The 48921-nt window shown below is 66.4% G+C and carries 41 protein-coding genes and 2 pseudogenes; 19 read left to right on the forward strand and 24 right to left on the reverse strand.

Annotated elements, in window-relative coordinates; translation table 11 throughout:
* Nucleotides 1–191: 191 nt before the first annotated feature.
* The 4 genes from ETD83_RS08300 to ETD83_RS08310 all read right to left on the reverse strand — a co-directional run bounded on the left by ETD83_RS08300 (nt 192) and on the right by ETD83_RS08310 (nt 2831).
* The gene (locus ETD83_RS08300) at nt 192–569 is read right to left on the reverse strand and encodes a hypothetical protein (protein WP_138644479.1); all 378 of its coding nucleotides are present in this window, start codon (nt 567–569) and stop codon (nt 192–194) included.
* Between the two features lie 107 nt (nt 570–676).
* Nucleotides 677–1666 carry a hypothetical protein gene (locus tag ETD83_RS08305; protein WP_138644480.1) on the reverse strand — a complete coding sequence of 330 codons (990 nt, stop codon included), beginning with the start codon at nt 1664–1666 and terminating at the stop codon, nt 677–679.
* Nucleotides 1635–1901, reverse strand: coding sequence for a hypothetical protein (locus tag ETD83_RS42305; RefSeq protein WP_171064082.1), 267 nt, complete (start codon nt 1899–1901; stop codon nt 1635–1637). The genes ETD83_RS08305 and ETD83_RS42305 overlap by 32 nt, the downstream gene beginning before the upstream one ends.
* A 441-nt stretch (nt 1902–2342) precedes the next feature.
* On the reverse strand, nt 2343–2831 hold the full coding sequence (locus tag ETD83_RS08310; RefSeq protein ID WP_138644481.1) for an ATP-binding protein: 489 nt from the start codon (nt 2829–2831) through the stop codon (nt 2343–2345).
* Between the two features lie 667 nt (nt 2832–3498).
* Between ETD83_RS08310 and ETD83_RS08315 the strand changes: the two genes are divergently transcribed.
* Together ETD83_RS08315 and ETD83_RS08320 are read left to right on the forward strand one after the other, a co-directional pair.
* Nucleotides 3499–4713, forward strand: coding sequence for a hypothetical protein (locus ETD83_RS08315; RefSeq protein WP_138644482.1), 1215 nt, complete (start codon nt 3499–3501; stop codon nt 4711–4713).
* 187 nt (nt 4714–4900) lie between these two features.
* Nucleotides 4901–5650: an FkbM family methyltransferase gene (locus ETD83_RS08320; RefSeq protein WP_138644483.1), complete on the forward strand. Its 750-nt coding sequence runs from the start codon at nt 4901–4903 to the stop codon at nt 5648–5650.
* Here the strand turns inward: ETD83_RS08320 and ETD83_RS08325 are convergent.
* From ETD83_RS08325 to ETD83_RS08380, 12 genes are all read right to left on the reverse strand, one after another.
* A complete protein-coding gene (locus ETD83_RS08325; RefSeq protein WP_138644484.1) occupies nt 5634–8963 on the reverse strand; it encodes a phosphotransferase in 3330 nt (1109 codons plus the stop codon). The two genes, ETD83_RS08320 and ETD83_RS08325, sit on opposite strands and share 17 nt — an antisense overlap.
* 247 nt (nt 8964–9210) lie before the next feature.
* Nucleotides 9211–11955: a BTAD domain-containing putative transcriptional regulator gene (locus ETD83_RS08330; protein WP_138644485.1), complete on the reverse strand. Its 2745-nt coding sequence runs from the start codon at nt 11953–11955 to the stop codon at nt 9211–9213.
* The gene (locus tag ETD83_RS08335) at nt 11952–12413 is read right to left on the reverse strand and encodes a pilus assembly protein TadG-related protein (protein ID WP_138644486.1); all 462 of its coding nucleotides are present in this window, start codon (nt 12411–12413) and stop codon (nt 11952–11954) included. Before ETD83_RS08335 ends, ETD83_RS08330 begins: the two co-directional genes overlap by 4 nt.
* A complete protein-coding gene (locus ETD83_RS08340; protein WP_138644487.1) occupies nt 12410–12862 on the reverse strand; it encodes a TadE/TadG family type IV pilus assembly protein in 453 nt (150 codons plus the stop codon). The genes ETD83_RS08335 and ETD83_RS08340 overlap by 4 nt, the downstream gene beginning before the upstream one ends.
* The gene (locus tag ETD83_RS08345) at nt 12859–13275 is read right to left on the reverse strand and encodes a TadE/TadG family type IV pilus assembly protein (RefSeq protein WP_268920424.1); all 417 of its coding nucleotides are present in this window, start codon (nt 13273–13275) and stop codon (nt 12859–12861) included. The genes ETD83_RS08340 and ETD83_RS08345 overlap by 4 nt, the downstream gene beginning before the upstream one ends.
* On the reverse strand, nt 13272–13496 hold the full coding sequence (locus ETD83_RS08350) for a hypothetical protein (RefSeq protein ID WP_138644489.1): 225 nt from the start codon (nt 13494–13496) through the stop codon (nt 13272–13274). The genes ETD83_RS08345 and ETD83_RS08350 overlap by 4 nt, the downstream gene beginning before the upstream one ends.
* Before the next feature lie 33 nt (nt 13497–13529).
* Nucleotides 13530–14420: a type II secretion system F family protein gene (locus ETD83_RS08355; protein WP_138644490.1), complete on the reverse strand. Its 891-nt coding sequence runs from the start codon at nt 14418–14420 to the stop codon at nt 13530–13532.
* Nucleotides 14417–15109, reverse strand: coding sequence for a type II secretion system F family protein (locus ETD83_RS08360; protein ID WP_171064085.1), 693 nt, complete (start codon nt 15107–15109; stop codon nt 14417–14419). Before ETD83_RS08360 ends, ETD83_RS08355 begins: the two co-directional genes overlap by 4 nt.
* A gap of 185 nt (nt 15110–15294) precedes the next feature.
* Entirely contained in the window at nt 15295–16341 is a 1047-nt protein-coding gene (locus ETD83_RS08365) for an ATPase, T2SS/T4P/T4SS family (protein ID WP_171064086.1), read from the reverse strand.
* A gap of 329 nt (nt 16342–16670) precedes the next feature.
* Complete coding sequence (locus ETD83_RS08370; protein WP_138644493.1) at nt 16671–17417, reverse strand: hypothetical protein; 747 nt, start codon at nt 17415–17417, stop codon at nt 16671–16673.
* Between the two features lie 65 nt (nt 17418–17482).
* Nucleotides 17483–18064 (reverse strand): SAF domain-containing protein, encoded by a 582-nt coding sequence (locus ETD83_RS08375; protein WP_171064087.1) that lies wholly within the window; start codon nt 18062–18064, stop codon nt 17483–17485.
* A gap of 899 nt (nt 18065–18963) precedes the next feature.
* On the reverse strand, nt 18964–19491 hold the full coding sequence (locus tag ETD83_RS08380) for a hypothetical protein (RefSeq protein WP_138644495.1): 528 nt from the start codon (nt 19489–19491) through the stop codon (nt 18964–18966).
* Between the two features lie 593 nt (nt 19492–20084).
* Here ETD83_RS08380 and ETD83_RS08385 point away from each other — a divergent pair.
* Entirely contained in the window at nt 20085–20342 is a 258-nt protein-coding gene (locus ETD83_RS08385; protein ID WP_138644496.1) for a hypothetical protein, read from the forward strand.
* 235 nt (nt 20343–20577) lie between these two features.
* Here ETD83_RS08385 and ETD83_RS08390 read toward each other — a convergent pair whose 3' ends face one another.
* Genes ETD83_RS08390 through ETD83_RS08400 form a run of 3 tightly spaced genes read right to left on the reverse strand, consistent with a single transcriptional unit; the run spans nt 20578 to nt 24808 of the window.
* A complete protein-coding gene (locus ETD83_RS08390) occupies nt 20578–21489 on the reverse strand; it encodes a phospholipase D family protein (protein WP_138644497.1) in 912 nt (303 codons plus the stop codon).
* Nucleotides 21489–23357: an ATP-binding protein gene (locus ETD83_RS08395; RefSeq protein ID WP_138644498.1), complete on the reverse strand. Its 1869-nt coding sequence runs from the start codon at nt 23355–23357 to the stop codon at nt 21489–21491. The genes ETD83_RS08390 and ETD83_RS08395 overlap by 1 nt, the downstream gene beginning before the upstream one ends.
* Entirely contained in the window at nt 23354–24808 is a 1455-nt protein-coding gene (locus ETD83_RS08400) for a DEAD/DEAH box helicase (protein ID WP_230420765.1), read from the reverse strand. The genes ETD83_RS08395 and ETD83_RS08400 overlap by 4 nt, the downstream gene beginning before the upstream one ends.
* 738 nt (nt 24809–25546) lie before the next feature.
* On the opposite strand from ETD83_RS08400, the gene ETD83_RS08405 reads away from it, so the two are divergent.
* The 6 genes from ETD83_RS08405 (at nt 25547) to ETD83_RS08430 (ending at nt 34354) form a co-directional block, all read left to right on the forward strand.
* Complete coding sequence (locus tag ETD83_RS08405; protein WP_138644499.1) at nt 25547–26716, forward strand: cysteine desulfurase family protein; 1170 nt, start codon at nt 25547–25549, stop codon at nt 26714–26716.
* A 47-nt stretch (nt 26717–26763) separates the two neighbouring features.
* Complete coding sequence (locus ETD83_RS08410; RefSeq protein WP_138644500.1) at nt 26764–27861, forward strand: DUF4007 family protein; 1098 nt, start codon at nt 26764–26766, stop codon at nt 27859–27861.
* Nucleotides 27858–31424, forward strand: coding sequence for an ATP-binding protein (locus ETD83_RS08415; RefSeq protein ID WP_138644501.1), 3567 nt, complete (start codon nt 27858–27860; stop codon nt 31422–31424). The genes ETD83_RS08410 and ETD83_RS08415 overlap by 4 nt, the downstream gene beginning before the upstream one ends.
* A gap of 2 nt (nt 31425–31426) precedes the next feature.
* Complete coding sequence (locus ETD83_RS08420) at nt 31427–32263, forward strand: phosphoadenosine phosphosulfate reductase family protein (protein ID WP_138644502.1); 837 nt, start codon at nt 31427–31429, stop codon at nt 32261–32263.
* A gap of 140 nt (nt 32264–32403) precedes the next feature.
* Nucleotides 32404–33012, forward strand: a complete 609-nt coding sequence (locus ETD83_RS08425; protein WP_138644503.1) for a GIY-YIG nuclease family protein — start codon at nt 32404–32406, stop codon at nt 33010–33012.
* A 31-nt stretch (nt 33013–33043) separates the two neighbouring features.
* Entirely contained in the window at nt 33044–34354 is a 1311-nt protein-coding gene (locus ETD83_RS08430; RefSeq protein WP_138644504.1) for a DNA sulfur modification protein DndB, read from the forward strand.
* A gap of 884 nt (nt 34355–35238) precedes the next feature.
* On the opposite strand, the gene ETD83_RS08435 is transcribed toward ETD83_RS08430, so the two are convergent.
* The gene (locus ETD83_RS08435; RefSeq protein WP_138644505.1) at nt 35239–35625 is read right to left on the reverse strand and encodes a hypothetical protein; all 387 of its coding nucleotides are present in this window, start codon (nt 35623–35625) and stop codon (nt 35239–35241) included.
* Here ETD83_RS08435 and ETD83_RS44290 point away from each other — a divergent pair.
* The 3 genes and pseudogenes from ETD83_RS44290 to ETD83_RS43575 form a co-directional block, all read left to right on the forward strand.
* Nucleotides 35571–36477 (forward strand): annotated as a pseudogene (locus ETD83_RS44290) (IS30 family transposase); the annotation flags it as partial. The gene ETD83_RS08435 and the pseudogene ETD83_RS44290 sit on opposite strands and share 55 nt — an antisense overlap.
* A gap of 423 nt (nt 36478–36900) precedes the next feature.
* Nucleotides 36901–37701 carry a NucA/NucB deoxyribonuclease domain-containing protein gene (locus tag ETD83_RS46285; protein ID WP_138644516.1) on the forward strand — a complete coding sequence of 267 codons (801 nt, stop codon included), beginning with the start codon at nt 36901–36903 and terminating at the stop codon, nt 37699–37701.
* 113 nt (nt 37702–37814) lie between these two features.
* On the forward strand, nt 37815–38450 hold the full coding sequence (locus ETD83_RS43575; protein ID WP_205717555.1) for an Lsr2 family DNA-binding protein: 636 nt from the start codon (nt 37815–37817) through the stop codon (nt 38448–38450).
* A 261-nt stretch (nt 38451–38711) separates the two neighbouring features.
* On the opposite strand, the gene ETD83_RS08455 is transcribed toward ETD83_RS43575, so the two are convergent.
* From ETD83_RS08455 to ETD83_RS08470, 4 genes are all read right to left on the reverse strand, one after another.
* A complete protein-coding gene (locus tag ETD83_RS08455; RefSeq protein WP_138644506.1) occupies nt 38712–38981 on the reverse strand; it encodes a hypothetical protein in 270 nt (89 codons plus the stop codon).
* Between the two features lie 93 nt (nt 38982–39074).
* Nucleotides 39075–39506, reverse strand: coding sequence for an ATP-binding protein (locus ETD83_RS08460; RefSeq protein ID WP_329602705.1), 432 nt, complete (start codon nt 39504–39506; stop codon nt 39075–39077).
* A 53-nt stretch (nt 39507–39559) separates the two neighbouring features.
* Nucleotides 39560–40882, reverse strand: a complete 1323-nt coding sequence (locus ETD83_RS08465) for an MFS transporter (protein WP_138644507.1) — start codon at nt 40880–40882, stop codon at nt 39560–39562.
* Nucleotides 40883–40979: 97 nt separating this feature from the next.
* Nucleotides 40980–41747 (reverse strand): nucleoside phosphorylase, encoded by a 768-nt coding sequence (locus tag ETD83_RS08470; protein ID WP_138644508.1) that lies wholly within the window; start codon nt 41745–41747, stop codon nt 40980–40982.
* A 123-nt stretch (nt 41748–41870) separates the two neighbouring features.
* On the opposite strand from ETD83_RS08470, the gene ETD83_RS08475 reads away from it, so the two are divergent.
* The 7 genes and pseudogenes from ETD83_RS08475 to ETD83_RS08505 all read left to right on the forward strand — a co-directional run.
* Entirely contained in the window at nt 41871–42617 is a 747-nt protein-coding gene (locus tag ETD83_RS08475) for an FCD domain-containing protein (protein ID WP_138644509.1), read from the forward strand.
* A gap of 56 nt (nt 42618–42673) precedes the next feature.
* Nucleotides 42674–43720, forward strand: a complete 1047-nt coding sequence (locus ETD83_RS08480) for an ABC transporter substrate-binding protein (RefSeq protein ID WP_138644510.1) — start codon at nt 42674–42676, stop codon at nt 43718–43720.
* 8 nt (nt 43721–43728) lie between these two features.
* The gene (locus ETD83_RS08485; RefSeq protein WP_138644511.1) at nt 43729–44574 is read left to right on the forward strand and encodes an ABC transporter ATP-binding protein; all 846 of its coding nucleotides are present in this window, start codon (nt 43729–43731) and stop codon (nt 44572–44574) included.
* Nucleotides 44571–46184: an ABC transporter permease gene (locus ETD83_RS08490; RefSeq protein WP_138644512.1), complete on the forward strand. Its 1614-nt coding sequence runs from the start codon at nt 44571–44573 to the stop codon at nt 46182–46184. Before ETD83_RS08485 ends, ETD83_RS08490 begins: the two co-directional genes overlap by 4 nt.
* Nucleotides 46185–46286: 102 nt before the next feature.
* The gene (locus tag ETD83_RS08495) at nt 46287–47489 is read left to right on the forward strand and encodes an amidohydrolase (RefSeq protein ID WP_138644513.1); all 1203 of its coding nucleotides are present in this window, start codon (nt 46287–46289) and stop codon (nt 47487–47489) included.
* Entirely contained in the window at nt 47486–48280 is a 795-nt protein-coding gene (locus tag ETD83_RS08500; protein WP_138644514.1) for a purine-nucleoside phosphorylase, read from the forward strand. The genes ETD83_RS08495 and ETD83_RS08500 overlap by 4 nt, the downstream gene beginning before the upstream one ends.
* A pseudogene (locus ETD83_RS08505) lies at nt 48277–48921 on the forward strand (phospho-sugar mutase); the annotation flags it as partial. The gene ETD83_RS08500 and the pseudogene ETD83_RS08505, both read left to right, overlap by 4 nt.

The raw sequence follows: 48921 nt of genomic DNA on the forward strand, positions 1-48921 counted from the left end.
GCACGGGGCCGCGCGGACGGCGGCGCGCACGGGGCCGCGCGGACGGCGGCGCGCACGGGGCCGCGCGGACGGCGGCGCGCACGGGGCCGCGCGGACGGCGGCGCGCACGGGGCCTGGGTGGCGTTCCGCCTACCCAGGCCCCTTATCGCGCGTGCGCTGTCTGCTGTCCCTGCGGGACTACCAGCGGCGTTTCATTCCGCCGCCCATGAGTCGGCATGCGCGCTCGTCGTCGGCGTCCAGGTAGACGACCGGCAGTCGGTCACGCCGGTCTTCCGGGCCTTGTGGATCCGGTGCCACCCGTCGATCACGATCGGCGTCCCCACATCGGGGAGCGGAACGGCCAGCAGCGGGCGGGACAGATCCACCGTCTCCGCGTGATCGTGGTCGATGCGGATGAGGGCCCCGAGCGCGCCGATCTCTGACACGTTCGCATGCGTGACCGGGTGGCGGGTGGCCGCCCGCGCGGCGAGCGCCACGTCCCATGCCCAGCCGAGTAGGACGAACACCTGGTCGTATGGGCCGTGTTCCGTGTCGTCGTGCGAGGTCGTGCCGGTCCCATCACCGGACATGTAGCGTCTCCTTCGTCATGGCTACCTCTTCGCATTGGGGTTGGGGGTCGTGAGACCCGAGTCATGACGGGGCGGACGGGCGGCTACCCGTCCGCCCCGCCCTCGGGTCACGCGGCGTTCGTGCTGTCTCCGTCACCGCTACCGGTGGCCGTGCCGGTCGTGGCCCCGGTCGTGCGGAACCGGCGGGGCCGCTCGCAGGTCAGGACGGCCTCGCCCCGTCCGACCAGGGTGTCGAGGGCGTTGGCGACGGCCCCGGATGACCGGTCGAGGACCTTGGCGATCTCGCCGGGCGTGAACTCCTTGTCCGGGTGCGCGTTCAGGTGTCCCGCGATGAGGGGCCGCAGCGGCGACGGCGCGCCACGGTCACCGGTCGCGCGCGGCGTCCGCGTGCCCGTCCGGCTGCCGGTGGTGGCACGAGTGGTGCGGCGGACGCTACCGGCGTAGCGCGCGATGTCTTCCATGCCGCGCGTGATCTGCTCGTCGTCCTCGGCCGCGATGGCGGTGAGGGTGGTGGTGACCGTGCTCAGGAGGTCGGTCAGGATCACACGAGCGGTTTCGCGCTGCTCGGCCTTGCGCAACTCGGCGTCGACCCGTGCGCGCCGTGCGGCCTCCTCTTCCTGCGCCCTCCGAAGGGACTCGGCCGCCGCCGTCCGCCGGTCGGCCTCGTCGGCCAGGACCTGCATCGCCGTCGCGAGGGTGTCCGGCGAGATGACGCCGGTCCCGGTGGTGGCGTCCGGCGTGGTCGTGGCCTCAGTGGCGCCGACGTCCCCTGGGGACGTCGAGGCCACGTCACCGGTCCCGCTGGTGGTCGTTGGGGCGACCGGAGACCACACGTCCGGTGTGCGGCCCCTACCGGTACTCTCGCCAGCCGTCCGGACCGCGCGTCCGGCGTCCGCGAACGCCGTCAGGGCCTTGGTCGCCGTCGCGCGGCTGGTCCCGGACGCCTCGGCCAGCGCCGACACCGTCGCGCCGTTCGGCGCGGCGATCAGCGCGTCCCACACCGCCCCGGCGGCCCCGGTCGGGCGGTCGTCCGCCGTGTCGGGCGTCGGGGCGTTGGTGGCCGTGTCAGCGGTCGCGGTGGTGTTGGTGTTCGCCATTGTTTCTGCCTCCCTGAATGGCGGCTGATTCGGCGGGACTTTCCCGCCCGGCGTCGTCCGCCATGACGACCATTTCTCGATGGCACGGCGAATGCAACATGGAGCGCCAACGAATTTTGTCGCCGGGACGGCTGGAGAGGCTTACCTCAGTAAACAAGAATTTAATGATCGAGCCGACCTTGGCGACCTCGCCCGAACTCGGCGCTGCCTTTGAATGCCACTGCGTCGGACTCACACGTTCGGACCTCGAATGCCGCCTGCTGCGGCTCAGGCCATAAGACGAGCTTCCGCGCCAAGCCTGCAAATGGCGGACAACGCCACCGGCGTCCATACGGCTTTAGTGACGCTGCAGAATGGGAACGGCGGTTGTCATGGGAAATCAGCGAAGGCTCTTCCGTCGCGTGCGCCCCTGTGCATGTCCCCTGGAGGGGATATCCGGGTGCACCGCCACCTCACCCGCAAGGCTGGCTGACCTGCGGTAGCTCCGGAGGGAGGAGGGGGTGCCCATAGACGACCCCCCGGTTACTCCCCCGAGCGCGCCCCCGGTTCTCACACCTATCTCGGCCGTGCGGAAGAGCGAAGCCCCGTCTGCACCTGTTCAAGGTGCAGACGGGGCGCGAGCTTGGCCCTAGCCTGGACGGCGGGACCAGCCTGCTATGGACAGGCTGGTCCCGCCTTATGCGGCCGGAGTGACCGGTGTAGCCTGCGGCGGGCCTTCCTTCGGCTTGTCGATGCAGATCAGGTCCGCCCAGACGGTGTGGCCCTCGGTCGGGCTTCCGTGGACGCCCAACATCGCCGCGAGCAGCGAGACGGCCCGCAGACCCCTCCCGCCCTCGCTCTCGACCGGTCCGTTGAGCGGGTCGTGCCTCACCGTTGGATAGCCTCCGCCGCCGAGGTCACTGACGCCCACGTAGGCCAGGCCGCCGAGCACCAGCTCGACGGTGAACCGGCCCCCGTGCTCGCCCGATCGGGTGTGGCGCACCGCGTTCGAGGCCAGCTCGGTCACCACGAAGCCCACGTCCGAGGCGATCGTGGTCTCCGCGAACAGGAACATCGCGAACTGCCGCGCCAGCGGAATCTGATCCGCCCGTCCCGGAAAGACTCGCCGCCACGACATCGACGCTCCCATCACCGAGGCCGTGGGTTCGAGGTTGAATCTCGACATTCCTTGATCCTCCTGACCGGCCGCCACCCCGCCGCGTTCCTATTAGCGGCGAATTTGCGCGGCGCACCGGCCCACCATCGAGGAACAACTCGTGTCGATTGTCAAGTCTGCGAATAATCGCACACCGGGCCAGCGCACTCAATGTACCGCGTATGTGTTTCGACAAGTTCTGTAGTTCCCCATTAGTTCGACGGACCTGAAGATGCATGGCGCACCTGCAATATGGTTTCAAGACAGACCACGGTGCTTGAGTCACCACGAGCCTTGGCAGCGTTGGAGATGGTGATCAGCGTCCGCCCAAGATCGCCACCGAACGCAAACGTGGTTGCACGCCTCGGTCTTGAACTCCGCGAGGACACGGGGGAGGCGTTGTGGGCAGACGTCGTCCCTGGCCAGCCCAAGGACGTAGTAACCCCGGTCGGACAACCTTCGTGCCGGTGCGTGGCGAGCGGGCACCCCTGTTCGGTTGAACTTGCGGTTGCGGAGGGGACGCATCGGTCCGCGATACGAAACTGGTTCCGGCTTCGCGCGCTCACCACGTATTGTGTTGGGCTTGAGGTACAGAAGTTCAGCAGGGGGTCCTATGGCTGTTCAAGGTGATGGGTCGACGACTCCAAAAGTGTCCCGTGTAACCCCTGTGTACGCCCCACCTCCCCCCGGGGGGGTTGTGGTCTACCGGGGTGCACTCTCGATCGTTGGCAAGGCGGGAGAGATCTATGCAACCCACGGTGGTATTACGCTTAGTGTTGTAGATCGTGAACCGCAGTTGCAATGGTTCGACGAAGGCCAGGGGCTGTCAGCCAGTCTTCATATCGAAAGGATCGATATCCCGTCAGGTGGATCTTTGGCACCGCAAGAGCTCCTGTTCCTTCGGCGCAAACCACCGTCTTCACCGTCTTTCCGGAGTCTCTCAGGGGAGACTTTCGCTGGTGACCTGGGTGCGGCTGAGCGGTTCATCATTCACATCACTGGCACGCGACTAAAGGCACAACTACCTACGGTTGAAACCCAGGATGGCATCCAAGGACAAGTTACGTTCGCCTTGCCAGGTTGGACACTACGTCTGGTGGCCGACGCGGAAGCATACGCCTTCGTAATTGAGGCAACGCCTGATTCCCTGCCCATAACCATTAAAGAAGTCGAACGCCTCGAGTGGCAACTGTTCCTACTTCTCAGCCTGTTGCGGGGCAGGGAGGCTGGCCTAGCCGCAACTGCTGGCATTCACGACCTCGGACATGTGGTCTGGGCGAGATGGGCGAAGCCGCGGCGAGGAACTGGGCAGTGGCAATGGTGTCCGGATCATCTCTTCGCCGATGCGTTTACGGAATTGGCTCAAGCGTTCTCCAAGCTCGCTGACAACCCGACTATGGAGAAGGTCGTCGACCGGGCCATCAATCTGTACTTGACCGCGAACGGAACCCAACCGATCGATGCACGCATACCTGTAGCTTGCTCCGGACTCGAGCTGCTGGCTTGGGCAGTCCTTCAAACAGAGCAGTGGCTTACTACAGGCGCCTTCAGCAAGCTGTGGGCAGCCGCAAACCTCCGGCTTCTACTGCAGTGGAGTGGGATACCAATCGACGCGCCAAGTGCGTTTACCGAATTGGAAGCCCGGCGTTTGAGTCTCGAACAGCCAGATTTGGCTGGCCCGGATGCGGTGCTCAAGATTCGAAACGACCTTGTACATCCCCCCAAAAGATTGAGCAAGCTCGAATGGCCCAGCGTGGCCGAGATGCAGCAGGCGTGGCGGCTCAGCATGCATTACTTGGAGCTCGTTATTCTTAGAATCCTGGGCTATCAGGGTCAGTACCTACCGCGCCTCCAACTCACCGCCAGGTGGGCCACAGACACAGAATCCGTTCCATGGGCTAGGCAGCGATAGGCCTCGGCCAAGTAATGGTCGTGATCGCGACCCATCTGTAAGCGAAGTGCGCGCCACTCGGCTCTTTCAGTTTCTCGGCCGCGAGCGTGTACCCTCGTCTACCAGATCTAGAAGGTAGGAGGCGAATTCGTCGTCGCACCTGAGATGCCTCTGCCGGATTGGCGAACCGGATCGTAGGTTGGCGGGTATGAGTGGTTATGACTTGATCGCGTATGCCGGCAATGCGGAGGACGTGGTACTGATACGTGCCTTCGCTGGTCAGAGGGATGGGTTCTTTGTGGATGTCGGTGCAGGGGAGCCCGTCAGTGGCTCGCTGACCAAGAATCTGGTGGACGGCCTGGGCTGGCGCGGGGTGAACATCGAGCCGTTGCCCGAGCGCCACGCACGCCTTCAGCAGGCTCGGCCGGGGGACGTTAGCCTGCGCGTGGCTGTGGGAGATGAGCCGGGTACCGCGATGTTCTTCCGCATCGTCCCGGGGCGGGGAAAGACTGGTGGCGGTGGGCTCAGCACCCTCCGCAAGGATGTCCTCGGACGGCATCTCGCGGACGGTTGGCGCCATGAGGAACTGCGCGTCGAGGTCGTCACTTTGGAGACGGTTCTTGGCGCGCATGCGACGCCGGGGTTTGATCTGCTGAAGGTCGATGTGGAGGGGGCCGAGGCCGCCGTGCTGAGGTCGGCCGACCTGCAGGCGTGGCGACCACGGGCGATAGTAGTTGAGGCGACCGTTCCGCTGACGAACCGGCCGAGCCACCAGGAGTGGGAGCCTCATGTCCTGGAGGCCGGGTACAGGCTGGCGCTGTTCGATGGCCTTAACCGCTTCTACGCGCGCAACGACGAACCGGAGCTGTATGAGCGGCTCACGGTGCCCGCGAATGTACTGGACAACTACATCCCATATGCGTGCGCCCGCCGGGCTGGGCTTATTGAGCCAGAGTGAGCAGGCCGGGGCGGTGGTCACGTAGCCAACGCGTGATCCACGCGCCGTCGCTCTCGGCGAGACCGAGGACGGGGGTGTCGATGAGGCGGCGCAGCATCATCAGGGGCAGAAGCGCGGCCAGGGCCTCCTGGTCAACGGCATCTAAGCCGTAGCCCTCGATGAGCGGGGTGAGCTCCGCGCCTCGTGGCATGTCGATGGCCAGTGACCAGGCGAGGTCGAGCATCGGCGGTCCAGACTCGGTCGCGCCTGGGTCGAGTAGGCCGGTGAGCCTATCGCCATCGAAAAGCGCGTTGTGACAGACCGCGACGTCCCCATGAATCGCAGTCACGGGAAGCCCTTCGCAGGCGGCGCCAATGTGCTCGGCGATGGTTGGGTAGGCATCCGAGGCGGCGGATCGTGCCCAGCCCAAGAACACGCCCAGCGCGCCGGGGGCGTCCAGTCGCAGACCGTCGCCGGGTGGTCGGGAGTGCCACAGCCGGAGCTGCTGGCCCAGTTCCCGCTGACGTGCTGGTGTCGGGCGGTCCGCGTGGGTGCCGGGGAGGCGTTCCAGGACGGCCCACCACGTCTGTCCGGCCGTTCCCGCATCCAGTAGCCGTGGCGCCCGGACGCCTGCCGTGGCGCGCACTTCTTCGAAGTTTCGGACGGTCTCCAGCCGTTCGTGCAGCCGCCGACGCACCTTCACCACCGTTCGCACCCCTGGCACGACGCCGTCGGCGCCGAGCGTCGTCAGCGCGGCGGGCAGGTTGCGCGGACCGTCGAATGCGGAACTGGTCAGCGCGGCCTGAACCGCGGCCTCAACGAGGGTGTCGGGAAGTCGGCCGGTCGGGATCAGGGCTTGCTGGTCACCGGCGTCCAGGGGCCCGCAGACCGGCGCTCGGAGGCGGGTCAGAGCCTCCGACCAGCGGCGCCGTGCGGAGTCGGGATCGTCCAGCCACTCGATGGAGCTGAAATCTGCGTCCAGTTCGGCCCACGCCTGGGTCACCGGCGCCCACACGGGCAGGCAGTTCTCACTCAGGCTCCGCGCGGTTCGTCCGGCCTGCGCCATGCGGCCGCCGGATGCGTCCAGTAGGATTTGCAACGCCTCGACGGGCAGCAGTTCGCGGGAGGCCCCGAGTTCGTTGAAGCGGCGCGCCGCCGCTTCCAGCAGTGTGGCGGCCGGTCGGCGTTCACCGCGAAGTGCCCGCGCCATCGCCTCGGCCATGTCGCACTGGGCCAGCCCGATCGCTTCGCCGGCGGAGTTGTTCAGGTCGCGTGCTCGGCTGAGTAGTGACAGCGTGCGGTCTGGGTCGTACCACATCAGGGCCAGCAGCAGGTGCCGCAGTGCGCGTGCTTCCCATAGTGGCGCGTTGGCTTCGCGTGCTGCCTCCAGGGTCGACTCGAAGAGCCTGGCCGCCTGCGCGAACTGCGCGTTCTGCAAGTGGGTGTGGCCGAGCAGGTCGGCGGCCCGCACCTGGTCCGGTCCTGCCTGCGAGGCGCCTTCCATCAGCCGCGCGACGGACCGGTAGTCGCTGCGGCGCAGCGCGTTGTCAGCTAGGCCGAACCGCCCGCTCGCGCCGATCAGGGATGTGGGCTCGATGCCGGACAGGTGGTCGGCTGCCTCATCGACCCGCCCGATGATGTGCGCGCGGCTCGCCAGCTCGTGCCGGTAGTAGTCGGCATACGGGCCGTCGGGTTCGCCGATCAGCTCGCGCAGCGCCCGGTAGCGGTCTTCGGCATTGACGTCTCCGCGTGCCGTCAGCCGCGCGACCTCGGTCAGCCGAGATAGTTCCGGCGAGCCGGGCAGCTCGGGCAGGGAGACCAGCACCTGCCAGTGTCCAAGCACAGTGAGGCTGTAAGCGAGGTCGCCGAGCGACTCCGGCGCCAGCCGATGCTCCTCCGCCGCGCGCAGGACGAGCAGGAACGCCGCCACGCATCGCCTGCTGCGCGCGCCCAAGGAAAGCGGATGGTCGGCGTCGTCGTCCCAGACCGTTAACGCGGCGCGGGCCAGGTGGTCTATCGCGCGCTCGGCGTTGCGGGTCCGTTCGGTCTGTGTCCAGCCGTCGTCGGTGTCGACGTCGCATTCGATGACGCTGCGGCGCAGGTTCTCATGCAACCGGTACGGCGGCCACACCGTCCCGTCCCGCCGGACAAACGGGCGTTGCAGGAACCGCTCGATCTGCCGGAGCCGCAAATTTGGCAACACCGCATGCAGGACCTCTTCGTCGAACGCCTCTAGCAGTGCCGCGGCCCGCAGTAGGTCACGGTCGGGCGCCGATAGGTCCCGCATCGTCCGCAGGACGAGCTCGGGGAAACCGAGCCCGAACGCATCTGCGGGCGGTGCTTCGCCGCGCGCCAGGTATTGCCCGAACAGCCCGGCGGACAGGTCGAGGTAGAGCGGTGACCCGCCCGATCCCGCGATGATCCGTTCTCTGATCGCGGGGCCGATCGCCGGGGTTCCGTCCACGGTGAGTCGCGCTGTCAGGTACGCCTCGGCTGATGCTCGGTCGAACCCGTCCAGGCCGAGCTGGTCGCGGTCGGCCAGGCCCGGCCAGCGGCGCTCGCCGCCGTACGTCAGCGCGACGGCCCTGGCCGGGTCGTGCCAGCGCAGTGCGAGCCGTCCGGCCGCGACGAACACCACGTTCGGCATCAGATACACCAGCCGCGACACCAGGTCCTCCAGGCCGCCGCGCTCGGCGGGCAGCCGCTGGACGTTCTCCAGAGTGTCCAGCACGCACAGCGCCAGCGCTGGATGTTTGCTGCGCGCACGTTCCAGGTCGGCGGCCAGCAGCACCGGCATGTACCCGAGCATCCGATCCGGGTCCTGCTCACCGAGGATGGGATCGAGCGCGGGCAATTCGGCCCGCAGCCGTTTCAACCGAGCCTTCTGCGTCGCGGTACGACCGAGCAAGTTCAGCGCCCGGTACGCCACCGACAGCGCGCCGAAGCCGCCGAGAAGCTGATCGACGGCGTCACCGACCTGATCGGCGACACCGAGCGACTCCGCCGCGTTCCCCTTCCGCAGGAACGCCGTCAGCGACTCACCCGGATGCTTGCGCTGCCAGTAGACGGCCAGGGCCACATCGAACGCGGGCCACGATCTCGCTAGAGGCGCGAGTGCGGCACGCACGCGCAGCAAGACGGCCTCAAAGCTGGAACTGGCGGGGTCGGCGAAGTCCAGTACCGCACGTGCGCCTCGTCGCGGCAGGCCGTCCAGTTCACCGGTCACCGCCAGATCCGCGACGTGCCGGGCCAGTGTCGATTTGCCTATCCCGCCCTCACCGGACACGGCGATCAGGTTGGACGCCGGCCGCTGGAAGTCGAGTAGTTCGTCCACAGTCCATGACCGTTCGACCAGTTGGGCGAACCGGTCTCGAAAGGCCCTGATCTGGGCTTCCCGGTCTGTGAAGACATGTTGTACTTCGAATGGAGCGCGCGGCCCGTAGCTGAAGAACTGGTCGACGTCCACGCCGATAGCCGATCACATTCCCTTCGGTCCTGACAACGCGCCTTCTGCGCCCCGCGCTACTGAATACTCGCGCCGTGACTAGCGTTGCACGCTTGACGAATGCTGACCCTTGTCGTCAGTTTCGATTCGATGTCGACGTTGAGGAATTCACGAGCTTACGAGTCTCCTCCTCGGGTTCGGCGTCGAGTTCGTTGAGGCGGGCTGTGAGGAGCCGGTAGGTACGGCGGACCGCGTCCGGACGGTCGAGGCGAGCCTGCAGCCGCATGATGCGCCGATAAAGGGGCTCGGAGTAGGGGTCGTGCGTGATGGCCTGTTCCAGCACCAGCAGCGCTCGTTCCGGATCGTCTTCCTGAATGAGCCGGGCAAGGTTCGCAAGGGCGTCGCTGGTGACACGGCGGAGGTGTTCGCGATGGATCTCGGCCCACTCCTGTGTGAGGCCACTGGCGAACTCACCAGCGCAATGGCCCGCTACAAGCGTGAGCGCCTTGATCCGAGTGGCGTCATCGGTGGCTTGCTGGGCCTCAGCGAGGGCCCCTGTCACTCGCCAGAGGTCGACCTCAACGACCTCATGATCAATGCGGTACTTGCCGGCGCTGTGGATGACGTACATGGGTTCGCTGAGGCCGGTAGCGGCCCGAAGGACGCTACGGATGTTGCTAACGGCAGTGTTGAACGTCGGGGCGACACTTTCGGGGCTGTCATCTGGCCATAGATCGGCGCTGGCGCGGTCGCGGGTGACGCCGTCCGGATGCAGAGCGAGATAGGCCAGCAGGTCACGGGCGCGCTGGCGCAGGCCAGTGTCGATGGGGCCATCGGAGGTGTGCAGGTGGACGTGCCCGAGCACGTCAAGGCGGACCGGTGGGCGCGGCGCTTCTTCAGACGGCCGCGGTGCCGGGACGACGATCGAGGCAGTACGCGGTTCAGCTTCAGATGGAGCGTCCTCGCTCGGCGGCGAGGACCCGGCTTCTGCTTCCGTGCCGGTGGCAGTCCGAATGGTCTGCAGCATGCCTGCGGCATCGATGGTGGTCAGGTGGAAAAGGTGAGCTCCGGCGAGCCGCTCGGCGTTGGGGCCGTGAGCGTCCGTAACGGTCACATCGCTGGAGAGTTTCACGCTGGTGCCGGACGGCCAAGCACCGAGGGCGAGGACGCCAATGCCGTACCGGTGGCCCAGCGTTGCGAGACCGTGAACGTTGCCGTTGTACGCGGGCACTGATGCGATCAACAGCACGGTCGGCAGGGGCTCGGCCGGATCGTCGGTGCGCAGCGCGGACACGTCGGGCTGTTCGGTCATCTCCAGGATTCGGCCGCGGCGAAGGAGCTCGGCCTCCATGCAATCGATGGCCTCGTCCAGGGAAGGCGTGATGGTCAGGCCGTCGAGCACCGTAGAGAGATCGGTGATGTCGTCGCCTGGGAAGAGCGCTTGTGCGTCGGTCTGCGGCATGAGGACCTCGGCACGGTAGCGGTGGGCCTTGGCCAGGAGTTCGGTGGCGATGGCTCGGGCGGCGGCGTGCGCACCATCTCCGGACAGGCCGAGGCTGAGTCCAGCCAGGGGAATCGTGAGGGCCTGGCCGTCGCGCACGCCCACGACCAGATGGTCGGGCTCTGCGGCCGACAAGTCCTTGCGGACGAGTTCCGGGTCAGACGGGATGGGAGCGGCGCGTTCGGCGTAGGTGTCCAGGTGCGCCTTACGGGCCTTGAGAACCGGGGCCGCGATCGGTGGTTCGGAATTGTGCTCAGAGAACTCTGAGTCGATTTCCAGCGGGCGTCGGCGACGTCGGTGCAGACGGGTCGCAGCCACAGCCACGCAGAGCGCAGCGGCGAGACCGAGCCCGATCCGCGAACCGGACGGCAGGGAGATCGCCAGCGGCGAGCCTGATTCCTGCCCATTGGATACCGGTGGGGTTGGGCTGGCGGAGTGGTCGGCGGGTGGTGCCACGACCGGACTCGGCACCTGAGAGGTCGTCGACTTCTCGGACGTTGAGCCAGGCGGAGCTGGACTTGGGGTGCCGCTTGACTTGCCTCGTCCGGATGGCGCCGCCTGCGTGGTCGCACGCGGCGATCTCGCACGCGGCGGTGAGGATGCGCCATCTGGTGCGCCGGACAGCGGCAGCCGTACGTGCTGGCCCGGGTGGAGGAGGCCGGGATCGGTGAGTGCGGGGACACCATCGGGTTGGTCGATGCTCCGACTGGCCTTGAAGATCTTGGGGTAACGAGCACCAGAGCCGTAGGTACGACGGGCGAGGGCCCAGAGGGTCTCGCCTCGCATGACGATGTGGGTTCGCCAAGATCGCCGGTCAGTCTCCGGGTGGACTGGGGTCTCATCGGCCAGCAGTGGGGTCCAGGCCGATTCTGTCGGTTCTCGTTGTGGTGCTTCTTGCCCCGGCGACAGGTGCTCCTGTCCGCCTGACTCGGGGCCAGCGACAGCGTGGACACCGGTCACGGTGTGCGTGTGCGTCACCGCAGAGGCCGAGGTCGTGAGGGAGGCAGCGGCGCTGAAGGTGAGCGTGGCCGTAGCGACCAAGTCCCGAACCAGATGTTGCAGCGGTCGAACTGGGCGCGGCAGCGCGGGCCTGGATCGTCCGGCCAGGTAGTTCATCATCTCGGCGCAGACGGTGATGATGAACAGGCACCATGCGCCCCAGCCGATGAGCAAGATCGTGGCTAGGAACACGCTCTGGTCTGTGTCCTGCCGTATCAGGGTCGCGCTGATCTCCTCCCATGACGGGAGCCGGTCCGGGATGGGTGAACCACCCATGGCGTACATCGCGACCGGGCATCCGATCAAGAGGAGCGCCAGGACCATGAGAGCGCCGAGTCCCCGTGCGAAGTCGGTGAGACGGCTGCGTCCGGTGTAGCTCACGGCTGCTGGGGTCCTTCCACTTCGGTAGTCAGGTTCGCGGTTGCGGCGCCTTCGGCGTTGAGGGTGGAGATCCCTATCACCGACAGGAATCGCGCGGGTCGGGTGATGGAGACGTGGACGCGGATGGTGCGCCTTCCGGCCGTGGTCACGGTGCCTTCGTAGCCGCTGGCTCGCAGGTAGGAGTGCGCCGCTCGGATCGCGGACTCACGATCCAGGACGAACTGCCCGCGGGTGTAGGCACGGTTCCGGTCGACTTGTCCAGCACCGGCTCGGGCGGCTTCCTGGGCGGCGGTGTTGGCGTCCTGCCGGGCTTCGAGGACCTGCTCGAAGTCGACGACGGCACCGAAGAACACCACGACGACCAACGTGATGACGACGGTGAAGACGCTTACGCTTCCGCGCTCGGATCGGTGCTGGAGTACGCGCTGGCGTGGCCGTGCTCGGGTAGTGATGATCATCGGGCCGCTCGGTATGGGTCGATTGGTGATCGGTGGGCTTTGGTGACCGTTCGGGTCCCGGGCAGCCCAGGTAGCCCAACGTCGCTGAGCTGGATGACGCAGGTCACCTCAGCGGATACCGTGGCCGACTGCCCGACCGGACGTCTGAACCCGGTCAGGTCGAGTCGGACGGACGGTGTGCAGTGCTGGCCCCGGTCGCGCAAGGTGTGCATTGCGCTGGTGCTCGCCTCGGCCTTCGCCTGGCGTGCGGTGCGGGCTATGGACGCTTGACGCGCGGCATCGGCTGCGGCTTGCGCGACCACAGCACTGCCGTGCGACACCCGCATCACGACAAGCAGCCCGGCGAGGAACGCGATGAACACCGGCGCGAGGATCGTGGTCTCCACCACTGCGTTGCCTGCATCCCGCGTCCGGTCAGCACGAACCAGCGTCTTCTTCCCCAAGGTCACGCTGGCCCCGGATTGGTGAACCCGCGGGTTTGCGTGGTGAAGCGTTCACGAGGGCCGCGCACGGTCCTGGAGACCGTGATGTTGACGCCGGGCAGTAGCGACGGCGCGTGTCCGGTGACCCGCACGTTGATGGTGTTGGTGCCGGAGATGGTGACGGCGGGCGTCTGCAGGACGGGTTCGGCGCGGGCGAAGGATGCTGCGGCGGTGCGTCCTTCCGCGAAGGTGCCGTGGCGGGCGCGGGCGACGCGGAGTCCTTCTTCAGCGGCCGACTGCGCCACGTCACGGGCCACTGACACCATCACCGCCTGCACCAGCGCCAGGAAGAGCAGTCCCACGACGGGGAAGGTGATGGCCGTCGCGACGGTCGCCGATCCCTGGTCCCTTCGCTCCCGCGCTCGTTCGAGCGTGTTCACCGGCTGGTGGCGCCTGGGATCTCGTTGATCCAGCCGTGCACCTTGCTGGACACGGCCAGGTAGACGGCGAACGCCAGCCCGGCGAAGCCCGCCACGAGGATGATGGTCTCGACCACCCCGGAGCCGCGGTCACCACGGTCCCGCAAGTCGGCGGCGAGCCGCTGGCCGCGGTTCTGGACGGCGAGTGCGACGCGAAGCGCCACAGCGTTGAGCAGGTTCATGGTCCCCCGATGCGTTGGTGTGTGTCCGGGCGCTTAGCCGGATGCCAGGAGTTTGGAGAAGAACGGGAAGCCGACCAGGATCACGAAGCCGAGCATGAGCAGGCTGGTGGGCACCCACATGGCGGTGGTCCGTGAGTTGGCCTCGGCGCGCGCGGCGGCGGATGCCTCGTGCCGCATGGAGGTGATCTTGGCGACCAGGACGTCATGCATCTTGGCGCCCTCGCTCCCGGCGATCTCGGCGGTGTGCGCCAGGTCGATCAGGTCACGGACGTCGATCTCCTCGCCGAGCTGGGCGAGGGCGCGCCAGGGTTGCTGCTGGGCATGCCGGGCGCGTGTCAGCGCCTGGTGAACGCGCCGGAACGGCCACCCTTCGGTGATCTTCGCGGGGTTCTCCAGCGCAGCGTTCAACGCGGCCCCGGCTTCGCGCTCCAGGACAACGAGCTGGAGGTAGGCGGTGAAGGCGTACCGGAAGTCGCGGCGGCGCTGACGAGCCTGTGACCGCACGTTCCAATCCGGGAGCAGCCAAAGGGCCGCGGCCAGGGCGAGCCCGGCAATGACCGGGAACGACCACGCCGGTGAGCCACCGGTCAACATCATCAGGCCAGTGAAGAGGGGCGGCACGACGAGCCCGGTGATGAACAGGACCAGCTTGTCGAGCATGAATCGCTCGACCGGACGTCCGAGCAAAGCCAGGTCTGCCCGGGGCAGGGCGAGTAGCCCGGCCGGACGCGCGACGCGGTCTGCCAGCCAGCGTCCGATGCCTTCGCGGGTGCTCAGCCCGTTGACAGGCAGCGGGTTGTTCGGGACGGGCTGGATGCGAGCCAGCGCGGCGTCCAGGCGAGGAGGCGCAGGCCACAGCTCACCGATGAGCAGGATGAGGCCGACGGCGCCCAGACACCCAGCGACAGCGGCGACCACCGTCACAGCTCGGCCCCTCTCACGGCGGACGTGCGGCGGTTGGCCTGCAAGAACCGTGCGCCGGTCGACAGGACAGCCAGCCGCCGCATCCACCAAAGGCCGCACCCGTAGATCGCCGCGACTACGGCCAGCACCGTCTGCCCTAGCGCGGTGCCGTAGGGAGCGGCGAACGTCTGAGACGAGGCGAACAGCACGCTCAACACGACGACGGACGCCACGATGACGACCAGCGTCGTACGCAACCCAGCACGTTCAGCCTCGACATCCCGGCGGACGAGGACCTCTTGTTCCACCGCGTCCGCCAGCAGCCTCAGCGCTTCTCGCGTCCCAGGGCCACGCCGCCGGGAGGCCAGCACCAACGCGCAGGCGATCAGATCGGCGATCGGGTCGTCCAACTCGTCGGCGAATCGCCGGAGTGCCTGCTCGGTGTTGGCGTGATTGTTCAGCCGCTCCGCCAGCACAGACACCTCGGCGCGGATGGCCTCGGGTGCGATGCGGGCACTGTCGGCCAGGGCCTGCTCCAGGCCGCGGCTCGCGCCCATCATCTCCGCCAGCCGCCGGGACCATTGCGCCAGCGCCTCCAGCCGTGCGATCTGGCGTTGCGGTGCCCGTCCCGACAACATCGGCGGAACCGCGTACGCCCCGGCCGCCATCGCAAGGGCAGCGACCGGCCATCCCGACAGCAGGAACACCACAAGAGCCACCGCGGCTCCGGCGAGCAACCGGTTACGGCGTCCAGGCCAGGCCGTCGAACGTAGGAGTGCCTGCAACCGCGATGGCGGACGCGCCTGCCGTTCAGCGGGTTCGGTACCCCGCAAGCCGGCCACGATCGCGAAGACGGCCCCGGCGGTGCACAGGCCGGCCAGGGCGGCAAGCACGCTCATCGCAGCCAGCCCCCCGCGTCCGAGCTGGGCTTCAGCAGCTCGGGATCGAGGCCCTGTGCCGCGAGTTCATCGAGGAGGGCGGCACTGATGTGCCCGCCCGCAGGGGTGGCTCGCCGGTCAGGTCCGGGGCTGAAGACCAGGTTGCGGGTCGGTTCTACCGAGTCGGCCGGTGGCCCGATCTCCATCACCTGCGACACGAACCGTTCATTGCTCGCCTGGTCCCGTTCCAGGTAGACGATCAGGGGCTCGGCCAGCCCGAACATCAAATGCACATCATCGGCTCCGAGGCCGAGATCGGCACGGCGGCCGAGCTGGACTACGCGGCTGAACACGTGCTCGGGCCGGTGGACGTGCAGGGTGCACATCGAGCCACGCGCCCCGGAGTACATCACCTCCAACATCGGCGCCAGCTCCCCGTGCCGCGCCTCGCCGACGATCACCCGGTCGGGATTCAGGCGCAGGCACGCCGGCACCAGGTCCTGCAACCGGACCTCGCCCGCGCCCTCGGCATTGGCTTGCCGGGCTTCCAAGGCGACTACGTCATGGTGCCGATGCGCCAACCGTGGGTCGTCCAGGAACAGCTCGAAGTCGCTCTCCAACGTGATGACCCGCTCCTCGGGCGGGATCTCGTTGGCCAACGCACGCACCAGCGTTGTCTTACCGGTGTTGACCTCCCCGCACACGATGATGTTGCGGCGAGCCCGGGTCGCCGCTTTCAGGAACGCACCCAGCGGCTTGGTCAGGGTTCCGAGCTCGGTGAGCTGCCCCAGGGTGACATCGACCAGCCGATGTACCCGGATCGCCAGATGCGGGCGCCTGGACACCCAGCCCACCACGGCCAGCCGCACTCCGTCGGCGAGCGCGACATCCAGCAGCGGCGAGGCATGGGAGAACTCCCGGCCGGTGTTCCCCCGGCGCGCCAGCAGCTGAACCCACTCGACGAGGTCGTCATCGGTCTCGGCGACCGGCGGCCCCGGTTGCTTGGTGCCGTCGGTGTAGCTGATCCAGGTCTGCCGACAGCCGTTGACGACGATGTTCTCCACGTCGGAGCGATCCAAGTACGGCTGCAGCGGCCCAAGTCCAAACCGCCGATCAAAGACTAGCCGAGCGACCCTACGCAACGCCTCAGCCGACATCACCCGACCGGACGCCATCAGCCCATGTGACCACGCCTGAACCTGCGCATCGATCAACTGCCGTGCCCGTATCCGATCAACGCCATCCCCCAGGACGTCAACGAGCTGCGCAGAAACCTCTCGAACCGCCGCCCATACGCTCGCGTCGTCCGCTTCATCCGGCGGCGTCGCCCCAGTGGACACAAGGGCCGCATGGTGGGCTCCCTCCGGCCTGGTGAAGGTCCATCCCGGCGCGCTCACCGGTCATCCCCAGCGGTGGCAGCAATACCGGCTAGAACCGCCCCGCTCTCGCCTCCGGTGTCGGTGGGCCGAGAGTCGGCCGTAGCGCGAATACGCCGGCCCAGGCGTTTGAACGACCGCAGCAGCAGCGAAGTCTTGAAGGTCCTTCGAGGCCGAGCACCATCTGAGAGGACTCGGGCGTCGGCGGGCGAGCAAGGCAGCTCAGCCATCACCGGCTTCCCGAGGACGCGTTCGACCTCCGCCGCGCTGTACGGCCCATCCGCGACCAGGCACAGTCCGACGGTCGTGCGATCGCCCAACAGGTCCGTCAGAGCGTCGAGCCGTGGTCCGGCGACATCAACCTGTGTCAACGTCGGCCTCAAGATCATGACTACGGTCTCCGCCACCCGCAGCAAGGCATCAGGTGTGTCCCGGCCGCCGATTCGCCCGAGGTCGGCGAGCACATCACCCTGCCGCGAGGCCAGTACTTCGCCCAACCGACCCCACAACGCCTCGAGCCGCACCCCGTGTCGAGGATCGCGAACACCGTGCAGAAGCGTCGCGGAGTCCGCTCCCGGAATAGGAATCACATAGTCGTCCAACGGAAGGCGAGAATTCGGCCCGGTCTCGGCAGCCATCGCCAAGCCAAGCAACCCCGGGCCGACAGACTCCCGCAGTCGGTCGGCCAGGAAACCCGGCAGTACACGGCGCCCCATCGGGTCGCACTCGGCAAGCAGCACCTCGCTCGGCCACGTCATGGCCATGCCCAACGCGGTAGTGGTGACGCCCGGCGATCCTCCCGGCGAGACAACGCAGTACAGCGCCATGTTTAGCCGCGCCTTTCCGTCACAACGAGGACGACCATCCCGGCGGCCGCCTGCCGCGCAACAACGCTGCTGTCGGCATCGGGCACTATCAAGGACGCCGTCATCGCGCCCTCGGCATCCGGCCCGTCCACCTCATCGACCACTGCGGCGACATCCCGGAGAGCAGTGGTCTGCACGCGGCTTAGCGGAGCGCCGGTCACGGGCTCCTGGCCTTGATCGCCATAGGTGAACACCAACCGGACTCTCCAGCCCGGAGCCAGCCCCGGCGGCATCGAACCGGCCTTCAACGGCACGGTCACCAGCGCCTGTCCCGCCGCAGGACTCTGTTGCGTCGTCAGTTGCGACGTCGCCAGGAGCGTTCCCTTTCGCAGTCCCACGGCAGCTCGCCGCCCCACGACCTGTTCGAGCTGACGGCCGGGAATCACCGTCACACTCGGCGCTATCGCGATGCTGGCCCTGTCAAGATCAGCCTGGGTGATCTGGTGCCCGGCCGCGACATCACGCGCCACCCTGACAACTGAGACGCGGTCACCTGATGAGCGGAACAAGTACACGTTGGTCGCCACAGCCAGCACCAGCAACATCGCCGCTGCCGCGACCACTCCTGGGCGACGTTGCCGCGCCAAACGCCTGGACGATGCGGAACCCGTGCCGCTCCCGGCTTCGGAGGCGGTGGGCCTCGGCAACACACGGCCACTCGATTTCATACCGACCCTCATCCGTAAAGCGCCTGTGCCTCGGCCACTCGCAACCGGAAAGTCGTCGACCGACTCAACGGCGGAAGCGCACCACCAGACCCATCAGAACCGCGCCACGTGCCGCCCCACACCACGGTCACTCGCACCCGATACGCCCCACCAGGCTCATGCAACGAAGACCGGGCAAAGGTGTAGGAGCAATCGGTCCGCTGCGACGACGCCGGCTGTGACTTGTCATACGCAGTGCCAGATCCCGAGCATCGAACGACCTGCTCCCCAGGACCCGGCGCGATAGTCATGCTCTGCGGACGAGCAGTCACCTCGACCCGAACGTTCCGAGCTGCGACTCGATCGCTCAACGGATGCCCGTTGGTCACCCAGAACCATTCCGGCAGACCCACGAGCCCGCTCCTCCGGCGGGGCGGCGCCGTCCGCACCACCGGAATCGGAATCGGCATACGCGCCCACTTGGTCAACGCCAATTCGGCCGGAGAGACCTTTGTCGCCTTGCCTCCCCCATCCGCTGACGGGCAAATCACCTGCACGTACTCACTCAGTTCGCGGCAATTACGAGGTCTCGAAACCTGTGACTCATCCGAGTGGTCCTCTCTCGGCGGAGCAACAGGCGCATGCCCACTGCTCGTCGGCTCCCCGGCGTCCTGGGCGCCGTAGTTGTAGCTGTACGAGTTCGCGTCGGGCGGAAGTGGATCCAGCGGAGGTGGCGCAGCAACGGACGTAGAAACAATAAGACTAACCCCGAGCACAGGTGCAACGACTTCCACCCATCAGCACCCTTCACCAAGGGTAATGGACTTACTGACCCGCCACCGCCCGTCAGAACCCTTCACAAGCAGCGCCTTTGTGTTCCCCTGCTGGACCCCACGATTGATTTTCTTACGTGTGATTGAATTTAGAAGTCCCGAGCCACGGGAGTCCTGACAGTCATACACAGTGGCACCACTCGCAGTTAGCTGAACGCTCTTCACATGAACGATGATGTGACCATAAGTCGCGATGTGTTGCCTCTTCATCTCGTCGATACGTTGCAGCACACGCGAAAGCTGAGGATCGGCCATGACGGTCGCAAGTTCCCGCTCACGGGACCTGGCAGGTAGAGAATCTGCACGTTCGAGCATCGCGACGAACTTTGTGTAAGCGGACGCCACGACATCCTTTTCCGTCGCAGTCGACGAAGGCAGTGGAGCCTCAGAATAGGTCACCGAGGGCAAGGCGACAGCTTTCGGACCACCGCCGCAGCTCGAACAAATCAACGCCACAACCGCAACACCGATCCAGCAGAACCGATGCGCCACCCTCCCACTAGTACCAGACAAGTCCCACCTTCAAGCATGTGATCGTTTTGCGTGCCTTATCGCGACGGCAACGCCGAGCGATAGTAGTTGCAGGATGGACACTTTGCCTACATGTCACAGCGCCAGCAAGGTAAATCTCTCTGCAATACCGTCCGGACATTTACGATCAAGCGAACAAGATGCACATTCCTCTGGCTCTCGTGCCCGCCAATCTCGACGGCACAGAAGGAGCCGCCAGGGTCGACGCCGCACTCTCGATTTCTCGGCCGGACGGCGGGTCGGCGAAATCATCAGGAGCACGATGCACGACCACCGGCCCTGAACCCACTTGGCCTGCAGAGGGGGGATACGGCGAAGGCCCACAGTTGGGCTCCAGTTAGTCAAGGCCAGCGACAGTCCCGGGCATTGCGTAGACGGGCGTTCGCGCCCCGAGCCCCGCAACGAGGATCGGCTGGTGAAAGTCCGGTGTCGCGTCGACCAGCCTGCACTGCCAGCTGCGGGACGCGGTTCCGGGTCTGCGCCAGAGTTCCCGCCACCGTCTTGCCGGGGCCGACCACCGCCCTGGTCGACCACGCCGGATCGATGAGGGCGCCGTGGACGACATCGGGGACACGGGTGCGACTCCCCGGCCGCGCGGCCGCAAGGAAACCGAGGTGCTGATGCGGTGGCTGCGCATCGCAGCAGTGTCGAACGCGGTCATTTTCGATTTCTTCGGTAGGTCAGTGTTCACCACCGAGGCGGTAATACGGCTCAACCCTGAGGATGGCGGCACCCGGCAGTCGATCCTGGTCATCAGTAACGAGGTCGGCGTTAGACGGGCGAAGGCACTCCGAAAAGCGGGGCACCATTGAGCTGCCCTTCACCGGCCGAATACGCGCGTACCGGAAGACCCCTCACTGGCCGGATCCGCGCCGAGAGCCCTAGATCACCATGGCGATCGCTAACGACGGTGCCCTCGGATAGGGACTGGGCCCCCCGGTCACCGGCGCGGAACTGAGAACGAGATTGCCGCCCGGACTGGGAGATGCTTACCGGGGCGAGAGGGCGAACGGGATAGGCTGGCGTGCTGTTGATCTGCGCAACGGCTCAAGTGATTTCTCGTCCCTCGCGGATCTCCCATGGGCCGACTGGCACTAGGTGGACGTCGTAGAAGTGATTCAGCCACTGGGCCAGAGTTTCCACGGCGCGTTGGGCCTGCTCTTCGGTCATGCCGTCGTTGTTGCTTACCTGCCTTTTCACGTCTTCCAAGTTCAGCCTACCCACATCGAACAGTTGCTTGATCTCGGGGATAGATCGCAGACCGGCAAGGACGGCCTGAGCAAAGGCCGGCTCGGGCAGACCAGGCGGGATATCAAGATGCGTGAGGTCACGGAGTACTCCCGCGAGAACATCACTGCCGATGTTGTGGTGCCTGCCGCGGTACACCCCGTAGAGCCGTTGGGGATTGCGCGTTTCCGGCAGCCACCCCCTTTTAACACCACCTTGCCCAGCTACCAGAACCTGGGGAGCATCCTCATCGCTGCGCATCAGCTCGGCTTGCGCGCGGATTTGGCGCGCGAGGTCCACGGACGCTTCCACGCACAAGGATTCGATGGCATCGAGTGTTCGCCGCACCTCAGAGTGGGTCGTATCGACGCTCAAGAGCAGTTCGATGTTGGCAATCGATATGCGACCAGTGGCCATGTCAGTGAGATTGGCCGATCCGACGAGACAGCGGTCGTCGACAATGTACAGCTTGGCGTGCAGGTTGTGACATAGGTCGATACGTGGTCGCCCATCGGCTGCGGCGATCTCGGCGATCTCGGGGTCTGAGACGCCAGCCGCGACCTCCGCCACGGACCACCGGGTGACGCACCTAATGTCTCTGACGTCAGGAGGGACAATATCGAGCGCGGCCTTGAACACTTCTTTCTTGATGAACGGGGCGACCAGGACGACGCGCTCGGATGCACCCGCAAGCAGATGCTTGATCTGCTCCCACACATGGTCATGCGCCACTATTCGTCGTCCTCGTCATCCTCACTGTCTGCACCGAGAAATTCGGATGCGATCCGACCCCAGTCCTGCCGCATCTGTTTAGCGCGCGTACGCGGCTTTTCGGGCTGTTCGTCCTCGAATCGTGCCCAGGACAGGAGCAGGAGCTTGAAGGCGTTAGCGGCGGCAACGAGCCGGTCGATGAGCTCGTCCCGACTTGCGCCCTCGAAGTCCTTATCAAGCACGGCGATTAGGTCGCTGTAGACCGGGTGGTCCATGTTGAGCGCGACCTGAAGCAGACCGGGGATGAACTCGATGTTGAAGAAGGCCGGCGAGTCCGCGTTGCGGCTGGTGAGCAGGCGAGTGTGCTTCCCGCGAGAGAAGGTCTCCTCGATGATCCGCTCGGCGTCGGCTTTGCTGTACTTGTGGGTCTCGACCAGGCTGTGTAGCTGCGTCTGCTTGCTTTCTTCGGGCGTGGTTGTCTTGGCGAGGCTGTCGGTGAGGCTTGGTTTGGTCTCCGCCCGGCGCCGTTTGACCGCCTCCTCTGCCTGATTCTCTACTTGCTCGTGGCGCTTGCGGCTGGTGCCCGTGCCGCGGGTCTGGTCCTCGAGGTGGGAACGCAGCCGACCGAGCAACTTCTCGCGGATGTAGTAGACAATCTCGATGAGCGGAAGCCGGGGATCCCCCTCCTCACGGAGTTCCTCACGGAACTCCTCCCACGAGAGCCCGGCGGCCTCCTCCCGCCACCTGAAGTGGGCGAGCGCGGAGAATATGGTCGCCGACTGCTTGTTGTTGGTGACGCCGAAGACCTCGTCGAGAGCAGGGGGGAAGTCGATCTCTACACCCCACCATCGCTCGACCGGGTCGTAGGAGTTCGTCCATCCAGTGTCGAGGTCGAGTTCGCGATCAGCGCGGATCAAGGAGATGCCGAGGTTCCTGTTCGCGTGCTTGCCCCAGGGGGTGTCGCCGGGCTTGAGGCTGGAGGAGATATCGGCGGGCCACTCCTCGCCCTCAATATCAGGGCGCCGGGCGGCGTCCACGGCGACCGAGGCGCGCACATGCACGGCGTGCTTCTTTCCGTCCGCTCCCTTGACCATGAAACGCTCCTCGCCGACCTCGCCGACGTTGCCGGCGCCAAACGGGCGAAACATCGGCTTGGTATCGAATGGTGGAGGCGTTGAGCTCGGTGCAGTCAGATGCAGAGGGTCGTTGGGCTTGGTGTCGCGCGCACCCGGCAGTTCTGCCCAGCCGCGTGCGGGCACCAGCCTTACCCGCGTGCCCTGCGTGATCTTGCGACGGTAGATGCGGCCTATGAGCCGTTCGGTGTTGGCCAGAGTGGCGTCGGCCCCGCGCCACTGGACACGCTCCAGTTGTGTCCACTGGACGAGGGTTCCGGAGGTCCCAAGCCCCTCGGCGAGGGTCTGCCAGTCGACGGGAAGAGCATCTGGCTTGGGTTCGGGGACCTCTTCCAGACCATTGCGGAGCTCGGCTAGATCAAGGTAAGTATGCAACGCGTTGTCCGGTCCGGCTTGCCAGGACCAAACGTCGACGCGGTCGCATTGGGAGATGCTGGAGTTGGGCAGACCTACGCCGAATCGCCCTATGCCCTTGCGTTCCTGACGGGTGCCGGCTCCGAAGCGGAGTGATTGCCGTAGTGTCTCGGGGTCCATGCCGGTGCCGTTGTCGAGTACGGCGATCTTCTCCACTCGATGGCGGGCGCGCTGAGAGGAACGGTCGAGGGACTCGACAACGAACAACTCGACGAGGTCGGCGTCGGCCTCGATGCCGTTGTCGATCAGTTCTGCTATGGCATGCGCCGTTGACTTGTATCCACTGTCCTGCAGAGCCTTGACCGTCAGGTCAGAGGTGACGATCGAGTATTTGGACTTCATCGTTCCCCCCATACATCCTCCCAGTTAGTGAATGCCTCCGCCACGTCCCCAAAGCCCGGCAGCGCGGGGTCGACGACGGTGACAACCTCGCACGTGGGTGTGCCGCCGGCCTTGGGGCCACGGATGACGCGCCCGACCATCTGGCTGTAGAGGACCAGAGAGCGGGTGGGACGGGCGATAACGGCCGCACTGGCTGCGGGAGCGTCAAAACCGGTTGTCAGGACCCCGTAGTTCGAGAGAATCATCGGCCGAGGTCCCGGTGACTTGAATCTCTTGATGACGTGGGCGCGGTGCCGTGTAGATGACTCGGCGGTGATCTGGTCTGCGTTTAGGCCGAATATCGACAAGATCGCGACGATCAGCCTGCTGTGCGCCACGGAAGCGGCGAAGACCAGGATCCGGCGGTGCTGCTCACTGAGATCGAGGATCGTGCGTACGACCTGCAGGTTCCATTGCGTGTTCTCGGCGAGCTGCGTGATAAGGGCATCAGGGATATCGAAGGACGTCGCAAGCGCCTGCTGGTCCCGGGAACTGAGCTTCATCCCGGAGTCGGCAGCGACAGTTCGGAACTCAGGCCGGGCCAGATACCCTTGTTCGATGAGAGCGGTGACAGGATTGTCGTAGCCGTCGATCTCCAGCATCACTTTCCGGCGGGCGAAGTAATCGGCGAGACGTCCGTCTTCGGAAAGGTCCTGCCATGTCCGGCCCGGTGTCGCGGTCAACCCCAGCAAGCTCGAGTCGCTACGGAGAGTGAGAGCATCGACCGTCCTGCGGTAGGTGGGGGCGATCGTCTGATGAGCCTCATCGAACACCGTGAGCGTTGTGCGCAAGGCGAGACGTTCCAGGAATACCGGGTCGTCTTTGGCCGCAGCCGTCGCCTTGTCGAGACCGAGGACCACCAAGCCATCGGTAAACCCGTCGATGTCAGCGGGTGCTTCACCCCACATACGCCGGACGATGACTTGGCGATTACCGAGAGCGCTCCAAGCCTGCTCGAACTCCAGCGCCGCCTGCTCCAGGAGCTCCCGCCCCCGCGCCAGCCAGACAACGACGCAGGGCTCCGACTGCCGCAAGTGATCGCAGATCACGTTCATGGCGGTGCGGGTTTTGCCGACACCTGTTGGAAGGTGCAGCACCGTTTTCCGCTCGCCGTTGTATAGCAGCTGCCGGACTTTGCTGGCAGCGAACCGCTGATGCGGGAACAGTGGATATGTCGCAGTACTGGAACTCCGGAAGGACGCGGGAGGCTCAGGAGCCCGGTCGACGATCAGGCCGAGGAAGCCCAGGAGCGTTCGGCGCTGATCAGCCGTCCAAGCGAGGGACGCAAGGAAGGTGCCGGGCTCGGCAGAGCCATCACTACCAAGCCGTTCGGCGAGCTCAGCTCGTTTAGGTTTGGGCAGGAGATCCAGGAGTTGCGCGCGCTCATCGGTGTCGCCGACCAAGCGATCCACGGAGACAGCTGAGGCCGCGACCCCACGAAGGACATCCTCCCCATGTTCCTCGTGTATCAGGTCCAGCAATGCGCAGACATGATCGCCAAGAAGACGCCGAACGTAGGCTAGGGGGGCGATATCAAGGACTGCTCGGAAGGAGAGACCCGGCGAGTCGATCAACATATTGTCGGCACCACCTGCGGGGCACGTGCATCGTTCACCGAAGCGACTTGCAATCTTGCTCCTTGCCCGTACTTCCCCGACCCGCGCCTACGCCATGCGCTAAGGCGTGAACTGACCCTAGCCTCTGTGCTGACAGCTCGCAGCCATCCGAGACAATCCGCTCTGTCAGGTGAAACGACAGCCTGCCGACACTAGCTCACCCGACTCGGACACTGAGGCAGATACCTCGCGTGAACTACCACTTCTCGCACGCCAACGGGCCGTCACGCAGTTGCGCGACGGCCCGTTACCTGCAATCTCCAAGTGGCAGGACGCCCGTTTTCGCCACCTGCGGAGCCCCGTGGGCCATCGCATGTCAACAACCCCACGTCACTGAGCGCTTATTTGCCTAGGTCATCGTCGGGTTCCTTGGGGCAGGGCACGAACCTCGCTCTGAAGTGGGCAAACCGCCATTTCTACACGTGCGGCCGTGGGGCAGGCTAGGATCACGGACGTGAGCTGGTGGAAGTGACCTCGAGTTGAAGACTTGTCACCAGCTTTGCGAGAGGGAACATGCTCGGCGGAGGTGGGGACATGGTCGAACCGGCAGGCGACTCAGTCCTGGCGTACCTGGACTACAATGCAACCGCCCCTGTCCGCCCTCAGGCCATGGAGGCAGTGCTCGCCGCGATGCGAGAGGCAGGCAACGCGTCAAGTACTCATCGTTCAGGTCACGAAGCCGCTGCACGCGTGACGGTCGCGCGTCGTCAGCTTGCGGAACTGCTCAGTTGCTCACCCGGCGAGCTCATTTTTACCTCGGGGGCCACCGAAGCGAACAACCTTGCCCTACGCGCAGCGTTCAGCGCGGGCGGGGCCATCGTCACGAGCATGGTTGAGCACCCTGCTGTTCTGGAAACCGCCAAGCACCTCACTAGGCAGCAGTCCGACCTACTCCGGCTGGTGCCGGTTGACGGCGAGGGCGTCTTGGACCGGGATGCCTTTCACTGCGCTTTGGCCGAGGGCGGTGCGGCCCTCGTTTCACTGATGGCCGCTAACAATGAGACGGGCGTCCTGACTGACCTGGGCCCGATCGTGGAGGCGGCCCACGCGGCCGGAGCACTGGTGCATACCGATGCGACACAAATGGTCGGCCGACTGCCGATCGACCTCGCAGTCCTCGATGTCGATCTACTGTCGCTCTCAGCACACAAGTTCGGCGGCCCACAGGGGGTGGGCGCCTTGTTCGTGCGGCGCGGCGTTCAGCTCCCACACCATCCGCTCATCTACGGTGGGGGACAGGAACGCGGCTGGCGAGCGGGCACCTTAAACGTCCCCGGGATCGCGGGCGCGGGAGCAGCCGCCGAGGCGGCCCACTACGGCATGGCCGATGAGAGCACGCGCGTTGCGCAGTTGCGTGACGCGCTGGAGACCGCCCTGGTTGAGCAAATCGACGACTGTCGAATCAACGGGACGGCCGCCCGCAGGCTCCCCGGCGTCACCAGCATCACCTTTACGGGGGCGCCCGCTGACGCTGTGCTCGCTGCGATGCCCGACGTCGCGGCCTCGGAGGGAAGTGCCTGCTCATCCGGTGCGCCGGGCCCTAGCCATGTACTTCTGGCGATGGGGCGCAGCAGAGAGGAGGCTGAGGCGACCGTGAGATTTTCCATGGGACCCGGCAGCACCGGCCCCGACGTTACTCAGGCCGTCACCTCCGCGATCCGCGCCGTACGCAAAGTGCGGGCTGCGCTTTCTGCGCCAGTTTGACCCGCCAAGTGTGAATAACCCCCGAAACGGACACGGAGAATCCTCGCATGTCAGATAGCCGGCTCGCTGGAGTCGCCCATTTCCAGTTCGCGCGACACGAGACCTTCGCGCCGCGCTTCGGGTGGCTCCACAAGGCGTACATGCAGGTGAGGGATAATCCCGAGGTGTTCCTCGCCGAGGACGCCCCGGTCATGCTCGGGGTCGGCAAGAACATGGTGAACGCCATGAGGTACTGGTCGCGGGCATTCAAACTCACCCGCGAAGCCCGCAGCCGTGAAGGTACGACGTCCCGCGCGATGTACGCCTACCCGACATGGGAGGCGCGGTGGCTACTCGACGAGGACGGAGCCGACCCATACCTCGAGGAGCCAGGAAGCCTCTGGCTGCTGCACTGGTGGCTACTCAGCTCCCGTCCCGGAGCCAAGGGCTGGGCGCCGTCGTGGTACGTGGCGTTCCACCTTGCGCCCTTCTCCCGATTCACCTTGCCGGATCTGACCCAGCTCATCGTGCGTCACGTGAACCTGTCATTCCCCGAGGCGCCTGTCGAGTCCTCGATCGCCAAGGACGTTGATTGCCTCGCCAAGATGTACGTTCCCGCCCAGCGCAAGGCAGGTGCCCCCGGCGCACTCGAAGATCTTCTCGCCTGTCCGTTCCGTGAACTGGGGCTGCTGGAACAAGTCGGGCAGCGAGGCAGCCCCGAATGGCAGTTCACCACCGGCACTCGCACGTCCCTCCCGGCGAGGATTATCGCCTACGCCTGCCTGGACTACGCCGCAGCCAAGACCAGTGGAAGCACCTCCGTCTCCCTGGCGCGCCTCGCGAACGAGGCCGGTTCACCTGGTCGCGCATTCCGGGTGCGGGAACCTGTCATCGCCGCCGCGCTGGAACAGGTTGCCGGTGCCCACCCTGAAATTCAGATCACCGAAGCCGTGGGCCAGCGGCGCCTGTCGTACATGGCCGATCCCTTCGCCTTGGCCTGGGACATCCTCGATGAGCAGTACGACCAAGTCCGCAGTAGTAGCGACTTTCCCACACGGGATGAGTGGGGCCAGAAGTACCCGCAACTCGCCGATGCGAAGCAACGCGAACTCGGCCCCACGACGCAGGACCCGCAACTGCCCATCGACGCTAAGGAGGACGCGTGACCAGCGCGGCCCCCGCACGCCACGACGCCCCCTCCACCGTCCCAGGAGAACCGCAGTATCCCGAGGGGATCACGCTCATCGGTTCCCGGATGCGCTCGACAAACCTGGAGCGCGACGTCGAGGACGACCTACACTCCCCTTACATCGGGGCTCGCGCCATCGACGCGCTCGAACGGCTGGCCAGCGCCCTCGGTGACCTCGGCCGCACCCGGTCATGGTCTTTCACCGGCCCCTACGGCTCGGGAAAGTCCACACTGGCCAACATCATCGATGCGCTCCTCGGCAGCGACGACCGGCGCCGCAACCAGGCTGAGATGGCCCTGGATGCGACAAGCAGCAACCTAGCCCAACGCCTGACCACCTATCGTGACGCGCTGACAGGCGACGCCCGTTTCCTGGGAGCCGTGGCAACTGCGCGACGAGAGCCGCTCGTTGCCACCCTGTCACGCGCGTTGCACACCGCCGCCCGTCGGGGTTGGGGACAGAATCAGCCCGACGGAATCCGCGATGTCCTCACCGCTTGCGCTGACCCCGCCGCTACCCCCAAGCACATCCTGCACGCGGTGACGGTCCTGTGTGAACAGCAACCGGTCTTGCTGGTGATCGACGAGTTCGGCAAAACACTCGAGCACCTTGCCGGGCACAGTGAGTTCGCCTCCGCCAGGGACGACCTGTTCCTGCTGCAGGAACTCGCGGAAATGAGCGCCGGCCAGCGGGGACTGCGGCTATTCATGATGACCTTGCAGCATATGTCCTTCATGGACTACGCCGTGCGGTCAAGTGACCTGCAGACTCGCGAGTGGGCAAAGATCCAGGGCCGGTTCGAGGACATCACCTTGGTTCCTCACCTCGGCGACGCCATCGAGCTGATGCGACGCCGAATCAGCCATGATGATGTCTCCCAGCCTAACCGTGAACTGATCCACGTCCAGGCCAAGGCGGCCGCAACGACCTGGCGCGAGCAGGGCCTCAATGTCGTCGCTGACCTCACAGCGAATCACTTTGAGAACCTGTACCCGCTTCACCCCCTCACAGTGGTCGCCGCTCCAAACCTCGCCGCCCAGATCGGCCAGCACGACCGCAGTCTCGCCAACTTCCTCAACAGCGACGAACCCCACACCGTCCGCCGCTCGCTCGCTCTGCACACACAAAGCAGTCTGGACCGCGCGGCCACCATCAAGCCCGCGCAACTGTACGACTTCTTCATCGCCGCAGGCCGTACATCCCTGCTAGCCTCCACCAACGCGAGCCGATGGATCGAGATCGACGCCCGCATCAATGAGGCCAACGGGCTATCGCAAGCCGACCAAGAACTTCTGCGCACCATCGGCATCCTGAACCTGATCGACTCCGACGGCGCGCTACGAGCGACCGCTAGCATGATCTACTTCGCGCTGCACGAGCCCAGCGATGAACCGGATTCGCATGGCTTCACTGAGCTAGAGAGCCAGTTGCAGAGTCTGGTTGACCAGGGCCTGCTGGTGCATCGCCGCTTCAACGGAGAATTCCGGATCTGGCGAGGCAGCGACGTCGACATCGACGCGCGCCTCGAAGAGATCACCAGTCATCTCGACAACCCGGCTGTGATCCGTAAGCTCGGAGAGCACCTGCCCTTGGCCGTCGCCGCAGGTCGGCACAGCCAGGTCACGGGTATGCTTCGCGCTTTGTTCGTCCGTGTCACGGGCCCGGATACCGAAAAGCTCATCGGCCCCGACGAACTTAGCGACCACGCCGACGGGCTCCTGGTCTTCCATCTCGGGACCCTTGAGGACCGCCCGACGATCGATACGACACTCCCGGTAGTCCTCGGCGTTACCCAGGAACCCGACCTCGTACTGCGTGTCGCCGCCTATTTCGTCGCCCTCCAAGAACTCCTGCTGGACAGCATCCTGGATCCGGTAGCACGCCAGGAGGTCAGGGAACGCGCGACCGCGGCCAAAGCAGAACTGATGGAACTCCTCGACACGGCGTTCTACCCACAGACCCAGCGTGCCACCTGGTATCTCTGGCGCTCCGGCACCTCAGTCTCCCAAGAAGATGGCGAGGTGATCGAGAGCCGCAGCCTCAGTGGACTCGCCTCGATCGCCTGTGACCGGGTTTTCCACGCATCGCCGCACATCCGCAACGAAATGCTCGGCCGCCACGAGCTGACCAGCCAGGCAGCCAAAGCCCGCCGCGAACTACTCACAGCGATGCTGCTCAAGTCACGCTACCAACATCTGGACATCCAGAAATATCCCGCCGAGCGGGCCATGTACAGCGGCGCCCTGTCATACATGGGCCTGCACCGCGAAAGAAGGGATCTGCCCCAGGGCGACTCCTCAACCTCCTTGCTCGAGTACGGGTTCTCCCGACCCGGACCCGAACACCCGCACGCCCAGCCAGTGTGGAAGGCCCTGGAGGACGCCCTCACCGGTGCACACGACCGCACTGGGCTCGACAAGATCTTCCGCACCGTGATGATCCCGCCCTACGGCGTCAAGGCTGGCACCGTCCCTCTCCTCGTCGTCACGGCACTCATCGTGCGCAATGATGACGTCGCCCTCTTCGAAGAAGGCTCCTACATTCCCCGGCTGTCCCCCGACGTTGTCGAGCGCTTGATCAAGGCGCCACATCGGTTCGCCGTGAAGTTCGCCCCCGGCGGGGAGGGACTTCGGCGGACGGTCCTCAAGGATCTGTCCCTGGCACTCAAGGTGGAGACTCCGCCAGCGCAGGCATTGCGCAATCCGGCCCTGCTCGCCGTCGCCCGGGCCTTGTTGGAAAGGGTCATGACTCTTTCGCCGTACGCCCGACGCACTCGGCGACTAAGCGCCGACGCCCTCGCCGTACGCTCCGCGCTCCAGGTAGCCCGAGACCCCGACGACCTGGTCTTTCATGCCCTCCCAGAGGCTCTCGGGCTGGACCCGATCAGCGCAGAGGCGAAACGGAGCACGCGCAGCAACAAGGGATACGCCCGCAGGCTCGCTGCTGCGGCCGACGAGATTTCCCGCAGCGACCAAACACTCCGCGACGATGTCATCCAGACTCTCGCCGCGGAGTTCCGCCTCCCCGCCACACTGGCCGAGCTACGTGGCGGGCTCGCCGCCCGTCTGAGCGGCTTCGCCGACGTTTCCCTGAGCACGGAACTACGGGGCTTCGTGGCCATCGCGCTCAACGAGACGCTCCCGGACGATGACTGGCTCGACCCCCTGGTCGTACGGCTGGCCAACTCGGCGCTCGGAGACTGGTCTGACAAGGACGCCACCATGTTCCCGCAGCGTGTCCAGGAGATGGCCGCCACGCTCGATCGCGTGAGCCACATGTACCAAAACCGGCCCCGCGCCAGCGGCCAAGAAGGTGCACTTGAGACGCGGCTCCTGACCCTGACCAGCGAGGACGGGGACGAACACCGCACCCTCCTCTACATTCCGGAGAACATCCGAAAGGATGCAGAGGCCCTAACTGTCCGAGTCTTGCGAGAAGCTCAAGGTTCGCTCGGCGAAGACGGTGCCCGCATCCTGCTCGCCGCCCTCACCGAGCACGTGGCCGACCCAACACCACGACGGCAAGAGAGGAGCAAGTGACCATGACAGGTGACATCGGCCCCATCAGGCCTGTCCGGCACGTCCTAGGCATCTCCGGTGGAAAAGACTCCTCCGCCCTCGCCATCTACATGCGCGACCGCGTCCCGAACATGGAGTACTTCTTCTGTGACACTGGCGCGGAACTGCCTGAGACCTACGAGTACCTCAACCGCTTGGAAGCGGCCCTGGGCAAACCCATCGCCCGCCTCAACTCCGATCGCGACTTCGACCACTGGATGGAGGTCTACCAGGGCACCCTCCCCTCACCCCAGATGCGCTGGTGCACCAAGAACCTGAAGATCAAGCCCCTGGAAGAATGGGTCGGCGACGACGAAGTCGTCTCCTACGTCGCCATCCGCGCCGATGAGAACCGCCTCGGCTACGTCAGCACCAAGCCCAACATCAAGGCTATCTTCCCCTTCCGAGATGACGGCATCGACAAAGACGGTGTCATGCGCATCCTCGACGAGGCCGGTGTCGGCCTGCCCGCCTACTACGAATGGCGCACTCGTTCCGGCTGCTACTTTTGCTTCTTCCAGCGCAAACACGAGTGGGTCGGCCTCAAGGATCGCCATCCCGAGCTGTTCGACAGAGCAGTGGCCTACGAGGAGAAGGTCCGCTACCAAGAGACAGCCATGCAGGGGCGCAAGTACACCTGGTCCCAAGGGGAATCCCTGGATGAATTGATCGACCGCCGCGAGGAGATCCGGTCCAGACACGAGGCGGCCATGGCACGCGCCGCCAAGCGCATCAAGCCGAACCGCCCGCTCCTGGATGTCCTCTCAGAAGCACTCGACACCGACGACGACGAAGCCGGCTGCTCAGTCTGCCATCTCTGACCATGGCCGCAAGCTGTCGCGGGCCTTGCTGGTGATCACATACCACCAGCAAGGCCAAATGTGGATATTCCACCTCAAGGGTCAGGCACCTGTGTAAAGATGACACTCCTGCCGCCACCGTAGCCGGAGTGCCTTGAGGTATGGCATCACCCAACGCGCACGAGCGCTCTGTCATCCGACATCGCGCCGAGGCGAGCCCTGCTCTGAACCTCCAGCTCGGCATAGCCATGATGCTTGATATCCCAGCCCACAAGGTCTTACAGGACGACCTGACTGTTCACGCTTCCCCATGGGAACGCGCCATCGCGGTCGAAAGCCTTGCCGATTCCCTTCCTCACGAGGCGGGTCTCTACATGTTCGTGTGGTGCCCGGCGATCCAGCTGACGATGGCCGACGAGTCACGAAGAAGTTTTCATCAGGTCCTTTACATCGGCCAGGCTGGTGGAGCCGCCCAACGCGGCAACACCCTCCGGAACAGATTCAAGGACTACAAGAAGCACCTCCGCGGCAATCCTGAGCGCCTCTGGACGGAAGAACCGCCAACCACACGTGCCGATCGCCTCACGTACTATCTCGCCCTTCGTCCTCTGGAGTTCTGGTTCGCGACGGTCGAAGACGGATCCAAGATCCAGAACCTCGAAAATCGATTGATCAACCTGTACAACCCCCCACTCAACAACCGCAGCCGTCCCAGGCTGCGTGCCCGTCTGAGCTCCACCCCCCAACCCGCACTCCGGGAACGTAGCTGACCACACGCACTCTGGACGACAAGGCACCCAAATGACATCCAAAACATTTGTCCCCGCCTTCAAGGCACAAGTGGGCAACTGGACCTACTTCTCCTGCCTCATGAGCTATGCCCAGGTAGCGCGCGAAGTCAGCTTCGCCCATGAACTGGGAGGAAACCAGGACCTCGGCACCATGATTCAGCGAGGTGTCGGCACACGCACAGCCCAGATCACCGAGTACCTTCTGACCAACGAGAACCGCTTCCTCGGTGCAATCATCATCGCGGTATGGGGTGGAAACCCGAACTACCTCGAAGTCACGATGGACGCCGAAAACGAGGCAATACTCTCAGGCCTGGACCGCAATTTCGGTGTGCTCACCTTCGACGGCACCCAGCAGTTCTTCGCACTGGACGGTCAACACCGCCTCAAAGCCATCAAAGACGCCGTCAAACGAAACCCCGAACTGGGCAACGAGGATATTAACGTGATCGTCGTACCGCATTTCGATACTCCCGAAGGGCGCCGCCGAACAAGGAGATTGTTCACTAACATCAACCGCAACGCCAAGAGCACCAACCTGCAAGAGAACATCGCTCTTGACGAGGACGACAGCTTTGCCATACTTACCCGCCAACTCCTCGATGAACATCCATTCGTGAGCCGCGACAAGGCCGTGCTGGTGTTCAGCAAGGTTGGAGAAGGGGGCGAACTGGTGCTCGCATCCCGCTCAATCTCAGCCTCCAGTCCGGCTTGGAGTACGATCAGCGTCCTGTACGACGTGGTCAAAGAGATCGGGTTCGAACTTCCCTGCACGCTCAACGAGTCGAACCAGCGGGCAGACGACGAACTCCTCGACCAGAGCTACGAAATCATCGCCGAACGAATTCAAGATCTCCTGGACGCCTGCGGAAACCTGCAGAAGCGTTACCTGACGGCTCAGTCTCCCCGAGACGTACGAGCCCCCAAGGGGAGGGAGGGGGCAGGCCACCCGTTCATGCGGCCAGCAGTGCAGGTGCAAGTGGCGCGAGTAGTCCGGCACATCCTCGAACAGGAGACGATGACCTGGGAGGAGGTGATGAAACGGCTTTCTGCCCTGAACTGGAAGATTTCTGAAGCACCCTTTTCCGCAATGTGGATCGAGACACCCGAAGGCCGCCAGCAAGGAAAAATGGCGAGCGGGAAAGATCATACACAGCTGCTGTACGACCTGCTACTCGTCCACCTAGCCCCACGATCCAAGGCTCAGATCAGCAGGGCACTCCGTTCGTATGCAGATCTCATGAAAGCGAGATACCCGGTAAGCACGGACGAGCTTAGTAAGCTCTTGCCGGTCGAAACAGTCCAGTTTCAACCCGAATAGGCTTCGGAATCGGATCCACACGAAGCTGCCACTTCGGTTGGGCCTTTTTCGTCCGATCCGCGGCCGATAGGCGTGTGTCGTGGGCGGGGTCACGTCCGCAGGTGCCGGCGGTCGTCGAGAAGGGTCACGGTTGGGCGACAACGTGCGTATTATTCCGATGCAGCCGGGCAGCGACCTCAGCGTTTCACGGAGGTAGGCGTGGCCGAATCCGGGGACGATGTGGTTCGAATCTCTTCACAGAGGTAGATGATCTCGCTTTTGATGGTCCGATTTCACCCCGGTGGCGCGCTTTTCGGCAAGAGTCCTGGCGTCGATCGTGTCCAACAGACGGGAGGCGTGAGAGAGGTGCCGCCGCGGTCCCTCTCCCGGTGTGTGTACACCCTCGGCGTTGAGGCTGTCGCAGATCTCGAGCAGCAACGCCCCTTGGAGGCGTAATGCGAAGACATGTTCGAGGATCTCGTCCGGGCAACGCCGCGGCCTGCCGCGGCGCTGAAGCCCAGTCATCTACGTCTCCAGCGGAACAGCTCTAGCGAGATCAGCAGACCCATTGGCCCCGCGGATCTTGACGCTTGGACGGAGAGTAAAGCGCCCGCAGGCCAGCCACCCACCGCCAGCGCCGCGAACATTCCGATCACAGCGGCTGCCGCCACCAGCGGCCATCCGACAGGTTGTCCGGCTTCGGCTGCCAAGCGAAGAGTGCGGCGCGGACGTGAGGACCGGTCGGCCATAGCCGCCTCGATGGACACGCAGTAGGTGGCCAGGCGAACACCCATCACGGTTAGCGGTGTTGCTCGTGGGCATCGCCGACGCCGAATCTACGAGTGATCATCAGTTGCCCGGCGGGCACGTGGACGGCGGGGGTGCGCCCATGCTTGTTGTACCCCCTAGGGGGTACCACGCAAACCGGCGCGCGATTCTGTTCCATCACCACCGATCGCCGCAACCGCTGCATCTCGCTGGGTTCCCACGATCTCGGACGTGATCGTGACTTCGCACTCCACGAGACCGGTCTTCCGGGCATAGCGCATCCGCAGCCGGAACACGTCCAACAGCCGCCGCAGAACCGGTGCGGGGACGCGCCCTAGATCGATCGTCCCAACGGGCAGCAGATCCAGCAGTTCGGGGCACGGGCGCGGTGGCACCATACTCCGCAGTTCCCGCAGCTTGGCCTGCGCGGCTTCCAGGTCACCAGCGATCTGAGCGGCGCGTTCATTGACGTTCTGGACAAACGCCGAGCTGGGCTCATCCAGATGTTCGAGCGGGTCCAGCACTCATGCAGTATCGGGCGGTGGCCGCGCAGTGGCATCGCGACCGGCGAGCGTGCAGGCCCAAAGACGCCCAAGCTGGTCGCCAACGACAGGCTTCGCGGTTACGTGCAGGAGCGCCTGGCCGGGGTGATCCGTACTTGCGACGGCGCGGTCGCGCAAGGACCACCCACCCGATGGAACGGCCGGAATCGCCCGCGTCGGCAAGACCGCCGCTGGGCCAGCTCGTGGAGCCCGGAGCAGATCGCCCATCGCCTCCGTGTGGAGTTCCCCGATGACCAGGCGATGCGGATCTCCCATGAGGCGATCTATCAAGCGCTCTACATCAACGGCCGTGGCGCTCTGCAGCGCGAACTCGTCGCCTGCCTGCGCACCGGCAAGGCCCTTCGGGTGCCCCGCGCCCGCGCCCGGCGGCGCTGTGATGGCACGGTCACCGCGCAGGTGACGATCGGAAACCGTCCTCTGGAGGCCGAGAACCACACAGTGGCAGGACACTGAGAAGGAGATTTGATCATTGGTCTGAACCGGTCGGCGATCGGGAATCTGGTCGAGTGGACGACGCGGTTCACGATGCTGCTGCACCTGCCCCGCATGGACGGCTACGGCATCCACCCGCGCGTGCACAACGGCCCGGCCCTGGCCGGCCGGGGTGCTGAGGCCGTGCGAGAGGCCATCACCTCAGCGGTCACCACGCTGCCCGGGTCCCTGCGCCGGTCGGTGACCTGGGACCGCGGCAAGGAGATGGCTCAGCACACCGAGCTGACCAGTGACACCGGGCTGCAGGTGTATTTCGCCGACCCCCATAGCCCCTGGCAGCGCGGAACCAACGAGAACATCAACGGGCTGCTGCGCCAGTACTGTGGCGGAAACCAGTCGCTGACCGTGGGTGTGACTCCCGCCTCCGCTACGCCTACCCCCCGCAGCGACTGGATCAAATCCACCACCACGGTCTCCTTGGACAACGAGAACCAGCAGGTCCGTCGCGGGCCAGATCCGAAGTCGCCGCAAGAGGTGAAGCAGGAAGCCAGACGCAAAGGCGCCACCTACACGGCCGATGCCGATGACGTACAGGACAAGATTAAGTCCAACGACTACGACTACATTACCCCGTCCGAATGCGCCGCCAATGACGAGGCCGACGACATCGGAGGTTGGACCAAGAACCACTTCTCCTGGTGCAGGCGGGACTACGCGACCGAGTCGACGGCCAAAGCTTGCGACCCACAGCGGCCTGATGTCTGCGTGATCCACGGCAAGCTGGCAGCCAATTATAGTCTGTCCATGTGGTGCGCCACCAACGAGCCCCTCAGCAACTGCAAACCCAATGGGGGCACCACCAAGGTGGTCTCGCGATGGGAGGCGGATCCGAGCGCCTATGTCGAGTTCACCTCACCGGCCGAAACACCCGGGCAGCAGCACGGCGACCAGTTCGTCCGTGGTGACGTGGTCGTCCATTCTATCGGTGAGGTCCCCGGATACCCGGGAGCCAAGCTAGAGGAACACGTCGGAACGAGCATCCGATTCGACTCGTCCTGGTACAACCAAAAGGCCAAACGAGGTTCGATCTTCACCGTGGTCGATCCGTTCCTGCGGTTCAGCCGGGCGAACAACACCGGCTACAAGGCGGTCGCCGAGCATCTGTGGCAGGCTCTGGACAAGCCCAAAGAGACCAAACCCCCGTTCTCTGACAAGCAGCTGCCCGGCAAGAAGATCGGCAATCCGCTGACGCGACTAGTCCCCAACTACTACGAAGACAACAGAAACAAAAAGCGGGTAGACAGCAACCGGTACTACGCCAAGGCCTGGGGCTGTAACCCCTACTTCCCACGCTGGAACGAGGCCATCGAATACCCGCCGGAATACCCGGAGGGCAGGCCGGTGCAAGAGTGCGATGAGTACCCCTTCGCCTCAACCTACCAGGGTGCTGCTCGCTGGAAGACCGATGGAGACCAGTACAAACTGATGTTCTCTGCCGAGCCGGTCTACTGGCGGGAAAACCAGAAAGCCGGCGAGCTACTTGGCGCCTGGTACGACTGGGACCGAATCTCCGAGGAACAGGAGTTCTTCATCAAGGTTGAGTAGCGGTGCCCGCCGTAGCTCAGCATGATGGTCACAGGGGTGTGAGTGCGCAACGCCTTCACACCCCTGCTGGCCGCTCCCCTGAGGGAGATGGCCAATCCTGAAGGAGGAAGGCGATGGAACACAGGTTACTGGCCGATGCCAGCGTGATCGCCACGACCGGTCACGGCATGTTCGGCTTCTACGACGAGGCTTACGATCACCCGGAACCGACACGTTCTGAAGGCTGGTTCGCCGCGACTTCCGCGGCGGTGCACATCTACCCCAGGTGCCAGCTTCCCTCACCGGGCATCCGGTTCGAACTATGGACCGACGCCCCGCCCGGTGATGTCACCGACGAAGGAAACGAGCCAGAGGTACAGACCCGGCTGGAGTTCCAGGTGAAAGCTGGCTCGATCGGGTTAATGGCGACCACCGCCGGGGTGCAACCAGGCGTGTTCGAGCTGCCTGCCGGCCGGTATCACTTGCACCTGCTCGGCTACCGACGCGCCGCCATGGCCGCTAAGGAAAGGGACCTTTATGCTCGTCACGTCGCGCCCGGCGACGACGAATGGGAGCAGGCCGAAGGCACCGAGCTATATGTCGCCAGGTTCTGGCGCCTCCCAACTCCCCCGCTCACCGACCAACCCGGCGATCAGGCGTCCGAACGCATCGAGACCATCCGGTCATGGGCCAAAGACACCGGTCTCCAGGTCAATGACCACGGGCCGATCCCCGACGCCATCATCGCCATGTACAACGCTACTCACTAGTGCCACCCCGCGGCCTCGCCCTGCGCCGAGTGCCGCAGTTTCGAGGAGACGATCGCCGTCTGACACCCAAGCCACCCACATCGTCCGGCTCGATTACCGGCACGATGAACGCCTGACGCTGAGCAACCTCCTCGGGATGGGGGCACTGCGTCTTCCCAGGAGTCTGGCTCGGTCGTGGCGCGTCCGCGGGCGAAGGCTGCGATCACCTCGACAATGGTCGGGTGGTCACGTGCGGAGTCGGCCATGATCCGTTCGAGGGCGTTAGATCGCTCCCATTCGCACCTCCAGGCTGGCCGATCCCAGCTGTTCGACAGCACGGATGTAGCGGTCGGTCATTTGTGCCTCGCGCTGCAAATAGAACCCACGAGCGGTAAAGATCAGCGCGGCGGCGGCGAGGACGCCGGCACCGAGTTGCAGCAAACGCGAGCGGGCCGCGTCCACCGCGGCCACCTGCTTATCGGGCGGGAGTCGCTCAAGGGATACGCCGGTCAACAGGCGCGCACCTGGCCACAACATCAGCAAGAACAGCACGACGACGGCGACACCCGCGCCCCAAAGGGCGATAGGGCGACGTCGCCGACGCGGAAGAGCGGGTCTCATCTGCACTACTCAATCAGCACAGAGTCAGCGGGCGTTGTGTTCCGCCCGTGCGCGGATCTGGGCCGGGCGGTAGGAGTCTGTGCCGGTTTCGATGATCGCGCCGTTGTAGGTGAGGCGGTCGACGATGGCGGCGCAGAGGTGCGACTTGTTCGTCCCTGAGTCACCGATGAGGCAGGGCGGCTGGCCTTTGTGGACCCATTCGCAGGTGGCCAGGGAGTGGATGACGGCTGGGGCGATGTTGGGGTTGGCCTCGAAGTCGAAGGCTCGCCACGACTTTGTCGAGGGGAAGGCCGCGGCTTTGATCCGGCGTTCTGAGCGACATGATCCTCGTCCAGCGTGTCTCCACCGCGGAGATGTGCACCATGCCGGCCGGCATTCGGCTTCCTCGGCCACCATGACGGTCCGGTAGCAGGAACCCCACTCGACAGCGGCCCATGCCCTGGCCTGCTCGAACACGGGCGTACGGTGAACCGGGCCGGGACGGACTCGGACGTCCCCCCGCGCGCACGTCATGGGGTGGGGGTGTCTGAGGGCTGTTGGGTCGGCGCTTGGTGTGGATCGCGCTCATGGGGGGTTGTCGCCGGCCGCGGCTTTCCCACGAGGCGGGGCTTGCCGGCGGTGAAGGACAAGGCCGTCTGGACGACGCATATCGCCATAAGGACCGAAACCGGCGTGGTCCAGGAACCGGTGACGTCCCGGAGCACGCCGATCGTGAACGGGCCGAGTGCGGCGAGGAGGTAGCCGGCGCTCTGCGCCATCGCCGACAGGGTGGCGGTGTCCGTCGCGGTGCGGGTTCGCATACTGAACAGCGCAAGGGTCAGGGGGAACACGCCGCCGCCGATGCCGATGAGTATCGCCCAGAGCCAGGGGACCGATTCCGGGCGGAGCAGGAGGCCGGCCAGGCCGACGATCTGGATGGCGGTCATCCCCGCGCCGAGGGCTCCCTGCCGCCGTAGCCGTGCCGCCAGGACCGGGACGACGAAGTACACCGGGACGCCGACGAGGAGCGCGACGGCCAGGAGGGTGCCGGCCTCGCCCGGCGCGAAGCCGGCGTCGATGTAGATGGTCGGCAGCCAGGCCATGACGACGAAGGCGAGGACGGACTGCGTCGCGAAGAGAAGGGTGACCGCCCAGGCGACCGGGCTGCGCATCATGGCCGTCATCGGCGCGCGGGATTCGGCCGGGGCGCGGCTCCGGCGCATCTGGGGCAGCCAGATCGCCAACGCGGCGGCGGCGAGGACGGACCAGGCGGCGAGGCCGCCTCGCCAGCCGCCGGCGGCGTCGCCGATCGGCACGGTCGCGGCGGCGCCGATCGCGGCCCCGGCGGACATGGCGGCGCTGTAGGCGCCGGTGACCTCACCGACGCGGGCCGGGAACTCGATCTTGACGATCACCGGGATCAGCACGTTGCCCACGGCGATGCCGGCGCAGGCGACGAAGGTGCCGGCGAGGAGGGTGGCCTCGCCGGCGCCGGCCCGGATCAGCTGCCCGGCCAGCAGCAGTCCGAGCGCGAGGCCGAGCCCGGTCTTCGCGCCCACCCGCCGGATGAGCCACGGCGTCGCCAGGGCGATGCCGCCGAAGCACACGACCGGCAGGGTCGCCGCGGTCGACGTGGCGAACGTGGACATCGCGAGATCGGCGCGGGCCTGGTCGAGCACGGCGCCGAGGCTCGTCACCGCGACACGGAGGTTCACGGCGACGAGGACGACGGCGACCAGCACCACCAGCGGTCGCCTGAGGGCGCCGCGAGCGTGTGCCGACCCGGTGGCCTGGCCGGCCATACCGGACGGGTCGGGCGGTCGCCCGTTCGTCTCCGGGTGGTTCGCGGTCACGTCGCGTCCCGTTCGGCGAGGTTGCTCGGCGCCGCGCGGGACGCGGTGTGCGCCTGTGCGCCCGGGCTGCCTCCGGCGGAGCCGTCGTCCGGGTTCATCACGCCCCGAGGGCCGGCTGCGCGGCCACGCCGGAGATGAGCGTGCGCACCGCGTCGACGGCGGTGGCGAACAGCGGGTCGGTGGAGGGGGCGGTGCCGGTGTCGATGGCGTCCTGGCTCCACATCATCACGACGCCGCCGGTGCGCACCTTGAGCACGGTGCCGACGATGAACACGGCGGCGGTCTCCATCTCCGAGCAGACGGCCCCGCCGCGGCGCCAGGACTCGAAACGCTCGGTCAGCGCGGCCGCCAGGGGCATCCGCTCCGGTTCCGTCTCGCCGTAGTAGGAGTCCTTGGTGTGCGCGGGTCCGCACCTGTACGGGACGCCCGCGCGGTCCGCGGCCCGGCGCAGCGCGAGCAGCACGTCGAGGTCCGCGACCGCCGGGAACTCGACCGGCAGGTACTGCCTGGTGGTGCCCTCGTCGCGGATCGCCGCGGTGAGGACGGCCAGCTCGCCGTTGCGGACGTCGGGACGCATCGAACCCGACACGCCGACCCGGATCATCGTGTCGACTCCGAGCGCGGCCAGCTCTTCCACGGCCAGGGCGGTGGACGGTCCGCCGACGCCGGTGGAGGTCACGATGACCGTTTCGCCGTCCGCCGTGCCGCGCCAGGTCTCGAACTCGCGGTTGCGGACGACGAACTCCGGGTCGTCGAGGAGCGCGGCGATAGGGGCGACCTGGTCGGGGTTGCTCGGCAGGAGGGCGTACCGTCCCACGTCCCGGGCGCGTAGGTGCAGGTGGTGGGCCAGCTTGTCGCTGTTCATCCGAATTCCTCCGTACGTCAATTGCGGCCATACAGTGTCACAACCCAACTACGTTCGTCACTATTGACATACACGGACAAGGCACCTACGGTTCCGGCACGGCCTGACGACGAGGAGGCGACCGTGCGGCATACGCCGGTGATGGAGTCCGAGCTTCTGGCGTTCATGAACGCGCAGGAGGGCCCCGTGGGAGCGCGGGCGGCAACCCGGCACCTGCGTGGACGCGGCTTCGACGTCAGCGAGTCGACCGTCAGCCGGCTGCTCAACGACCTCGACGAGCGGGCCCTCACCCTGTCCCTGGGAAAGAAGGGGCGGATCCTCACCGAGGAGGGGAGCCGCGTCGCGGCCAACCAGCGGCTGGACAGCCGCCGGGAGTCGTCCTTCGCCGACGCCCTCGCCCTGCGCGACGTCCACGACCTGATCGACCACCTGATCGGGCGGCGGGGGATCGAGCGCGAGGCCGCGCGGGCCGCCGCGCTCAGGGCGCGTCCGGAGGAGCTCACCCGCCTCCGGGAGATGGTCGAGACGGACGGCGAGGCGCGCTGGCGGGAACGGCTCGCCTTTCACAAGACGATCGGCCAGGCCTCGCACAACAAGCAGATCCAGGCGATCTGCACGACCCTGTTCGACGAGCGCCTCGACCTGCTCGAACGACTGCTCATCATGATCGGAATCAAGCAGGATGCACTGCTTCGGTGGGACCAGGAGCACCGCTACATCGTCGCGAGCATCTCGGACCGGGATGCGGACGGCGCCGAGCGGCTCATGGTCGTGCATCTCGACGGAATGATCCGTGAGACGGAGCACTTCGCCAACAGCGGAAACGCTCACGTCATCCACACGCTGCTCGCGGAAAACGACCTCGCGTAGAGCGCTATCCCCCCATCACCACAGCGATCACGACGACGACTCTTTCGGGAGCACGAATGACCCACACCTGCACGCCGCCCGGCCTGGGCCGGCGCTCATTCCTCCGGGTCGCCGGCCGGGGCGCGGCCGTGGCCGCGACCGCCTCGGCCGTCCCCTGGCTGGCCGCATGCGGCTCCAGCACCGCCGGCGGCAACGGCTCCGGCAAGGGCCGGTTCACGGTGAAGCTCGCCTGGATTCCGAACGCGGAGTACGCGGGCATCTTCATCGGGGCCGAGGACGGGCTCTACACCAAGCAGGGGCTCGACGTCGAGATCCTGCCGGGCGGGCCGAACTCCGCGGTCGTCCCCATGGTCACGACGGACCGCGTCGACCTCGGCATCGAGGCGATCCCGGAGAACGTCGCCACCGCGGTCGCCCGCGGCGGGAAGCTGAAGATCGTCGGCGCCGGGCTGCTGAAGAGCCCCGAGTCCTGGATCTCGCTCGCCGACCGTCCGGTCAGGAACCCGAAGGAGATCGAGGGCCGGAAGCTCGGCATCACCCTGGCCGGAAAGAACACGGCCCTGGTGTTCATGAAGCGCAACGGCGTCGACGTCAGCAAGGTGAAGCTGGTGCCGATCCAGTTCGATCCCGCGCCGCTCGCCGCCCGCGAGGTGGACGCGATCTGGGGATTCGCGTCCAACCAGCCCGTGTCGCTGGCGTTGCGCGGGGTCAAGACGCACGTGATGCCGCTGGCCGACTTCGGGTTCAACCGGATGCAGAGCGTCTTCTTCGCGTCCCAGAAGACGCTGGACGACCCCGCCGCCCGCGAGCGCGCCCGCAAGTTCATGACGGCCAGCAGGCTGGGCTGGGAGGCGGCGCTGCGCGACCAGAAGCACGCCGCCGACGTGATCATCAAGAGGTACGGCGCGAAGCTCGGCCTGAAGCTCGACGAGCAGGCCGCGTCGCTCGCCGCCATCGCGCCGTACGTCAAGGGCGACGGCGACGGGTCCAAGGGCCTGTTCTGGATGTCGGACGCGCTCATCGAGGAGACGATCACGAGCCTGACCAGCATCGGGATCAAGCTCGACAGGTCGCTGTTCACCAACGAGCTGCTCGGGGGATGAGGCCCGCCATGCCGGAGGAGAGAACGCTGCCGGACACCGAGAAGACTCGCGCCACCCCAGCCGACGCCCGCGCCCAGACCTCCGAGGGGATCCGCACGAGCGGCCTGAAGAAGACGTTCACCGGGAAAGGAGCCTCGGTCGAGGCGCTGCGCGAGTTCTCCTTCGAGTCGCGCCGCGGCGAGTTCGTCGGGCTGCTGGGACCGTCCGGGTGCGGCAAGTCCACGGTCCTGCGGATGCTGGCCGACCTGGAGACACCCACCGCCGGGACTGTCACGGTCCACGGCCGGACGCCGCGCGAGCTGCGCGAGGGGAACGGCGTCGGCATCGCCTTCCAGGACGCGGGCCTGCTGCCGTGGCGGAGCGTGGAGGCCAACATCCGGCTCCCGCAGGAGGTGGCCGGCCGCCGCGACGGCGCCGCGGTCGCCGACCTGATCAGGCTCGTCGGCCTCAAGGGGTTCGAGAAGGCGCGGCCGTCGCAGCTGTCCGGAGGCATGCGCCAGCGGGTGTCGCTGGCCCGGTCCCTGGTCACCGATCCCGAACTCCTGCTGCTGGACGAGCCGTTCGGTGCACTGGACGACCTGACCCGGCAGCGCCTCAACTTCGAGCTGCAGCGGATCTGGGCCGAGCGGGGCACGACCACGGTTCTGGTCACCCATGGCATCGCCGAGGCCGTGCTGCTCTCGGACACCGTCGTCCTGATGTCACCCCGTCCTGGAACGATCCTCGACGTCGTCCGCGTCGACCTGCCAAGGCCGCGCACGCCCGAGATCCTGCAGGACACCGCGTTCCACGCGCTCTGCGACGAGCTGTCGGAGAAGCTGTTCACCAGCCGCGAGAACGGGACCGCTCCATGAACGCCGCCGCCGCCCGGCCTCGCGTCGCGGGCCTGCGGCATGTCGTCCCGCCGCTCCTGACGGTCGCGGTCCTGGTCATCGCGTGGCAGGTGATGTCGCTCGGCGGGCTCGGGTCGCTGGTGCCGCCGCCCGCCGACGTGCTCGCGCAGATGCGGGACGACGCCGGCTACTACGTGCCGAACGCGACCGTCACCATGTCGTCGGCGTTGCAGGGGTACGTCTGGGGCAACGGCATAGCGATCGCGCTGGCACTGTGCACGCTGCCGTTCCCCCGCGTCCAGGCGCTGTTCGAGCGGGTCGCGGTCGGCGCGATCGCGCTGCCGCTCATCGCCATCGCCCCGCTGCTCGCGATCGCCTTCCGCGGGAATGTCCCGAGCGTGATCCTCGCCGCCCAGGCCGTGGTCTTCACCACCCTGGTCGCCGCCATCCTCGGCCTGGGCAGCGTCGACCGGACCTCGGTCGACGTGGTGCGCGCCGCCGGCGGCTCGGAGTGGACGGTGATTCGCAAGGTGCGGCTGCCCGCCGCGATCCCGAGCCTCGTCGGCGGCCTCCAGGTCGCGGCCCCCAGCGCCATCCTCGGCGCGATCATCGGGGAGTACATGGGCGGAGAGGAGGGGCTGGGCGTCGCGATGATCCAGGCCCAGGGCGCGTTCGACGTGCCCCGCGCCTGGGGCCTGGCAATCGTGACCTCGCTTCTGGCCGCCGTGGCGTTCCTGGTGCTGCCGCTGGTCGTACGGCTGATCCTGCCGTGGACCCGCTCGGCGGACACCGTCCTGGACGCCCGCGCGGCCCGCCCTGGCCGACGCGACGCGCACCGGGCCGCCCGGGTGCTGCGCGCCACCTTCGCCGCGGTCGGGACGCTGGCGGGCGTCGTGCTCGGCTGGTGGCTGCTCGTCCTCGTCGTCCCGGGCGGCACCGAGGTCGCGCGGGGCCCGCTGGAGGTCGGACCCTACTTCGCCACCGGCGACACGCAGCTCGTCACCGCGTCCGGTGAGGCGGAGGCACCGCTGCCGTACATGCTGTCGTCGCTGCTGCGCACCATCGGAGACGCCGGCGTCGGCTTCCTGGTCGGGCTCCTCCTCGCGGTGGCGATGGCCGTTGTCGCGCACGAGTTCCCGGTGATCGAACGGGTGCTGATGCCCATCTCGATCGCCCTCCGGTCGATCCCGATCGTGGCCGCGATGCCGCTGCTCGCCCTCATGTTCGGGCGGGGGATCGTCGCAGTGACGATCCTGATCGCGGTGATGACGTTCTTCCCGATCCTCGTCAACGTCCTGCTCGCGATGAGAGCGGTCCCGCGCAGCGCCGTGGACCTGCTCACCGCCGTCGGAGCGGGGCGCAGGCACCACCTGACGAAGCTCCTCATCCCGTACGCGCTGCCGGCGCTGCTGGCCTCGGTCAAGATCGCGCTGCCGCTGTCCATCGGCGCGGCCATGGTCGCGGAATGGCTCGCCACCGGCTACGGGCTGGGCGCCTCGATGACCGTCGCCGCGACGCTGTCGGACTACGACTTCGTCTGGGGCGGGGTCGCCATCGTGCTGCTGGCCTCGCTCATGGCCTACCGCCTGGCCGGCACGCTGGAGGACATCGCGCTCAGCCGCCTCGAGTAATCGCGCTCGGCCGCCTCGAGCAGTCGCGCTCAGCCGCCTCGACTCATCGGAAGGCACGACCATTCACGGTCCCGGACACCGGGAAGTATGAGAAGGCGAATCATGTCGAGAACCATTCTGTCCAACGTCCGTGTGAACGGCGCCGGCGATCCGCAGGTCATCACCGTCGCCGACGGGAGGATCCACGCCGTCGGCACGGAGCCGCCGGCCGACCTCGGCCCCGCCGACCACGTCGAGGACCTCGCCGGGGAGATCGTCCTGCCGGGCTTCGTCGACGGCCACGCCCACGCCGACAAGAGCCTGTGGGGCGAGCCGTGGGTCCGGCGGACGTCGGAGCCGATCACCATGGAGCAGATGTTCGAGGACCAGCTGCGGCAGTGGGCGGAGACCACCACCCCGGTCGCCGCCCGGGCGCGCACCTTCCTCGACATGTGCGTCGCGTACGGCTCGACGTCCATCCGGACCTTCACCGACGTGGCCCCGGAGATCGGCCTCGACGGCGTCCACGGCCTGCTCCAGGTGCGCGAGGAGATGGCCGATCTCGCGGACGTGCAGATCGTGGCCTTTCCCCAGCTCGGCATCCTGCGGAAACCCGGCACCGCCGAACTGCTCGAACAAGCCCTGCGCGCCGGAGCCGACGCGATCGGCGGCCTGGACCCCGCCGGCGTCGACGGCGACGCGGCACGCCAGCTCGACATCGTCTTCGGCCTCGCCGAGAAGTACCAGGTGCCGGTGGACTTCCACGCGCACGAGTCCGGCGAGCTCGGCATCTGGCTCATCGAGCGGATCGCCGAGCGCGTCAAGGCGCTGGGCATGCAGGGCAAGGTCAGCCTCTGCGACGTGTTCAGCCTGGCCGAACCGACGCCGTCGCAGTTCGAGCAGCTGGCGTCGGTGCTCGCGGACGCGGACATCGCCGTCGCCGTCGGGGTGCACGGGCTCCTGCCGGTGCCCGATGTCAAGGCCCTGCACGCGATGGGCGTGCGGATGTGCCTCGGCTCCGACTCCGCCCGCAGCCGCTGGTCGCCGTGGGGTGAAGGCGACATTCTCGCCAGGGCGATGTTCTTGGCCTACAAGCGCTACTGGCGCAGGGACGAGGACCTGGAGTTCGCGGTCACCATGGGCACGACCCTAGGCCGCGAGGTCCTCGGCGCCCCGCCGTGCGACCTCAAGCCCGGGGACGTCGCCGACCTCGTCGTCCTCCCGGGCGAAGCGATCGGCGAGATCGTCGTGGCCCCACCGCAACGGACGCTCGTCATGAAGCGCGGGAAGATCGTCGCCCGCTCCGGCGTTCTGGTGCGCCCATGAACGCTTTTGCGCTGGCGGGGGCTGCTGCGGAGGAGTTGCGTGCCCGCGCGTCCGTGGATTCCTTCGATGTCGCGATCGTGTTGGGGTCGGGGTGGGTTCCGGCCGCTGACGCGCTCGGCGGGCCGGCCGTGGATGTGCTGGTGACCGAGTTGCCGGGGTTCGCTCCCCCTGCGGCCGAGGGGCATGCGGGGCGGGTGCGGGTGGTGGAGGTTTCCGGGCGCCGCGCGCTGGTGTTCCTGGGCCGCACGCACCTGTACGAGGGACACGGTGTCGACGCGGTCGTGCACCCCGTCCGCACCGCACTGGCCGCCGGGGTGACGACAGTGGTGCTCACCAACGCCGCGGGCGGCCTGCGCCCCGAACACCAGCAGGTCGGCGACCCGGTACTGATCTGCGACCATGTGAACCTGTCAGGCGCCAACCCGCTGACCGGCGCCAGGTTCCTGGACCTCACCGAGGCCTACTCCGGACGGCTGCGCACCCTGGCCAAAGAGGCCGACCCGACACTGTCGGAAGGCGTGTACGCGGCGTTGCGCGGCCCGACGTATGAGACGCCCGCCGAGATCCGGATGCTGCGGACGCTGGGCGCCGACCTGATCGGCATGTCGACCGTGCTGGAGACCATCGAGGCCCGCCGCGGCGGCGCCGACATCCTGGGCATCTCCCTGGTCACCAACATCGCCGCCGGGCTGTCGGACGAGCCGCTCGATCACGAGGAGGTCTTGGCGGCGGGACGCGCCTCGGCCGGGCGGATGGGCTCGCTGCTGGCGAGGGTGCTGGCGAAACTATGAGCGATCCGCACCGCGCCGCCGAGCACTGGCTGGCCCAAGACCCCGACCCCGAAACCCGCGCCGAACTCCGGGCGATCCTGGAGGGTGGCGACCGGGCCCTGGCCGACCGGGCCTTGGCCGACCGGGCGCTGGCCGACCGGTTCGGCGCCCGGCTGCAGTTCGGCACCGCCGGGCTGCGCGGCGAACTCGGCGCCGGACCCAACCGGATGAACCGGGTCACGGTCATGCGCGCCGCCGCCGGGCTGGCCGCCCGCCTACCCCCCGGCGGCCGGGTGATCGTCGGGTTCGACGCCCGGCACCGCTCCCGCCAGTTCGCCGACGACACCGCCGCCGTACTGGCCGGGGCAGGGCTGCGGCCCGAGGTGTTCGCCGACCCGGTCCCCACCCCCGTCCTGGCCCACTTCACCCGCGCACACGACGATGTGGTGGCCGGGGTGATGGTGACCGCCAGCCACAACCCGCCCCGCGACAACGGCTACAAGGTCTACTGGTCAGACGGCGCGCAGATCATCCCACCCACCGACACCCAGATCTCCACCGCGATCGACACCATCGGCCGCGTCGACCACCTACCGCTCGGCACCGACTGGCCCGTCCACCAGGGCGCGGGCCGCTACCTGGACGCGGTGTCGACCCTGCAC

The organism is Actinomadura soli (genome assembly GCF_005889715.1).
Lineage (GTDB): Bacteria > Actinomycetota > Actinomycetes > Streptosporangiales > Streptosporangiaceae > Spirillospora > Spirillospora soli.

Coding starts and splice junctions, on each gene's coding strand:
- ETD83_RS08300 (WP_138644479.1), bottom strand. CDS start 569: ATGTCCGGTGATGGGACCGGCACGACCTCGCACGACGACACGGAACAC.
- ETD83_RS08305 (WP_138644480.1), bottom strand. CDS start 1,666: ATGGCGAACACCAACACCACCGCGACCGCTGACACGGCCACCAACGCC.
- ETD83_RS08310 (WP_138644481.1), bottom strand. CDS start 2,831: ATGTCGAGATTCAACCTCGAACCCACGGCCTCGGTGATGGGAGCGTCG.
- ETD83_RS08320 (WP_138644483.1), top strand. CDS start 4,901: ATGAGTGGTTATGACTTGATCGCGTATGCCGGCAATGCGGAGGACGTG.
- ETD83_RS08335 (WP_138644486.1), bottom strand. CDS start 12,413: ATGATCATCACTACCCGAGCACGGCCACGCCAGCGCGTACTCCAGCAC.
- ETD83_RS08350 (WP_138644489.1), bottom strand. CDS start 13,496: ATGAACCTGCTCAACGCTGTGGCGCTTCGCGTCGCACTCGCCGTCCAG.
- ETD83_RS08370 (WP_138644493.1), bottom strand. CDS start 17,417: ATGGCCATGACGTGGCCGAGCGAGGTGCTGCTTGCCGAGTGCGACCCG.
- ETD83_RS08375 (WP_171064087.1), bottom strand. CDS start 18,064: ATGTTGCTGGTGCTGGCTGTGGCGACCAACGTGTACTTGTTCCGCTCA.
- ETD83_RS08395 (WP_138644498.1), bottom strand. CDS start 23,357: ATGAAGTCCAAATACTCGATCGTCACCTCTGACCTGACGGTCAAGGCT.
- ETD83_RS08405 (WP_138644499.1), top strand. CDS start 25,547: ATGGTCGAACCGGCAGGCGACTCAGTCCTGGCGTACCTGGACTACAAT.
- ETD83_RS08410 (WP_138644500.1), top strand. CDS start 26,764: ATGTCAGATAGCCGGCTCGCTGGAGTCGCCCATTTCCAGTTCGCGCGA.
- ETD83_RS08420 (WP_138644502.1), top strand. CDS start 31,427: ATGACAGGTGACATCGGCCCCATCAGGCCTGTCCGGCACGTCCTAGGC.
- ETD83_RS08425 (WP_138644503.1), top strand. CDS start 32,404: ATGGCATCACCCAACGCGCACGAGCGCTCTGTCATCCGACATCGCGCC.
- ETD83_RS08430 (WP_138644504.1), top strand. CDS start 33,044: ATGACATCCAAAACATTTGTCCCCGCCTTCAAGGCACAAGTGGGCAAC.
- ETD83_RS46285 (WP_138644516.1), top strand. CDS start 36,901: ATGTGGTGCGCCACCAACGAGCCCCTCAGCAACTGCAAACCCAATGGG.
- ETD83_RS43575 (WP_205717555.1), top strand. CDS start 37,815: ATGGAACACAGGTTACTGGCCGATGCCAGCGTGATCGCCACGACCGGT.
- ETD83_RS08470 (WP_138644508.1), bottom strand. CDS start 41,747: ATGAACAGCGACAAGCTGGCCCACCACCTGCACCTACGCGCCCGGGAC.
- ETD83_RS08480 (WP_138644510.1), top strand. CDS start 42,674: ATGACCCACACCTGCACGCCGCCCGGCCTGGGCCGGCGCTCATTCCTC.
- ETD83_RS08485 (WP_138644511.1), top strand. CDS start 43,729: ATGCCGGAGGAGAGAACGCTGCCGGACACCGAGAAGACTCGCGCCACC.
- ETD83_RS08490 (WP_138644512.1), top strand. CDS start 44,571: ATGAACGCCGCCGCCGCCCGGCCTCGCGTCGCGGGCCTGCGGCATGTC.
- ETD83_RS08495 (WP_138644513.1), top strand. CDS start 46,287: ATGTCGAGAACCATTCTGTCCAACGTCCGTGTGAACGGCGCCGGCGAT.
- ETD83_RS08500 (WP_138644514.1), top strand. CDS start 47,486: ATGAACGCTTTTGCGCTGGCGGGGGCTGCTGCGGAGGAGTTGCGTGCC.